Origin of the sequence: Streptomyces phaeofaciens (genome assembly GCF_014648915.1) — a bacterium.
GTDB classification, from domain to species: Bacteria; Actinomycetota; Actinomycetes; order Streptomycetales; family Streptomycetaceae; genus Streptomyces; species Streptomyces phaeofaciens.
Genome location: NZ_BMSA01000002.1, coordinates 682,543 through 738,043, shown reverse-complemented (window position 1 = coordinate 738,043; position 55,501 = coordinate 682,543). Strand labels below are relative to the sequence as shown.

57 protein-coding genes (1 of these 57 cut by a window edge) are annotated in these 55,501 nt (G+C 71.2%); 23 read left to right on the top strand and 34 right to left on the bottom strand.

Annotation, left to right across the window (positions count from 1 at the left end):
* Positions 1–70 precede the first annotated feature (70 nt).
* The gene (locus IE275_RS06850; protein ID WP_189708611.1) at positions 71–700 is read left to right on the top strand and encodes a TetR/AcrR family transcriptional regulator; all 630 of its coding nucleotides are present in this window, start codon (positions 71–73) and stop codon (positions 698–700) included.
* A 6-nt stretch (positions 701–706) separates the two neighbouring features.
* Here IE275_RS06850 and icmA read toward each other — a convergent pair whose 3' ends face one another.
* The 4 genes from icmA to IE275_RS06830 form a co-directional block, all read right to left on the bottom strand.
* Entirely contained in the window at positions 707–2,407 is a 1,701-nt protein-coding gene (icmA, locus tag IE275_RS06845; RefSeq protein ID WP_189708609.1) for a coenzyme B12-dependent isobutyryl-CoA mutase large subunit, read from the bottom strand.
* Positions 2,408–2,533: 126 nt separating this feature from the next.
* Entirely contained in the window at positions 2,534–2,872 is a 339-nt protein-coding gene (locus IE275_RS06840; RefSeq protein ID WP_189708607.1) for a DUF3817 domain-containing protein, read from the bottom strand.
* Between the two features lie 43 nt (positions 2,873–2,915).
* The gene (locus IE275_RS06835) at positions 2,916–3,425 is read right to left on the bottom strand and encodes a MarR family winged helix-turn-helix transcriptional regulator (protein ID WP_189708605.1); all 510 of its coding nucleotides are present in this window, start codon (positions 3,423–3,425) and stop codon (positions 2,916–2,918) included.
* Between the two features lie 11 nt (positions 3,426–3,436).
* Positions 3,437–4,693, bottom strand: coding sequence for an MFS transporter (locus IE275_RS06830; RefSeq protein WP_229870129.1), 1,257 nt, complete (start codon positions 4,691–4,693; stop codon positions 3,437–3,439).
* Between the two features lie 109 nt (positions 4,694–4,802).
* Here IE275_RS06830 and IE275_RS06825 point away from each other — a divergent pair, with 109 nt between their 5' ends.
* Entirely contained in the window at positions 4,803–5,792 is a 990-nt protein-coding gene (locus IE275_RS06825; protein WP_189708603.1) for an ArsR/SmtB family transcription factor, read from the top strand.
* A gap of 9 nt (positions 5,793–5,801) precedes the next feature.
* Here the strand turns inward: IE275_RS06825 and IE275_RS06820 are convergent, their stop codons facing one another.
* Positions 5,802–6,821, bottom strand: coding sequence for a matrixin family metalloprotease (locus tag IE275_RS06820; RefSeq protein WP_229870128.1), 1,020 nt, complete (start codon positions 6,819–6,821; stop codon positions 5,802–5,804).
* 182 nt (positions 6,822–7,003) lie between these two features.
* Between IE275_RS06820 and IE275_RS06815 the strand changes: the two genes are divergently transcribed.
* The 3 genes from IE275_RS06815 to IE275_RS06805 are packed head-to-tail and all read left to right on the top strand — an operon-like array spanning position 7,004 to position 9,065.
* Positions 7,004–7,756: a hypothetical protein gene (locus IE275_RS06815; RefSeq protein WP_189708599.1), complete on the top strand. Its 753-nt coding sequence runs from the start codon at positions 7,004–7,006 to the stop codon at positions 7,754–7,756.
* A complete protein-coding gene (locus tag IE275_RS06810) occupies positions 7,753–8,433 on the top strand; it encodes a DUF4166 domain-containing protein (protein ID WP_189708597.1) in 681 nt (226 codons plus the stop codon). The genes IE275_RS06815 and IE275_RS06810 overlap by 4 nt, the downstream gene beginning before the upstream one ends.
* A complete protein-coding gene (locus IE275_RS06805) occupies positions 8,430–9,065 on the top strand; it encodes a TetR/AcrR family transcriptional regulator (protein ID WP_189708595.1) in 636 nt (211 codons plus the stop codon). The genes IE275_RS06810 and IE275_RS06805 overlap by 4 nt, the downstream gene beginning before the upstream one ends.
* Before the next feature lie 59 nt (positions 9,066–9,124).
* Here IE275_RS06805 and IE275_RS06800 read toward each other — a convergent pair whose 3' ends face one another.
* Both IE275_RS06800 and IE275_RS06795 read right to left on the bottom strand, forming a co-directional pair.
* Complete coding sequence (locus IE275_RS06800) at positions 9,125–9,418, bottom strand: MTH1187 family thiamine-binding protein (RefSeq protein ID WP_189708593.1); 294 nt, start codon at positions 9,416–9,418, stop codon at positions 9,125–9,127.
* Complete coding sequence (locus tag IE275_RS06795) at positions 9,415–9,768, bottom strand: DUF3817 domain-containing protein (protein ID WP_189708591.1); 354 nt, start codon at positions 9,766–9,768, stop codon at positions 9,415–9,417. The genes IE275_RS06800 and IE275_RS06795 overlap by 4 nt, the downstream gene beginning before the upstream one ends.
* Positions 9,769–9,939: 171 nt before the next feature.
* Between IE275_RS06795 and IE275_RS06790 the strand changes: the two genes are divergently transcribed.
* The 4 genes from IE275_RS06790 (at position 9,940) to IE275_RS06775 (ending at position 12,597) form a co-directional block, all read left to right on the top strand.
* Positions 9,940–10,572 carry an AIM24 family protein gene (locus tag IE275_RS06790; RefSeq protein WP_189708766.1) on the top strand — a complete coding sequence of 211 codons (633 nt, stop codon included), beginning with the start codon at positions 9,940–9,942 and terminating at the stop codon, positions 10,570–10,572.
* A gap of 1 nt (position 10,573) precedes the next feature.
* Complete coding sequence (locus tag IE275_RS06785) at positions 10,574–11,224, top strand: AIM24 family protein (RefSeq protein WP_189708589.1); 651 nt, start codon at positions 10,574–10,576, stop codon at positions 11,222–11,224.
* Entirely contained in the window at positions 11,221–12,027 is an 807-nt protein-coding gene (locus IE275_RS06780) for an AIM24 family protein (protein ID WP_189708587.1), read from the top strand. The genes IE275_RS06785 and IE275_RS06780 overlap by 4 nt, the downstream gene beginning before the upstream one ends.
* A gap of 93 nt (positions 12,028–12,120) precedes the next feature.
* A complete protein-coding gene (locus IE275_RS06775) occupies positions 12,121–12,597 on the top strand; it encodes a MarR family winged helix-turn-helix transcriptional regulator (protein ID WP_189708585.1) in 477 nt (158 codons plus the stop codon).
* A 4-nt stretch (positions 12,598–12,601) separates the two neighbouring features.
* On the opposite strand, the gene IE275_RS06770 is transcribed toward IE275_RS06775, so the two are convergent.
* Together IE275_RS06770 and IE275_RS06765 are read right to left on the bottom strand one after the other, a co-directional pair.
* Positions 12,602–14,014 carry a sensor histidine kinase gene (locus tag IE275_RS06770; protein WP_189708583.1) on the bottom strand — a complete coding sequence of 471 codons (1,413 nt, stop codon included), beginning with the start codon at positions 14,012–14,014 and terminating at the stop codon, positions 12,602–12,604.
* Positions 14,011–14,751, bottom strand: a complete 741-nt coding sequence (locus IE275_RS06765; RefSeq protein ID WP_189708581.1) for a response regulator transcription factor — start codon at positions 14,749–14,751, stop codon at positions 14,011–14,013. Before IE275_RS06765 ends, IE275_RS06770 begins: the two co-directional genes overlap by 4 nt.
* Positions 14,752–14,874: 123 nt before the next feature.
* On the opposite strand from IE275_RS06765, the gene IE275_RS06760 reads away from it, so the two are divergent.
* A complete protein-coding gene (locus IE275_RS06760; protein WP_189708579.1) occupies positions 14,875–15,426 on the top strand; it encodes a PepSY domain-containing protein in 552 nt (183 codons plus the stop codon).
* A 24-nt stretch (positions 15,427–15,450) separates the two neighbouring features.
* Here IE275_RS06760 and meaB read toward each other — a convergent pair whose 3' ends face one another.
* Positions 15,451–16,407, bottom strand: coding sequence for a methylmalonyl Co-A mutase-associated GTPase MeaB (meaB, locus tag IE275_RS06755; protein ID WP_189708578.1), 957 nt, complete (start codon positions 16,405–16,407; stop codon positions 15,451–15,453).
* Between the two features lie 35 nt (positions 16,408–16,442).
* Positions 16,443–17,642 (bottom strand): acetyl-CoA C-acetyltransferase, encoded by a 1,200-nt coding sequence (locus IE275_RS06750; protein WP_189708576.1) that lies wholly within the window; start codon positions 17,640–17,642, stop codon positions 16,443–16,445.
* 148 nt (positions 17,643–17,790) lie between these two features.
* Between IE275_RS06750 and mce the strand changes: the two genes are divergently transcribed.
* The 7 genes from mce to IE275_RS06715 all read left to right on the top strand — a co-directional run bounded on the left by mce (position 17,791) and on the right by IE275_RS06715 (position 27,692).
* Positions 17,791–18,231, top strand: a complete 441-nt coding sequence (gene mce, locus IE275_RS06745; RefSeq protein WP_189708574.1) for a methylmalonyl-CoA epimerase — start codon at positions 17,791–17,793, stop codon at positions 18,229–18,231.
* Between the two features lie 233 nt (positions 18,232–18,464).
* On the top strand, positions 18,465–22,346 hold the full coding sequence (gene scy, locus IE275_RS06740) for a polarized growth protein Scy (RefSeq protein WP_189708572.1): 3,882 nt from the start codon (positions 18,465–18,467) through the stop codon (positions 22,344–22,346).
* Positions 22,347–22,529: 183 nt separating this feature from the next.
* Positions 22,530–23,468 carry a coiled-coil domain-containing protein gene (locus IE275_RS06735; protein ID WP_189708570.1) on the top strand — a complete coding sequence of 313 codons (939 nt, stop codon included), beginning with the start codon at positions 22,530–22,532 and terminating at the stop codon, positions 23,466–23,468.
* Positions 23,469–23,601: 133 nt separating this feature from the next.
* Positions 23,602–24,561, top strand: a complete 960-nt coding sequence (locus IE275_RS06730) for an ABC transporter ATP-binding protein (protein ID WP_189708568.1) — start codon at positions 23,602–23,604, stop codon at positions 24,559–24,561.
* A gap of 2 nt (positions 24,562–24,563) precedes the next feature.
* Positions 24,564–25,334 carry an ABC transporter permease gene (locus IE275_RS06725; RefSeq protein WP_189708566.1) on the top strand — a complete coding sequence of 257 codons (771 nt, stop codon included), beginning with the start codon at positions 24,564–24,566 and terminating at the stop codon, positions 25,332–25,334.
* A gap of 109 nt (positions 25,335–25,443) precedes the next feature.
* A complete protein-coding gene (locus tag IE275_RS06720) occupies positions 25,444–26,808 on the top strand; it encodes an ABC transporter ATP-binding protein (RefSeq protein WP_189708564.1) in 1,365 nt (454 codons plus the stop codon).
* Positions 26,805–27,692 carry an ABC-2 transporter permease family protein gene (locus IE275_RS06715; RefSeq protein WP_189708562.1) on the top strand — a complete coding sequence of 296 codons (888 nt, stop codon included), beginning with the start codon at positions 26,805–26,807 and terminating at the stop codon, positions 27,690–27,692. Before IE275_RS06720 ends, IE275_RS06715 begins: the two co-directional genes overlap by 4 nt.
* Before the next feature lie 14 nt (positions 27,693–27,706).
* Here IE275_RS06715 and IE275_RS06710 read toward each other — a convergent pair whose 3' ends face one another.
* Positions 27,707–28,048, bottom strand: a complete 342-nt coding sequence (locus IE275_RS06710) for an Rv1322 family protein (protein ID WP_189708560.1) — start codon at positions 28,046–28,048, stop codon at positions 27,707–27,709.
* Between the two features lie 222 nt (positions 28,049–28,270).
* On the opposite strand from IE275_RS06710, the gene IE275_RS06705 reads away from it, so the two are divergent.
* Positions 28,271–29,299: an LLM class flavin-dependent oxidoreductase gene (locus IE275_RS06705; protein ID WP_189708558.1), complete on the top strand. Its 1,029-nt coding sequence runs from the start codon at positions 28,271–28,273 to the stop codon at positions 29,297–29,299.
* Between the two features lie 89 nt (positions 29,300–29,388).
* Here IE275_RS06705 and IE275_RS06700 read toward each other — a convergent pair whose 3' ends face one another.
* Complete coding sequence (locus IE275_RS06700; protein ID WP_189708556.1) at positions 29,389–29,781, bottom strand: SCO5389 family protein; 393 nt, start codon at positions 29,779–29,781, stop codon at positions 29,389–29,391.
* A 313-nt stretch (positions 29,782–30,094) separates the two neighbouring features.
* Here IE275_RS06700 and nucS point away from each other — a divergent pair, with 313 nt between their 5' ends.
* Complete coding sequence (gene nucS / locus IE275_RS06695) at positions 30,095–30,766, top strand: endonuclease NucS (protein WP_189708554.1); 672 nt, start codon at positions 30,095–30,097, stop codon at positions 30,764–30,766.
* A gap of 82 nt (positions 30,767–30,848) precedes the next feature.
* Here the strand turns inward: nucS and IE275_RS06690 are convergent, their stop codons facing one another.
* The gene (locus IE275_RS06690) at positions 30,849–33,359 is read right to left on the bottom strand and encodes an ATP-binding protein (RefSeq protein ID WP_189708552.1); all 2,511 of its coding nucleotides are present in this window, start codon (positions 33,357–33,359) and stop codon (positions 30,849–30,851) included.
* A gap of 237 nt (positions 33,360–33,596) precedes the next feature.
* Positions 33,597–33,920: an STAS domain-containing protein gene (locus IE275_RS06685; protein WP_189708550.1), complete on the bottom strand. Its 324-nt coding sequence runs from the start codon at positions 33,918–33,920 to the stop codon at positions 33,597–33,599.
* Positions 33,921–34,345: 425 nt separating this feature from the next.
* Here IE275_RS06685 and IE275_RS06680 point away from each other — a divergent pair, with 425 nt between their 5' ends.
* On the top strand, positions 34,346–34,918 hold the full coding sequence (locus tag IE275_RS06680; RefSeq protein WP_189708547.1) for a cob(I)yrinic acid a,c-diamide adenosyltransferase: 573 nt from the start codon (positions 34,346–34,348) through the stop codon (positions 34,916–34,918).
* 6 nt (positions 34,919–34,924) lie between these two features.
* Here the strand turns inward: IE275_RS06680 and IE275_RS06675 are convergent, their stop codons facing one another.
* The gene (locus tag IE275_RS06675; protein WP_189708545.1) at positions 34,925–35,536 is read right to left on the bottom strand and encodes a hypothetical protein; all 612 of its coding nucleotides are present in this window, start codon (positions 35,534–35,536) and stop codon (positions 34,925–34,927) included.
* A 153-nt stretch (positions 35,537–35,689) separates the two neighbouring features.
* Here IE275_RS06675 and IE275_RS06670 point away from each other — a divergent pair, with 153 nt between their 5' ends.
* The 3 genes from IE275_RS06670 (at position 35,690) to IE275_RS06660 (ending at position 39,453) form a co-directional block, all read left to right on the top strand.
* Positions 35,690–36,862 (top strand): sensor histidine kinase, encoded by a 1,173-nt coding sequence (locus tag IE275_RS06670; RefSeq protein ID WP_189708543.1) that lies wholly within the window; start codon positions 35,690–35,692, stop codon positions 36,860–36,862.
* A complete protein-coding gene (locus IE275_RS06665) occupies positions 36,859–37,509 on the top strand; it encodes a response regulator (RefSeq protein ID WP_189708540.1) in 651 nt (216 codons plus the stop codon). The genes IE275_RS06670 and IE275_RS06665 overlap by 4 nt, the downstream gene beginning before the upstream one ends.
* Before the next feature lie 120 nt (positions 37,510–37,629).
* A complete protein-coding gene (locus tag IE275_RS06660) occupies positions 37,630–39,453 on the top strand; it encodes a glycoside hydrolase family 18 chitinase (protein ID WP_189708538.1) in 1,824 nt (607 codons plus the stop codon).
* 67 nt (positions 39,454–39,520) lie between these two features.
* Here IE275_RS06660 and IE275_RS06655 read toward each other — a convergent pair whose 3' ends face one another.
* The 18 genes from IE275_RS06655 to IE275_RS06570 form a co-directional block, all read right to left on the bottom strand.
* Complete coding sequence (locus IE275_RS06655) at positions 39,521–39,967, bottom strand: DUF2550 domain-containing protein (RefSeq protein ID WP_189708536.1); 447 nt, start codon at positions 39,965–39,967, stop codon at positions 39,521–39,523.
* 142 nt (positions 39,968–40,109) lie between these two features.
* A complete protein-coding gene (locus IE275_RS06650) occupies positions 40,110–40,484 on the bottom strand; it encodes a F0F1 ATP synthase subunit epsilon (protein WP_189708534.1) in 375 nt (124 codons plus the stop codon).
* 133 nt (positions 40,485–40,617) lie between these two features.
* Positions 40,618–42,054 (bottom strand): F0F1 ATP synthase subunit beta, encoded by a 1,437-nt coding sequence (atpD, locus tag IE275_RS06645; protein ID WP_189708532.1) that lies wholly within the window; start codon positions 42,052–42,054, stop codon positions 40,618–40,620.
* A complete protein-coding gene (locus IE275_RS06640; RefSeq protein ID WP_189708530.1) occupies positions 42,054–42,971 on the bottom strand; it encodes a F0F1 ATP synthase subunit gamma in 918 nt (305 codons plus the stop codon). Before IE275_RS06640 ends, atpD begins: the two co-directional genes overlap by 1 nt.
* 21 nt (positions 42,972–42,992) lie before the next feature.
* Positions 42,993–44,582, bottom strand: a complete 1,590-nt coding sequence (atpA, locus tag IE275_RS06635) for a F0F1 ATP synthase subunit alpha (protein WP_189708528.1) — start codon at positions 44,580–44,582, stop codon at positions 42,993–42,995.
* Positions 44,583–44,716: 134 nt separating this feature from the next.
* Positions 44,717–45,532, bottom strand: a complete 816-nt coding sequence (locus IE275_RS06630) for a F0F1 ATP synthase subunit delta (RefSeq protein WP_189708526.1) — start codon at positions 45,530–45,532, stop codon at positions 44,717–44,719.
* Positions 45,529–46,080 (bottom strand): F0F1 ATP synthase subunit B, encoded by a 552-nt coding sequence (locus IE275_RS06625; RefSeq protein ID WP_189708524.1) that lies wholly within the window; start codon positions 46,078–46,080, stop codon positions 45,529–45,531. Before IE275_RS06625 ends, IE275_RS06630 begins: the two co-directional genes overlap by 4 nt.
* A 39-nt stretch (positions 46,081–46,119) precedes the next feature.
* Positions 46,120–46,341: an ATP synthase F0 subunit C gene (gene atpE, locus IE275_RS06620; RefSeq protein ID WP_004925497.1), complete on the bottom strand. Its 222-nt coding sequence runs from the start codon at positions 46,339–46,341 to the stop codon at positions 46,120–46,122.
* 77 nt (positions 46,342–46,418) lie between these two features.
* Positions 46,419–47,243 (bottom strand): F0F1 ATP synthase subunit A, encoded by an 825-nt coding sequence (gene atpB, locus IE275_RS06615; protein WP_189708522.1) that lies wholly within the window; start codon positions 47,241–47,243, stop codon positions 46,419–46,421.
* 225 nt (positions 47,244–47,468) lie between these two features.
* On the bottom strand, positions 47,469–47,924 hold the full coding sequence (locus IE275_RS06610) for a Cg1360 family ATP-synthase-associated protein (protein ID WP_189708764.1): 456 nt from the start codon (positions 47,922–47,924) through the stop codon (positions 47,469–47,471).
* Positions 47,925–48,236: 312 nt separating this feature from the next.
* Positions 48,237–49,565 (bottom strand): MraY family glycosyltransferase, encoded by a 1,329-nt coding sequence (locus IE275_RS06605; protein WP_189708520.1) that lies wholly within the window; start codon positions 49,563–49,565, stop codon positions 48,237–48,239.
* 162 nt (positions 49,566–49,727) lie between these two features.
* Complete coding sequence (glyA, locus tag IE275_RS06600) at positions 49,728–50,966, bottom strand: serine hydroxymethyltransferase (RefSeq protein ID WP_189708518.1); 1,239 nt, start codon at positions 50,964–50,966, stop codon at positions 49,728–49,730.
* A 73-nt stretch (positions 50,967–51,039) separates the two neighbouring features.
* The gene (locus IE275_RS06595; protein WP_189708516.1) at positions 51,040–51,720 is read right to left on the bottom strand and encodes an arsenate reductase/protein-tyrosine-phosphatase family protein; all 681 of its coding nucleotides are present in this window, start codon (positions 51,718–51,720) and stop codon (positions 51,040–51,042) included.
* Complete coding sequence (locus IE275_RS06590; RefSeq protein ID WP_189708514.1) at positions 51,717–52,364, bottom strand: L-threonylcarbamoyladenylate synthase; 648 nt, start codon at positions 52,362–52,364, stop codon at positions 51,717–51,719. The genes IE275_RS06595 and IE275_RS06590 overlap by 4 nt, the downstream gene beginning before the upstream one ends.
* A gap of 52 nt (positions 52,365–52,416) precedes the next feature.
* Positions 52,417–53,262 (bottom strand): peptide chain release factor N(5)-glutamine methyltransferase, encoded by an 846-nt coding sequence (gene prmC, locus IE275_RS06585; RefSeq protein ID WP_189708512.1) that lies wholly within the window; start codon positions 53,260–53,262, stop codon positions 52,417–52,419.
* A gap of 36 nt (positions 53,263–53,298) precedes the next feature.
* Complete coding sequence (gene prfA / locus IE275_RS06580; RefSeq protein ID WP_189708510.1) at positions 53,299–54,375, bottom strand: peptide chain release factor 1; 1,077 nt, start codon at positions 54,373–54,375, stop codon at positions 53,299–53,301.
* Between the two features lie 114 nt (positions 54,376–54,489).
* On the bottom strand, positions 54,490–54,711 hold the full coding sequence (gene rpmE / locus IE275_RS06575) for a 50S ribosomal protein L31 (protein WP_189708508.1): 222 nt from the start codon (positions 54,709–54,711) through the stop codon (positions 54,490–54,492).
* Between the two features lie 137 nt (positions 54,712–54,848).
* On the bottom strand, positions 54,849–55,501 hold the 3' portion of the coding sequence (locus IE275_RS06570) for an LCP family protein (RefSeq protein WP_189708505.1). It continues 469 nt past the right edge of the window; the window shows 653 of its 1,122 coding nt (coding positions 470–1,122); its start codon lies beyond the right edge, outside the window; the stop codon is at positions 54,849–54,851.

Below are 55,501 nucleotides of genomic sequence, written 5' to 3'. Positions count from 1 at the left end.
ACTCCCTGGTGATCTCCCTCACGGGCGCAGGGGAAACGCCATGGCGCAAAACGGCGGTTATGGTCGGGGGATGCAGATCCGCACCCCCGTTTGCCGTACCGGCCGCCCGCGCAGCGCCGCCGCCGACACGGCGATCCTGGCCGCGACCCGGGCGGCCCTGGTCGAGCTGGGCTGGTCGAAGCTCACCCTGGGGGACGTGGCGACCCGCGCCGGGGTGGCGAAGACGACGCTCTACCGGCGCTGGCCGGGCAAGAACGAACTGGTCGTGGACGCGGTCGCGGAACTCTTCGGCGAACTGGAGCTGCCCGACCGCGGCAGCCTGGCCGCGGACATCGAGGGCGTGGTGCTCCAGTTCGCGGCGATCCTGGCCCGCCCCGAGGCAAAGAGCGGCCTGATGGCGGTGGTCGCGGAGTCCACGCGCGACGACGCGCTGCGCGAGCGCATCCGCGCCTCCATCGTCGACCCGCAGAAGGATCTCGTGCTGGAGGGGCGCGCCCGCGCCCAGACCCGCGGCGAACTCCCCACGGAGACCGACCCCGAGGAGGCCGCCCGTACGGTCGACCTCATCTTCGACGTCGTCGCGGGCGCGGTCGTCCACCGCACCCTGGTCAGCGCGGAGCCGGCCGACGAGGAGTGGGTGCGCGACTTCACCCGCGTCCTCCTCCTCGGCCTGACGGCGTCCGCGCCGGAGAGGTTCTAGGCCGGCCTAGAATCCCGCGGGTTCGGTGTACACCCCCCACTCGTCGCGCAGGACGTCGCAGATCTCGCCGAGGGTCGCCTCGGCGCGGACGGCGTCCAGCATGGGCTCGATCATGTTGCCGCCGTCCCGGGCGGCGGCGAGCATCGCGTCCAGCGCGGCCCGCACCCGGGCGTCGTCCCGTCCGGCCCTGCGCTGCGCGAGGTGGCGGACCTGCTCCCGCTCCACCTCGTGGCTGACGCGCAGGATCTCCAGGTCGCCGGTCACGGAGCCGGTGTGGACGTTGACGCCGACGACCCGCTTCTCGCCCTTCTCCAGGGACTGCTGGTAGCGGAAGGCGGACTCGGCGATCTCGCCGGTGAACCAGCCGTCCTCGATCCCGCGCAGGATCCCGGAGGTGATCGGACCGATCGGGTGCCGCCCGTCGGGGTGCGCCCGCAGCCCGCGTTCCCTGATCTGCTCGAAGATCCGCTCCGCGTCGGCCTCGATGCGGTCCGTCAGCTGCTCGACGTACCAGGAACCGCCCAGCGGGTCGGCCACGTTGCCGACGCCGGTCTCCTCCATCAGCACCTGCTGGGTGCGCAGCGCGATCTCGGCGGCCTGCTCGCTCGGCAGCGCGAGCGTCTCGTCGAGGGCGTTGGTGTGCAGCGAGTTGGTGCCGCCGAGGATCGCCGAGAGCGCCTCCACCGCCGTACGCACCACGTTGTTGTACGGCTGCTGGGCGGTCAGCGAGACACCGGCGGTCTGGGTGTGGAAGCGCAGCCACTGCGCCTTCTCGGACTTCGCGCCGTAGACGTCGCGCATCCAGCGGGCCCAGATCCTGCGCGCAGCGCGGAACTTGGCGATCTCCTCGAAGAAGTCGAGGTGCGCGTCGAAGAAGAAGGAGAGGCCGGGGGCGAAGACGTCCACGTCCAGACCGCGGGACAGGCCCAGTTCGACGTACCCGAAGCCGTCCGCCAGCGTGTACGCCAGCTCCTGTGCGGCCGTCGCGCCCGCCTCGCGGATGTGGTAGCCGGAGACCGACAGCGGCTTGTAGGCGGGGATGCCGGCCGCGCAGTGCTCCATCAGGTCGCCGATGAGGCGCAGGTGCGGCTCGGGCGGGAAGAGCCACTCCTTCTGCGCGATGTACTCCTTGAAGATGTCCGTCTGGAGCGTGCCGTTGAGGACGGCCGGGTCGACGCCCTGGCGTTCGGCGGCGACCAGGTACATGCAGAAGACGGGGACGGCCGGACCGCTGATGGTCATCGACGTCGTCACGTCGCCGAGGGGGATGTCCTTGAACAGGACCTCCATGTCGGCGGCGGAGTCGATGGCGACCCCGCAGTGCCCGACCTCGCCCAGGGAGCGGCGGTCGTCGGAGTCGCGGCCCATGAGCGTCGGCATGTCGAAGGCCACCGAGAGGCCCCCGCCGCCGTTGGCCAGGATCATCTTGTAGCGCTCGTTGGTCTGCTCGGCGTTGCCGAACCCGGCGAACTGGCGGATGGTCCAGGTCCGGCCCCGGTAGCCGGTCGGGTACAGACCGCGGGTGAAGGGGTACTCACCGGGCCAGCCGATCCGCTCGAAGCCCTCGTAGGTGTCGCCGGGCCGGGGCCCGTACACCGGCTCCACGGGGTCTCCGGAGAGCGTGGTGAAGTCCGCGTCGCGCTTGCGCGAAGCGTCGTACCGGGCCTGCCAGCGACGGCGGCCCTCCTCGATGGCGTCAGCGTCCATGGCTCAAATTTACTTGGACGTCCTAGTAAATGTCGACCGCTATTAGTAGGACGTCCTAGTAAATCTTGATGCGACACCGCCGCACGCGACGCGTACGGCGGTGGGGCCCAGTGCGGTGGCGCGGGGTTACGCCTTGGCGACGGCCGGCTCGGCGTCGGCGGGCGTCGCCTCCAGCTCGCGGCTGATCCGGCGCTCGACGAAGAAGGCGGCCGTCGGGATCGTCCCGGCGAGCAGCACCCACAGCTGCTTGGCGACCGGCCACTTCGCCTTGGAGCCCAGGTCGAAGGCGAAGACCAGGTAGACGACGTAGAGCCAGCCGTGCGCGATGGAGACGGCCCGGGTGGCGTCCGCCGCGCCGTCCAGGTCCAGTACGTACTTGCCGACCATGCACAGGCACAGGAGGACCAGCAGCACACCGGTGACGTAGGCCATGACGCGGTAGCGCGTCAGCACGCTCTTCTTCATGCCGTCGAGCGTAACGGCCCGTTCCGGTAGATCTTGGACCGGGTCACTCGTCCTCGAAGTCGTGTGCCGCGACCCGCAGCGGCCGCAGCATCGCGAAGATCTCCGCGCACTCCTCCGCGTCGTACGCCCCCAGCCCGAAGTCCATCGCCATCAGATCGCCGGTGGCGGCCTCGACGACCTCGCGGCCCTTGTCCGTGATGACGGCGAGGGTGCCACGGCCGTCGTTGGGGTTGGGCCGCTTGTCGACCAGGCCGGAGCGCACCAGACGGTCGACGGTGTTCGTCACCGACGTGGGGTGCACCTGGAGCCGCTCGCCGATCTTCGACATGGTCAGCTCGCCCTCCTTGGAGAAGGTCAGCAGCACCAGCGCCTCGTAACGGGCGAACGTCAGCCCGTACGGCTTGACCACCGCGTCCACCTCGGCGAGCAGGATCTGGTGGGCGCGCATGATCGAGGTGATCGCGGCCATGGAGGGCACGCTGCCCCAGCGCTGCTTCCAGAGCTCGTCGGCGCGGGCGATGGGGTCGAAAGGGAGGCTGAGCGGCTTCGGCACGGCACCAGACCCTACCCGCCGGTCATATCCTGGGCAGCCCCGTCTCGGCTTTCGGTCCGCCGGGCCTCCACGGCGAGCAGCACACAGCACACGGTCCCCAGCAGTCCGGCCCCAACGACCGCCGCCCGCACCCCCATCAGCTCCGCCGCGACCCCGGCCAGCGCCATCCCGACGCCCTGGAAGGTCATGAGCCCGGCGGTGAGCAACGTCATCGCCCGGCCGCGCAGTTCCTCCGGCACGGCCCGGACGAACCACTGGTCGAGTCCGAGGGTGTACGCCGCCCCGGCGCCCGAGACGACCAGGAGCAGGAGGGAGACGGCGAGGCCGGGGCGCAGGGCGTAGCCGAGGTAGGGCAGCAGGGTCACGCAGACCAGCGGCAGGGCGACGCGCTCGCGGATGGCGGGGCGCAGCCGGGACCCCGCGTACAGCTCGCCCGCGACCGTGCCGACCGGCAGCGCGCACATCAGCAGGCCGAGGGCGAGCGGTCCGGCGCCGAGGTCGTGGGCGTAGGGCGCCGCGAGGGCCTCCGGCGCGACCGCGAACACCGGCGGGATCCAGGTGAGCAGGAGCAGCACCCGCACCCGCCGGTCGGCGAGCACCAGCCGGGCGCCCTTGAGCGAGTCCCCGACCAGGGTGCCGCCGTCCCGGGCGCGGGCCGGGCGCCGGCGGGTGCCCAGCCGCAGGACGGCGGCGGAGGCGAGGAAGGTGGTGACGGTCACGAGCAGGGCCTGGCGCGGGGAGGCGGCCGTGAGCAGCAGGCCGCCGAGACCGTAGCCGGTCAGGAGCGCGCTCTGCGAGACGATCCGCAGCAGGGAGCGGCCGAGGACGAACAGGTCGCCGTCGCCGAGGATGTCGGTGAGCGTCGCCATCCGGGTGCCGGCGAACACCGGCGAGACGACGGCGAGGGCGCAGCGCAGGGCGAGCAGGACGGCCAGCGGCGCGCCCGGCAGGGTCATCGGTACGACGCACACCGCGCACACCAGGTCGCAGGTCACGAGCACCCGCCGGGCCGGCCGGCGGTCGGCGACGCCCGCGAGCAGGGTGCCGCCGACGACGTAGGGCAGGAAGCCCAGGGCGAAGGTGAGCGCGCTCATGAGGGGCGAGCCCGTGAGGTCGTAGACGAGGACGGACAGGGCGATCTCGGCGACGATCACGCCGAGCAGGGAGAGCGTGTGGGCGGCGAGCACGGCCCGGAACTCGGGGACGGCGAGCACGCGGGCGTACCCGGAAGGGGGCGCCTGCGGGGTGGTGGTCATGACCTCTGGCATGACGGGCAGCGTGCTCGGCGCGGGCCGCGGAACCTATAGTTTCGGGCACAGCCGAATGTTCCGGGCGCGCCCGCCGTCCGGGAGCCCCCTCCTCCCCCCGGTAGGTCCCATGCCCTCGCGTCTGCACTTCGGCGAGGACGACTTCCTGCGCTGCCGGTTCGCCGTGTCCCCTCTGTGGGAGACGCAGGAGGTGGTGCGGATGCTCAAGCGGCCCGACCGGCACGGCTATCACGCGCCCTGGCTGCGCCGCATGGGCGCGGTGGCGGCGGGGCTGGACCTGACGGGGCTGTGGCTGCTGATGCCGCGCCGGGGCCACACGCCCGACTGGCTCTGCCCGCCGCCGATCGGTCCGGCCGCCTCCTTCGAGGAGGAGATCGCCGCCGTGCGGGCGAGCGATCCGCGGGCGGCGCGCGCGGACACCGCCCAGTCGCTCGCCGACACACCGGGCGCCCTCGGCTCGGCGCGGGGGCGGAGATGGCTGCGGGATCCGGCCGGGATGGTCCGGGAGCTGTCGGACACCCTGGAGGAGATCTGGCGCACCCTCGTGGCGCCGGACTGGCCCCGGCTGCGCACCCTGCTGGAGGCGGACGTGGCGTTCCACTCGCGCCGGCTGGCCGAGGTGGGGCTCGGCGGGCTGCTGCCGGAGATCAGCCGGCGGTGCGGCTGGCAGGCCGGGACGCTGACCGTCGAGTTCCGGGGCGAGCACGAGCGGCGGCTGGACGGGCAGGGCCTGGTGCTGGTGCCGAGCGTGTTCATCTGGCCGGACGTCCTGAGCACCTTCGACCCGCCGTGGCAGCCGACGCTCGTCTATCCGGCGCGCGGCATCGGCGGGCTGTGGGCCGAGCCCGACGGCCGGGCGACGCCCGAGGTGCTCGTACGGCTGCTGGGGCGCGGGCGGGCCGCGGTGCTGGCCGCGCTCGACGAACCGGCCGGCACCGTCGCCGTCGCGCACCGCCTGGGCCTCGCGCCGTCGTCCGTCTCCGCGCATCTGACGCTGCTGCGGGACGCCGGGCTGCTCGTCGCGCGGCGCTACGGCCACCAGGTGCTGTACGAGCGGACGCCGCTGGGGATGGCGCTCGTGGCGGGCGGCACCGCCTGAGCCGGCCGGTCAGTACAGGTCGCGCAGTCCGAGGACGTCGCCCTTGCCGAGGGTGCGGGCGCTGGTGGAGCAGGCGTAGGAGTTCGCGTACATGGTGAGGTTGCCGTGGCCGGGGCCCGCGTGGCCCAGGCCGAAGACATGGCCGGCCTCGTGCGTGGCGACGCTGCGGATGTCGTAGGCGTTGTCGCAGGAGTCGCTGGTGGGCTGGTTGGTGAAGCGGTAGTCGCGGATGTTGAAGCGGACGTCGGCCTCGATCAGCTGGTCGGGGCGGGGGCCGGGCACGGGGTGGCTCCAGGAGCAGGTGGTGGCGACGACGCTGCTGCTGAGGTCGCCCGCGTCCCAGACGTTCAGTCCGTCGCGGGTGGTGCAGCGGGCCTCGCTGTCGACGTCGGCCTCGTGGTGGGTCGTGGCCACGTACCGCGCCTTGGCCATGACGCTGTCGCCGAAGCCGCAGTCGTTGCGGCTGCCGGTGATGGTGGCGATGGCGTCCTCGAAGGCCCGACGGGCCTCGGCGGGGGTGACGCCGCCGGGCTGCGGGCCGTCGCCGAGGAACCAGTCGTAGGTGTTGTACTCCTTGCGGTCCGCGGTGGTGAAGGCCGTGTCGGTGCAGGGGCCGGGCGAGTCGGCGCGGCTGCCGCCCGCGCCCGCCGGGGCGCCGGCCCGGCCGATGCGGCCGGTGCGCTCTTCGTGACCGGCGTGGTCGCCGTCGTAGGAGACCGTGCCGTCGGCGGCGACCCGCACGGTGAGGCCGTGGGCGGAGCCGTCCACGGTCAGCGCCTCGACGCTCACCGTGGTGCCGGGTTCGGGGACGGCGACGCCGACGCCCTCACGGGTGACGAGACGGCCGACGGCGGCGCAGCGGGTCACCGAGGATCCCGTGGGCAGGTCGTCGACGGTGAGGTCGCCCCGGGCGAGCCCGCACCCGGGCGCCCCGCCGATGCCTCCCGTGCCGGGGACGGACAGCAGTGCCGTCAGTACGAACGCCCCGGCCGCCCTGCCGGGGAGTCCCGGCCCACGCCACCCTGTCACGCATCCTCCCGCTGAACACCCGGCCATTCGCCTGTGATCGATCCGGGGAGACATTCACCGCCCCGAGCGGCCCGAAACCCCTCACTCTGTCGCCTCATTGAGCGACCGCTCAAACAGGTGTACCGTCCCCCACGGACCAGTTGAGCGATCGCTCAAACACCGGCCCGACATGGGGGATTGGCATGGGGCTCTACATCGAGGCGCGGATCCGCGCCGACCTGGACGAGGTGTGGACACGCACTCAGGACCCGGCCCTGCACGGCCGTTGGGACCTGAGATTCACCGAGATCGCCTATCTCCCGCGCGCGGAAGGCGCACCGCAGCGCTTCCGCTACGCCACGCGCGTGCTGCCGTTCCTGACCCTCGCCGGGACAGGCGTGGCGGCCGGCGAGCGGGAACGCCCGGACGGCACCCGCACCTCCGCCCTGCGCTTCGCCTGCCCGCACCCCCTGTCCCTGCTCGCGGAGGGCAGCGGCTACTGGCGCTACGTCCCGGACGGCGACGGGGTCCGTTTCCTCACCGGCTACGACTACCGCCCCCGCTGGGGCGCCTTCGGCGCGCTCGTCGACCGGCTGTTCCTGCGCCCGCTGATGGGCTGGGCGACCGCCTGGTCCTTCGACCGGCTGCGGCTGTGGCTGGAGCGGGACATCACCCCCGAGCGCGCCCTGGCCAACTGGCTGGTGGAACTGGCGGTACGTGCGTGTGCGGTCGTGGTCGCCGTCGCCTGGCTGGGCATCGGCCCCGTCCTGCCGCTGTTCGGGGCGCTCGCGGCGTCGCTGGCGTACCTGTGCCCGCTGCTGCTGAGCGTGGTGGTCTGCGTGGCCCTCTGCGCGCCGCCCCTCGCCCACACCCCCGCGGCCCGCCGCTGTCTGCGCGGGCCGGTGACCCCCGCACGGGCGCCGCGCGTGCTGCGCGCCCTGGAGAACCCGCGGTGACCTCGATCTTCCGTACGGCGATGGGGGACGGGTTCGACCGGCTGCACCCCCGGCTGCGGCGCCGGTTCTCGGTGGGCCTGGCGAGCGGCGAGGCGTGCACGGGGCGCGGCGTGATGGAGACGATCTGGCACGGCGGGGCCTGGGTCCGGCCGTTCCTGGCGCTCGGGGCGACCCGCAACATCCTGCTCCCGCGCGCGGGACGGAACGTTCCCTTCGTGATCGAGAACGTTCCGTACACCGACGGCTTCGGCCGTGAGACGGTGAGCTTCGTGCGTACCTTCGACCTGCCCGACGGCCCGCGCCGGTTCGACGCCCAGATGGTGCTGGGCCCCCGGGGCGACCGGGTCCTCGACTATCTGGGCACCCATCAGCACCTCGCCACGGACCTGCGGTTCACCGCCGAGCCGGACGGCTCCCTGCTGATCCGCTCCGGCGAGCACCGCTTCCGGGAGGGGCCGGTGGACGTGCGCGTGCCCGAGCTGATCGGGGCTCGGGCGGAGGTACGGGAGTCGTACGACGACCGGGCGGACCGGTTCCGCATCCGGGTGCGGGTGGTGAACCGCCGCTTCGGCCCGCTCTTCGGCTACGAGGGTTCCTTCACCGCGACCTACACGGACGTCCGCGACCAGGGGGTGCGGCCGGGACTGCGCCCGGTGCGCGAGGAGGCACGCGCGTGAGCACGGACACCAAGACCCGGCTCCTGGAGGGGGCCCTGCGGACGCTCGCCGAGCAGGGCATCGCCAAGACCTCGGCCCGGACCGTCGCCGCGGCCGCCGGGGTGAACCAGGCGCTGGTCTTCTACCACTTCGGCTCGGTCGACGAACTCCTCGCGGCGGCCTGCCGCTACGGGGCCGAGCGCACGGTCTCCCCGTACCGTGCCCGCTTCGACGAGGTGGCCTCCCTGGCCGAACTCCTCGCCCTGGGGCGTGAGATCCACACGCAGGAGCGGGCCGGCGGTCACGTCATGCTGCTGGGCCAGCTGCTGGCCGGCGCGCAGACGCACGAGGCGCTCGGCCCGGCCACGGCCGCCGGTCTCGACCTGTGGATCGTGGAGATCGAGAAGGTCCTGGACCGGGTGCTCGAAGGCACCCCGTTCGGCGAGTTCACCGATCCGTCGGGCCTGGCCCGGGCGGTGGCGGCGTCCTTCGTCGGCATCGAGCTGTACGAAGGCGTCGACGCCGCCGGGGCCACGGCCGCGCTGGACGCCCTGGAGCAGCTGGGCCTGCTGGTCGCCGCGCTGGAGGAGCTGGGCCCGGTGGCCCAGCGGGCGGTGCGGCAGTACCTGCGGCGGGCGTCCGCGCGCCGGTGAGACGCGCGGCCGGGGCTGCGCCCGGTGCGCGGACTCCGGTGGGACACGCGGCGTGCGGCCTACTCCCCCAGGTACCGCTCCACCGTCTCCACCTTGGACGTCAGCCCGTCCGTGACGCCGGGGCGGATGTCCGCCTTGAGGACCAGGGAGACCCGGGGCGCGCGTTGCTCCACGGCGGCGACGGCGCGCCGGACGACGTCCATGACCTCGTCCCACTCGCCCTCGACCGAGGTGAACATGGCGTCGGTGCGGTTCGGCAGGCCGGACTCGCGGACGACCCGGACGGCGTCGGCGACGTACTCGCCGACGTCCTCGCCGACGCCCAGCGGGGTGACCGAGAAGGCGACGATCATGCGCTGACGGCCCCTTCCTTGCGGGCGCGGGAGGCGATGGCGGCGTCGACGGCGTTCTCGGCCTCACGGCGCAGCCTGCGCTCGGCGAAGAAGCCGCCGGTCGGCAGGACGGAGAGCACGAAGTAGAGGGCCGCGGTCTTCGGCGACCACTTCGCGCGGTTCCAGGCGTCCGCCCAGAAGAGCACGTAGAGGACGAACAGCACGCCGTGGAGCATGCCCATCACGGGCACTGCGTTGAAGTCCGTGGTCCGCTTCAGCACCGAGCAGACGAGCAGCAGCAGGAAGGACACGGCCTCGGGGGCGGAGACCAGGCGCAGGCGGCGGAGGGCGGAGGCTGTCTTCAGGTCCACGGGGGTCACCTTCGGGAAGTTCGGCGTCGTTGGCGGGGCGACTTGTGAACGCGCGCACAAGCGTGCGCCCATTGTGGCAAACGGTCCCCCTAGGGGTGCCGTCAGGGTCGGAATCCACCCATGGGCCCTGTTCCCTCCACCCCGGCGACCGCTACCTTTCGCAGCGTGGCGATGTTCCGACTGCAAGGCAGCAAGGTGCTCGCCGTCGACATGACCGGGGACGCCGTGAAGGCGAAGAACGGCTCGATGGTCGCGTACGACGGTCAGATGACCTTCAAGAAGCTCAGTGGCGGCGGTGAGGGCATCCGGGGGATGGTGACCCGGCGGCTCACCGGCGAGCAGATGACCGTGATGGAGGTGACAGGACAGGGCACGTGCTGGTTCGCCGACCGCGCCTCGGAGATCAATCTCGTCCGTCTCCAGGGGGACAAGCTGTACGTGGAGTCGAGCAATCTGCTCGCGACCGAGGCGGGCCTGCGGACGGGGACGAGTTTCACCGGGCTGCGCGGGGCGACCCAGGGCAACGGTCTGTTCACGACGACCGTCGAGGGGCACGGCCAGGCGGCCCTCACCTCCGACGGGCCGGCCGTCGTGCTGCGGGTCAGCCCGCAGTACCCGCTGACCGTCGACCCCGGCGCGTACATCGCGCACCAGGGCAACGTCCGGCAGTCCTTCCAGTCCGGGGTGACGTTCCGCACACTCCTGGGCGAGGGCGGCGGCGAGGCCTTCCAGATCCGGTTCGAGGGGGACGGCCTGGTGTACGTCCAGCCGAGCGAGCGCAACACGATCGCGGGGGACGTGTGACATGACCTTCCGCGAGATCAACTCCAAGATGGTCGAGGCCACGGTGGTGCCCGGCCAGCGGCTGTTCAGTCAGCGCGGCGCCATGCTGGCGTACCGCGGCGAGGTGTCCTTCACCCCGAACATGCAGGGCGGCCAGGGCGGCGTGATGTCCATGATCGGGCGGCGGCTCGCCAACGAGGACACGCCCCTGATGAGCGTCGAGGGCAGCGGCACGGTCCTCTTCGGGCACGGCGGTCACCACGTGCACGTCATCCAGCTCACCGGGGACACCCTCTGCGTCGAGGCGGACCGCCTGCTGGCCTTCGAGGGCACCCTCCAGCAGGGCACCATGTTCCTGGGCTCGCAGGGCGGGGTCATGGGCATGGTCCGGGGCCAGGTCAGCGGTCAGGGCCTGTTCACCACGACGCTGAAGGGCCACGGCGCGGTCGCCGTGATGGCCCACGGCGGTGTCTTCGAGATCCCCATCACCCCGCAGCGCCCGATCCATGTCGACCCGCAGGCGTACGTCGCCCACCACGGCGACGTCCGCAACAAACTGTCGACGGCGCTGGGCTGGCGGGACATGGTGGGCCGCGGTTCCGGAGAGGCGTTCCAGCTGGAGCTGAGCGGCAGCGGTGCGGTGTTCGTCCAGGCGTCGGAGGAGAAACTGTGAGCGGCTACCCGGGCGCGGGACCGACCGTGCACGACCCCATGACCCTCCCGGTCGACGACAACGTGAACGCGTACACCTTCTGCGTGGAGCTGAAGGGGAGCCAGTGGTTCCTCCAGAAGGGGAAGATGATCGCCTACTACGGCTCGATCGACTTCAACGGCGTCGGACACGGCCGTCTGGACCGTCTGGTACGTACGTCGTTCCATTCGCCTCTGCACGCGAGCGACTGGGTCGTGGCCGAGGGCTCGGGCAAGATGCTCCTCGCCGACCGGGCCTTCGATGTGAATTCCTACGACCTGGACAACGGCAACCTGACCATTCGCTCGGGCAATCTGCTCGCTTTTCAGCCAAGTCTGTCGCTGAAGCAATCGATCGTGCCGGGTTTCCTCACGCTGATCGGAACCGGAAAGTTCGTCGCCGCATCTAACGGTCCGGTGGTGTTCATGGAACCTCCGATCCGGGTGGACCCGCAGGCGCTCGTCGGCTGGGCCGACTGCCCCTCGCCCTGCCATCACTACGACCACGGGTACATGACCGGCGTCATGGGCGGTCTACGTGCGCTGACAGGGCTGGGCGGGGCTTCCGGGGAGGAGCACCAGTTCGAGTTCGTGGGCGCCGGGACGGTGCTCCTCCAGTCGACCGAGACCCTGATGGCCGAGCAGGCCACGGGGGCCGTTCCGCACCAGCCGGGAGTGCCCGGCGGCGGTGGGACGCCCGGCATGCCGGGCGGGCACGGCGGACAGTCGGGGGGACCGCGCCTTCCCGGACAGCTGGGGGACCTCCAGCGTCGCTTCGGGCTGTGAGCGGTAGTCTGCGGAGTGTGACATCGAACGCGTGCCCGCTGTCACACGAACCCTCACTAGTACGCATTTCAACATTTTAGGTAGACTTCATTCATGGAGACCGAAACGGCCACTCGCTGGCTGACCGATGCGGAGCAGTGCGCCTGGCGCACCCACCTGGAGGTCAACAGACTGTTGACGTACCAGCTCGAGAAGGATCTCCAGCCGTTCGGCCTGACGATGAACGACTACGAGATCCTGGTGAATCTCTCCGAGTCGGAGGACGTCCGGATGCGGATGAGCGACCTCGCGTCCGCCACCCTCCAGTCCAAGAGCCGTCTCTCGCACCAGATCACCCGCATGGAGAACGCGAACCTGGTGCGCCGTGAGAACTGCGAGTCCGACCGCCGCGGCCTGTACGCGGTGCTGACCGAGCACGGCATGGAGACGATGAAGAAGGTCTCGCCCCACCACGTGGCGTCCGTGCGGCGCCACTTCATCGACCTGCTCACGCCCGAGGCGCTCACCGACCTCGACAAGTCCCTCAAGCCCATCGCGGAACACCTCCGCGGGCAGCGCGGACGCCCGTAGGCGCCTAGGGAGACCCTCCCTGGGGCAGGTCCTGGCAGACCGGCAGGCGGAGCTCGAACAGGGCTCCGCCCGCCGGCGTCCGACGGACCGTGAGCGTGCCGCCGTGCCGGACGGCCACATCCCGGGCGATGGCCAGGCCCAGGCCCGCCCCGCCGTCGTCCCGGCCCCGCGCGTCGTCCAGCCGGACGAACCGCTCGAAGATCCTCTCCCGGTCCGCCTCGGGCACCCCGTCCCCGTCGTCGGCGACCCCGACGAACACCAGGGCACCCTCCCGGCGCACGGTCACGACGACCGCCGAACGGGCGTGCCGCCGCGCGTTGTCGAGCAGGTTGGCCAGCACCCGCCCCAGCTGCCCCCGCGACCCGGCCACCTCCACCGGCTCGACGTCCACCCGCACCCCGGCCCGCCCCGCCGCCTCCTCGCGCACCAGCGCCGCCAGGTCGACCCGCGCGCCCTGCACCGGCCCCTCCCCCGCGTCCAGCCGGGCGAGCAGCAGCAGATCGGCCGCCAGCCGTTGCAGCCGTACGGTGTCCTCGACCGCGCCCGCCACATCCAGCAGCCCGGGGTGGGCGGCGCCCACCTCCAGCTGGGTGCGCAGCGAGGCGATGGGGCTGCGCAGCTCGTGGGAGGCGTCGGCGACGAAGCGGCGCTGGCGCTCCACGGAGGTCTCCAGCGCGGCCAGCGTCTCGTTCGTCGTCCGGGCCAGCCGGGCGACCTCGTCGTGGGTGTCCGGCTCGGGCACCCGGCGCCCGAGGTCCGCGGAGGCGGTGATCGCGGCCATCTCCCGCCGGATCCCCTCGACCGGGCGCAGCGCCCGCCGGGTGACCAGCCAGGTCACGCCCGCCACGACCGCGAGCAGCAGCGGGAAGCCGATCAGCAGGGCGGTGAGGGCGGTGCGCACGGCGCTCCGCTCGGCCTCCAGGGGCGCGCCCGCGTGGACGGTGAGCAGGCCCTTCGCCGGGTCCCGCACGCCGACGGAGGCGAACCGGTAGTCGGCGCTCTCGCCGTCGACGGTCGCGGAGCCGTCGGTGAAGAGGGTCTCGTCGTCGATCTCGCCGGGTTCGAGGCCGTCGGCGGAGTCGTCGGAGTCATCGTCAAAGACGGCGGTGGCGGCCACGCCCGCCGTGTCGATCCGCTCCAGGTCCTCGCTGGAGGCGACCGGCCGGCCGGTGGCGTCCACGATCCGGACCGGCCGCTCGTCGTCGTCCATCGAGGAGAGGCCGTCGTACGGCGTCCCGACGGCCAGCTGGGCGGCGACGGCCCGGGCGGTGCGCTCCGCCCGGCCGCCGGCCTGGTCGGTGAGGCTGGAGCGCAGCGACAGCAGCACGGCGGCGCCGGCCACGAGCAGGGCGACGGCGACGACGAGGGTGGCGCCGAGCGTCGCCCGCGCCCGGACCGAGCCGAACCGGCGCCTCATCGCACCGTCTCCGGCCGCTCCGGCCGCTCCAGCCGGTACCCGGCGCCGCGCACGGTCCGGATGAGCCCGGCGCCCAGCTTGCGGCGCAGCGCGCTGACGTACACCTCGACGATGTTGGGGTCGCCGTCGTAGGCGAAGTCCCAGACGGCGTCGAGGATCTCGGCCTTGGACACCACCTCGCCGGCCCGTGTCACCAGCTGCTCCAGGACGGCGAACTCCTTCGCGGTGAGCGCCACCTCGTCCCCGGCGAGCAGGACCCGCCGGGCGGCGGTGTCGACCCGCAGCTCCCCGAGGACATGGACGCGCGAGGCCCCGGCGCCCCGCGCGCGGCGCCGCAGCAGGGCCTTGATCCGGGCGACGAGGACGACGTACGAGAACGGCTTGGTCAGATAGTCGTCCGCACCCGTGTCCAGGCCCTCCGCCTCGTCGTACTCGCCGTCCTTGGCGGTGAGCATCAGGATCGGCACGTCGTCGCCGGCGGCACGCAGGGCGGAGCAGACCCGGTAGCCGTTCATCCCGGGCAGCATGATGTCGAGGACGAGCAGGTCGTACGGCGATTCGCCCGCCCGGTGCAGACCCTCCAGGCCGTCGTGGACGACGTCGACGGCGTATCCCTCGGCGGCCAGGCCCTTGGCCAGGGACAGGGCGAGCCGGCGTTCGTCCTCGACGATCAGCAGCCGGAAGGGCCGGCGTGCGTCGCCTTCGGCGGGGTGGTGGCGGGTGACGGGCGGGCGCATGGGGTTCAGGGTGCCAAACCGAACCTGAAGCGGTCTTCAGGCTCCTTCAGGGTGCCTTCAGCCGGGCTCGGGCAGCGTGGTTCCCGTCGAGACCGACAGCAACCCGACCCGGGAGGAACCCCCATGAAGCGCAAGCTCGTCATCGCCGCCGTCGCCACGTCCCTCGTGCTCGGCTCGGGCGCCGCGATCGCCTTCGCGGACGGTGCGCCCGGGACGGCCGACGCCTTGCCGCGGACCGAGGCGAAGCCGGCCTCCGGCACCGCGAAGACCGAGGTCACGGAGGCGATCGCGGCCGCGCTGGCGCACACTCCGGGCACCGCCGTCGCCGCCGAGCGCGAGGACGACGGCGCCGATGCCGGCACCTGGCAGGTGGACGTCGTCCGGGCCGACGCCACCGCGTACACGGTCACCGTCTCCCCGGACACCGGCAAGGTCCTCGGCGCCCACCGCGACACCGGCGACGACGGCCGCGAGGATCTCACCGCCCTGCGGAACACGACCGTCGACGCCCGCGAGGCCGCCCGGGCCGTCGCCCCCGAGGGCAGCGTCACGGAGGTCGACCTCAACGACGACGAGGGCGAGGGCGCCACCACGTGGAGCGTCGACACCGCCACGTCCGGCGCGTGGACGGTCGACGCCCGCACGGGCAAGGCCACCCAGGACCAGGACGACTGACGGACGACCGACGACGGTCGGCGCCTAGCCCTGGGTGAGCCCCGTCACCAGTTCGTCCGCGGCTCGGTACGGGTCCAGTTCACCGGCGACGATGCGGTCCGCCAGGGTGCTGAGGCGGCGGTCGCCGTGGAGGTCGCCGATGCGTTCGCGCAGGGCGGTGACGGCGATCGTCTCGACCTCGCGGGAGGCGCGGGAGCGGCGGCGGTCCGCCAGGACACCGCGCTCCTCCATCCAGGCCCGGTGCTTCTCCAGGGCCTCGACGACCTCGTCGATGCCCTCGGCGCGGGCGGCGACCGTCTTGACGATCGGCGGGCGCCAGTCGCCGGGGCCACGGGACGGGCCGAGGCTCAGCATGTGGTTCAGCTCACGTGCGGTGGCGTCGGCGCCGTCACGGTCGGCCTTGTTGACCACGTACACGTCGCCGATCTCCAGGATGCCCGCCTTGGCGGCCTGGATGCCGTCGCCCATGCCGGGGGCCAGCAGGACCACGCTCGTGTCGGCCTGGGAGGCGATCTCGACCTCCGACTGGCCGACGCCGACCGTCTCGACCAGGATCACGTCGCAGCCCGCCGCGTCCAGGACGCGGATCGCCTGCGGGGCGGCCCAGGCGAGGCCGCCCAGATGGCCCCGGGTGGCCATGGAGCGGATGTAGACGCCGGGGTCGGAGGAGTGGTCCGACATCCGGACGCGGTCGCCGAGCAGGGCGCCGCCGGAGAAGGGCGAGGACGGGTCGACGGCCAGGACGCCGACCCGCCTGCCCTGCTTGCGGTACGCCGTCACCAGCGCCGAGGTGGACGTGGACTTGCCCACGCCCGGCGAGCCGGTCAGGCCCACCACGTAGGCGTTGCCCGTCAGCGGGGCGAGCGCCGCCATCACCTCCCGGAGCTGCGGGGACGCCCCCTCCACCAGGGAGATCAGCCGGGCCACGGCCCGTGGCCGGCCTTCCCTGGCCTGGGCGACCAGCGAGGAGACGTCCTGCATCACAGCTCCGTTCAGAAAGGGTCGGACAGCGGGTCTCAGGCCTTGGGGACCCGCACGATCAGCGCGTCGCCCTGACCGCCGCCGCCGCACAGCGCGGCCGCGCCGACCCCGCCGCCACGGCGCTTGAGCTCCAGGGCCAGGTGCAGCACGACCCGGGCACCGGACATGCCGATCGGGTGGCCCAGGGCGATGGCACCACCGTTGACGTTCACCTTTTCCGTGGACACGCCGAGGTCCTTCATTGACTGGACGGCGACGGCGGCGAAGGCCTCGTTGATCTCGATGAGGTCGAGGTCGGAGACCTCCAGGCCCTCCTTGCCCAGGGCGTGCTTGATGGCGTTGGACGGCTGGGACTGGAGCGAGTTGTCCGGCCCGGCGACATTGCCGTGGGCGCCGATCTCGGCGATCCAGGCCAGGCCCAGCTCCTCCGCCTTGGCCTTGCTCATCACGACCACGGCCGCGGCGCCGTCCGAGATCTGCGAGGAGGTGCCGGCGGTGATCGTGCCGTCCCGGGTGAACGCCGGGCGGAGCTTGCCGAGGGAGTCCACCGTGGTGTCGCCGCGGATGCCCTCGTCCTTGCTGAAGACGACCGGCTCGCCCTTGCGCTGCGGGATCTCGACGGGGGTGATCTCCGCCTCGAAGACGCCGTTCTTCTGCGCGGCGGCGGCGCGCTGGTGGGACAGGGCGGCGATCTCGTCCTGTTCGGGGCGCTTGATGCCCAGGCGCGTGTTGTGCTTCTCGGTCGACTCGCCCATGGCGATGTTCTCGAAGGCGTCGGTGAGGCCGTCGTACGCCATCGCGTCGAGCATCTCGATCGCGCCGTACTTGAAGCCCTCACGGGACTTGGGCAGCAGGTGGGGGGCGTTGGTCATGGACTCCTGGCCGCCGGCCACCACGATGTCGAACTCGCCCGCGCGGATCAGCTGGTCGGCCAGCGCGATCGCGTCGAGGCCCGACAGACACACCTTGTTGATCGTGAGCGCCGGGACGTTCATCGGGATGCCCGCCTTGACCGCGGCCTGGCGGGCCGGGATCTGGCCCGCGCCGGCCTGGAGCACCTGGCCCATGATCACGTACTGCACCTGGTCGCCGCCGATCCCCGCACGGTCGAGAGCGGCCTTGATCGCGAAGCCGCCGAGGTCGGCTCCCGAGAAGGACTTCAGCGAGCCCAGCAACCGACCCATGGGCGTCCGGGCGCCCGCGACGATCACCGAGGTGTTCGTTCCAGAAGACATGAGCTGTGATCCCCTTACCGGCCTGCACAGCCGAGGAGTGAACGAGGGTTTACTTCGAATGTACTGAGCGGTACTCCACCCGTCATCCGCCCTTCGGTGTGATCGCGCGCACGTTGCGTAACCACCGCCGGGGCGCTCCACTAACAGCATGCTGACGCGAATCGACCACATCGGGATCGCCTGCCACGACCTCGACGCGACCGTCGAGTTCTACCGTTCGACCTACGGGTTCGAGGTGTTCCACTCCGAGGTCAACGAGGAACAGGGCGTGCGCGAGGCCATGCTCAAGATCAACGATACGTCCGACGGAGGCGCCTCGTACCTCCAGCTCCTGGAACCCACCCGGCCGGACTCGACCGTCGCCAAGTGGCTCGACAAGAACGGCGAGGGCGTCCACCACATCGCTTTCGGTACGGCAGATGTGGACGGAGACGCCGCGGACATCCGCTCCAAGGGCGTACGCGTTCTGTACGAAGAGCCGCGACGCGGCTCCATGGGGTCACGAATCACTTTCCTGCACCCGAAGGATTGCCACGGAGTACTGACAGAACTGGTCACATCGGCCCCTGTTGAGTCACCTGAGCACTGACCCTCGTACATATGGGCCGGTAGGGTTGGCAGCGGTCGCCGCGCAGCCAGGGCGATCGGTCCTGCCGCGTTGTACGGCAGGACCTGGCCGGGGTCCGGGTTTCGGGGGACGAGCGTCGGGGCAGCAGCCCATGCTCCGCCGTTGATCTGACACCATTCCCCGGGGGCCCCGTTCGGCGGATGGACGGGGACTCGTTCGGGAAGCATGCGACCAGGGACGGATGGGACCGCGCAGTGCGGGGCTACGAGAGCCAGGAGCGGGAGCCGGCGGCTGACGTCGATCACCTGACTCGGTTCGAAGCCGAGATGAAACGGCTGAAGACCGAGCGGGAAAAGGCGATTCAGCATGCCGAGGACCTCGGCTACCAGGTCGAGGTGCTGCGCGCCAAGTTGCACGAGGCGCGTCGCACCATCATGTCCCGGCCCGCCTTCGACGGCGGCGACCTCGGGTACCAGGCCGAGCAGATGCTGCGCAACGCGCAGATGCAGGCCGACCAGCTGCGGCAGGACGCCGAGCGGGAACTGAGCCAGACACGGGCGCAGACCCAGCGCATCCTCCAGGAGCACGCCGAACAGGCGGCCCGGCTCCAGGCGGAGCTGCACCAGGAGGCGGTCACCCGTCGCCAGCAGCTCGACCAGGAGCTGGCGGAGCGCCGGCAGACCGTCGAGTCGCACGTCAACGAGAACGTGGCGTGGGCCGAGCAGCTGCGCGCCCGCTCCGAGGCGCAGGCCCGCCGGCTGATGGAGGAGTCGCGGGCCGAGGCCGAGCAGTCCCTGGCCGCCGCCCGCGCCGAGGCCGAACGCGTGGCCACGGAGGCCCGCCAGCGGCTCCAGGCCGACGCCGAGGCGGCCCGCGCGGAGACCGAGCAGCTCCTGCTGCGCGCCCGCACGGACGCCGAGCGGATGCTCAACGCCGCCTCCACCCAGGCCCAGGAGGCCACCGACCACGCCGAGGCGCTGCGCAGCTCCACGGTGAACGAGTCCGACGCGGCCCGCCGCCAGGCCGGTGAGCTGAGCCGCGCCGCCGAGACCCGGATGGGCGAGGCGGAGGAGGCGCTGCGCAAGGCGCAGTCCGAGGCCGAGAAGCTGGTCGCCGAGGCCAAGGCGGCCGCCGAGAAGGCGCTCACGAGCGCCGAGTCGACCAACGAACAGCGCACCCGTACGGCCAAGGAGCAGGTCGCCCGGCTGGTCAGCGAGGCCACCAAGGAGGCCGAGACCACCAAGGCGGACGCCGAGCAGGTCGTCGCCGACGCGCGCGCCGAGGCCGAGAAGATCGTCGCGGAGGCCTCCGAGAAGGCCCGCACGCTCACCGCCGAGGAGAGCGCCACCCAGCTGTCGAAGGCGGCCAAGACCGCCGAGGACGTCCTCAACAAGGCGCAGGAGGACGCGCGAGGCACCACGAAGGCCGCCGCCGAGGAGGCCGAGCGGATCCGTCGTGAGGCCGAGACCGAGGCCGACCGGCTGCGCGCCGAGGCGCACGACATCGCCGAGCAGCTCAAGGGCTCGGCGAAGGACGACACCAAGGAGTACCGCGCCAAGACGGTCGAGCTCCAGGAGGAGGCCCGTCGGCTGCGCGGCGAGGCCGAGCAGCTGCGCGCCGACGCGGTCGGCGAGGGCGAGAAGATCCGCGCGGAGGCCCGCAAGGAGGCCGTCCAGCAGATCGAGGAGGCGGCCAGGACCGCCGAGGAGCTGCTGTCCAAGGCGCGGGTCGACGCGGACGAGCTGCGCCAGAAGGCCACCGCGGACAGCGAGAAGGTCCGGACCGAGGCCATCGAGCGGGCCACCACCCTGCGCCGGCAGGCCGAGGAGACCCTGGACCGCACCCGCAAGGAGGCCGAGCGCCACCGCGACGAGGTCGTGGAGCAGGCCGAGGGCATCAAGGCCGACGCCGAGCGGGCCGCGACCGAACTGCACGAGGAGACCGAGCGGGCCGTCGAGGCCCGCCGCGCCGAGGCCGCCGACGAGCTGACCCGGCTGCACACGGAGGCGGAGGCCCGGCTCACCTCCGCCGAGCAGGCGCTGACCGAGGCCCGGGAGGAGGCCGCGCGGATCCGCCGCGAGGCCGCCGAGGAGACCGAGCGGCTGCGCGCGGAGGCCGCCGAGCGGATCCGTTCGCTCCAGCAGCAGGCCGCCGACGAGGCCGACCGGCTGCGCACCGAGGCCGCCGCCGACGCGTCCGCCTCGCGTGCCGAGGGCGAGGCCGTCGCCGTACGGCTGCGGTCGGACGCCGCCGCGGAGGCGGAGCGGCTGAAGTCGGAGGCGCAGGACACCGCGGACCGGGTCCGCGCGGAGGCGCAGGCCGCCGCCGAGCGGCTGGCCACCGAGGCGTCCGAGACGCTGGCCGCCGCCCAGGACGAGGCGGTCCGCCGGCGCCGCGAGGCCGAGGAACTCCTCGGTTCCGCCCGCCAGGAGGCCGACCAGGAGCGTGAGCGGGCCCGCGAGCAGAGCGAGGAACTGCTGGCCTCGGCGCGCAACCGCGTCGAGGAGGCACAGGCCGAGGCGGTCCGGCTGGTCGAGGAGGCCGACCGGCGCGCGAACGAGATGGTGTCGGCCGCCGAGCAGCACGCCCAGCAGGTACGGGACTCCGTGTCCGGGCTGCACGAGCAGGCCCAGGAGGAGATCACCGGGCTGCGCAGTGCCGCCGAGCACGCGGCGGACCGCACCCGTCGGGAGGCCGAGGAGGAGGCGGACCGGGTCCGCGCCGACGCCTACGCCGAGCGGGAGCGGGCCTCCGAGGACGCGGGCCGGCTCCGCCGCGAGGCGAGCGACGAGACCGAGGCCGCCCACGCGCTCGCCGAGCGCACCGTCGGCGAGGCCATCGCGGAGGCGGAGCGGCTGCGGTCGGAGGCGTCCGCGCACGCCCAGCGGGTGCGTACGGAGGCGTCGGACAGCATCGCCCAGGCCGAGCAGGACGCCTCGCGCACCCGGGCCGACGCGCGCGACGACGCCAACCGCATCCGTTCGGACGCGGCGACGCAGGCCGACACGCTGATCACCGAGGCGCGCAACGAGGCCGAACGGCTCCAGACGGAGACCATCGCCGAGGCCGAACGGCTGCAGTCCGAGACGATCGCGGAGGCCGACCGGGTACGCACCGATTCGGTCGCCAAGGCGGAGAAGCTGATCCAGGACGCCACCGGGGACGCGGAGCGGCTGCGTGCCGAGGCCGCCGACACGGTGGGGTCCGCGCAGCAGCACGCCGAGCGGATCCGGATCGAGGCGGAGCGGGTCAAGCGTGAGGCGGCGGCGGATGCCGACCGCATGCTGAGCGTCGCCCGCGACGAGGCCGACTCGACGCTGGACGAGGCCCGCAAGGAGGCCAACAAGCGGCGCTCCGAGGCGGCCGAGCAGGTCGACACGCTCATCACGGAGACCACCTCCGAGGTGGACAAGCTGCTCACCGAGGCGCAGGAGCAGGCGCTGCAGACCACCGCGGACGCCGAATCGCAGGCGGACACGATGGTCGGCGCGGCCCGCAAGGAGGCCGAACGGCTGGTCTCCGAGGCGACGGTCGAGGGCAACACCCGGGTGGAGAAGTCCCGCACCGACGCGGACGAGCTGCTCATCGGCGCCCGCCGGGACGCCACCGCCATAAGGGAGCGGGCGGAGGAGCTGCGCGACCGCATCACCACCGAGATCGAGCAGCTGCACGAGCGGGCGCGCCGTGAGGCCGCCGAGACGATGAAGTCGACGGGCGACCGCTGCGACGCGCTGATCAAGGCGTCCGAGGAACAGCTCGTCAAGGCGCAGGCCAAGGCGAAGGAGCTGGTGTCGGAGGCCAACTCCGAGGCGGGCAAGGTCCGTATCGCCGCGGTGAAGAAGGCGGAGGGACTGCTCAAGGAGGCCGAGCAGAAGAAGGCCACGCTGGTCCGGGAGGCCGAGGAGCTGAAGGCCGAGGCGATCCGCGAGGCCCGCGCCACGGTCGAGGAGGGCAAGCGCGAGCTGGAGGTCCTGGTGCGTCGGCGGGAGGACATCAACGCCGAGATCTCGCGGGTCCAGGACGTCCTGGAGGCGCTGGAGTCGTTCGAGGTGCCGTCCGGCAACAAGGACGGCGGCGTGAAGGCGGGAGCCAGCATCGGTGCCCCCCGAACGGGTGGCAAGTCCTCGGACAGCTAGCGGAATGTGTGGATTGCGTTAAAGTCTGGGGACTTTGACTGAGAATTTGGCAAGCGGCGCGCCGTGCAGCCACTCAAAAGGGGTGTCATTCTCCAGATCAAACACGTATCCGCTCGATGACACACCGCTTCGGCCCCTAGGATTCCACCTATCACCTCACCGGTCTCATTCGACAGGAACCCCATGAGCGACACTTCCCCCTACGGCTTCGAGCTAGTGCGGCGTGGGTACGACCGCGCTCAGGTGGACGAACGGATCTCCAAGCTCGTCTCCGACCGTGACAGCGCTCTCACCCGCATCACCGCTCTGGAAAAGCGCATCGAGGAGCTCCACCTCGAGACGCAGAACGCCCAGGCTCAGGTAAGCGACGCCGAGCCGTCGTACGCCGGTCTCGGCGCGCGTGTCGAGAAGATCCTCCGCCTCGCCGAGGAGGAGGCCAAGGATCTGCGCGAGGAGGCCCGTCGCGCATCCGAGCAGCACCGCGAGCTCGCCGAGTCGGCGGCCCAGCAGGTGCGCAACGACGCAGAATCGTTCGCTGCGGACCGCAAGGCCAAGGCCGAGGACGAGGGCGTCCGGATCGTCGAGAAGGCCAAGAGCGAGGCGTCGCAGCTGCGCCAGGAGGCGCAGAAGGACGCCCAGTCGAAGCGTGAGGAGGCCGACGCCCTCTTCGAGGAGACCCGTGCCAAGGCCGCACAGGCCGCCGCCGACTTCGAGACGAACCTGGCCAAGCGCCGCGAGCAGTCCGAGCGCGACCTGGCCTCCCGTCAGCAGAAGGCGGAGAAGCGGCTCGCGGAGATCGAGCACCGTGCGGAGCAGCTGCGCCTGGAGGCGGAGAAGCTGCGCACGGACGCCGAGCGCCGTGCCCGCCAGACCGTCGAGACGGCGCAGCGCCAGGCCGAGGACATCGTGGCCGACGCCAACGCCAAGGCGGACCGGATCCGTTCCGAGTCCGAGCGCGAGCTGGCGGCTCTCACCAACCGCCGCGACAGCATCAACGCCCAGCTGACGAACGTCCGCGAGATGCTCGCCACGCTGACGGGTGCCGCGGTGGCCGCGGCCGGCGCGCCGTCCACGGACGACGAGCCGATCTCCCGCGGGGTGCCGGCGCAGCAGTCCCGGTAGTCATCGGTGCGTGTGAGGGGCGGTGGGCTCGGGCCCACCGCCTCTTTCGTGTGCGCCGGTGCCGTCGCGGGTGCGAGCCGCTGTTCGCCCCGCCCCGGTGGCAGGGCCCCAAGGGCGGTCATAGCGTGACGGCATGATCGAGGTCGAGGGACTGACGAAGCGGTACGGCGACAAGGTGGCGGTGAACAACCTCAGCTTCACCGTCAGACCCGGCATCGTCACGGGCTTCCTCGGTCCCAACGGCGCCGGCAAGTCCACCACCATGCGGATGATGCTCGGCCTCGACCGGCCCACCGCCGGTGACGTCCGGATCGACGGCACTCACTACGACCGGCTCAAGGACCCCCTCACCTATATCGGCGCCCTGCTGGACGCCAAGGCCGTGCACGGCGGCCGCAGCGCGTTCAACCACCTGCTGTGCCTGGCGCAGAGCAACGGCATCCCGCGCGGCCGGGTCCACGAGGTGCTGGACACCGTCGGCCTGACGGCCGTGGCGAGGAAGAAGGCCAAGGGGTTCTCGCTGGGCATGGGCCAGCGCCTGGGCATCGCGGGCGCGCTCCTCGGCGACCCCCGGATCCTGATGTTCGACGAGCCGGTCAACGGTCTCGACCCCGAGGGCATCCACTGGATCCGCAACCTGATGAAGTCGCTCGCCGCGCAGGGCCGCACGGTGTTCGTGTCGTCCCATCTGATGAGCGAGATGGCCCTGACCGCCGAGCATCTGGTCGTGATCGGCCAGGGCCGGCTGCTCGCCGACACCACCATGGCCGACTTCATCGCCCGCAACTCGCGGTCCTTCGTCCGTATCCGCACCCCGCAGCGCGAGCGGCTGCTCGACGTGCTGCACGGCGCCGGGGTCACGGTGGTGGAGAGCGGCAGCGGGGTGCTGGAGGTGGACGGCGGCAAGCCCGAGACGATCGGCGAGCTGGCCGCCCGGCACCAGATCGTGCTGCACGAGCTGAGCCCGCAGCAGGCCTCCCTGGAGGAGGCGTTCATGCAGCTCACCGCCGAGTCGGTGGAGTACCACGCGCACTCGGAGACACCTCGGGACCTGCGGCGGTCGTGGGGCGAGGACTGGACAGGGAGGGGCTGAGCATGGCGGGGATCCAGGTCGTCCGGTCCGAATGGACCAAGATCCGGTCGGTGGCGTCCACGGTGTGGACACTGTCGCTGGCCGTGGTGGTCACCATCGCCCTCGGCATGCTGATCGCGGCACTGTCGAAGAACGAGTTCGACAACATGAGCGCACGCGAGCAGCTCTCCTTCGACCCCACCTTCATCAGCTTCGCCGGGATGAGTCTCGGGCAGCTCGCGATGATCGTGTTCGGGGTGCTGGTGGTGTCCAACGAGTACAGCACCGGCATGATCCGCACCTCGCTGGCCGCCGTGCCGCAGCGCGGCACCTTCCTGGCCGGCAAGATCGCGGTGGCGACGGGGCTGGCCCTGGCCGTCGGCCTCGCCACCAGCTTCGCGACGTTCTTCCTGGGCCAGTCGATGCTCGGCCCGCACCGGGCCGAGATCGGCGACCCGGGCGTCCTGCGCGCGGTCATCGGCGGCGGCTTCTACATGACCCTCATCGCCATGTTCTCCATGGGTGTGGCCGCGATGCTGCGCTCGCCGATGCTGTCGCTGGGCATCCTGATGCCGTTCTTCTTCCTGATCTCCAACATCCTGGGCAACGTCGGCGCGACGAAGAAGATCGGCCGGTATCTGCCCGACCAGGCGGGCAGCCGGATCATGCAGGTGGTCACCCCGCTCGACGACGACACCCCGTACGGGCCCTGGGGCGGGCTCGCGATCATGGTGGCGTGGGTGGCGGCCGCACTGCTCGGCGGCTACCTCCTGCTGCAGAAACGCGACGCATGAGCTTTCGGCTTTGCTTTCATTTGAGCGGAACCGTCAGCGCCTCGATAAGCTCCTAACCCTTACGGGGGCGTGTGCCCTGCTGTCCTGATCCTTTCGATGGGTGCGGAGCATGATCGAGGCTGTCGGCCTGACCAAGCGCTACGGCGACAAAACCGCTGTGTACAACCTTTCCTTCCAGGTACGGCCGGGTGCCGTCACCGGCTTCCTCGGGCCCAACGGCTCGGGCAAGTCGACGACCATGCGGATGATCCTCGGCCTGGACAACCCGACCGCCGGCACGGTCACGATCGGCGGTTATCCCTACCGCAAGCTGCCGAACGCGCCCCGGCAGGTCGGCGCCCTGCTCGACGCGAAGGCCGTGCACGGTGGCCGGCACGCCCGCAACCACCTGCTCTCCCTGGCCCAGCTCTCCGGCATCCCGGCCCGCCGGGTGGACGAGGTGCTCGGCGTGGTCGGCCTCCAGGAGGTGGCGAAGAAACGATCCAAGGGCTTCTCCCTGGGCATGGGCCAGCGGCTCGGCATCGCCGCCGCGCTGCTCGGCGACCCGCAGGTGCTGCTGTTCGACGAGCCGGTCAACGGCCTCGACCCCGAGGGCATCCTCTGGGTGCGCAACCTGATGAAGTCGCTCGCCGCCGAGGGCCGGACCGTCTTCGTCTCGTCCCACCTCATGAGCGAGATGGCGCTCACCGCCGATCATCTGATCGTCATCGGGCGCGGGCAGCTGCTCGCCGACATGAGCGTGACGGACTTCATCTCCGCCAACTCGGCCGACTTCGCGCGCGTGCGCACCCCGCACACCGAGCCGCAGCTGCGCGAGAAGCTGGCCTCCGCGCTCACCGAGGCGGGCGGCCACGTCCTGCCCGAGCAGGACGGCGCGCTGCGGGTGACGGGACTGCCCCTCCCCCGGATCAGCGACATCGCGCACGACAGCGACGTACGCCTGTGGGAGCTGTCGCCGCACCAGGCCTCGCTGGAAGAGGCGTACATGCGCATGACGCAGGGCGCCGTGGACTACCGGTCCACCATCGACCAGAAGGCCGGCCTCCAGCAGCCCCTGCCGCCCGGCGCCCAGCCGCCGATGCCGGTGCCGGGCCAGGGCCAGCCCGGCTGGTACGCCCCGCCGCCCCCGCACGCGGGCTACGCGCCCCCGCAGCCGGGCCAGGGGCCCGCGGCGGGCGCCTACGGCGCGTACGGCGCCCCGGCCGCACCGCAGGGGGCGTACGCCGCCCCGGCGCCCGCGCCCGCCGGCGCCAACCCGTACGCCCACGCGGCCCCGCCCGCCCCGCAGGCCCCTGCGCAGCCCGCGACACCTCCCGCGGCCCCGGCTCAGCCCGCGGCGGCGGCCCCCGCCCCGCAGGCACCCCAGCCGCCCGCCGCCGCGCCCGCCTCGCTCGACAAGGCGCCGCCCGCCCCGGCCGGCCCCTCCGCCCCGGCCCCCTCCGCCCCGACGACCCAGCCCGAGGACGCCCGATGAGCACCCCGCAGCAGCCCTCGCCGCAGGCCGCGCCCGCCTGGCAGGCGGGGCCCGGTCCCGCGTACGCCGCCCCCGGCGGCGCGCCCGGCTACACCTCGCCGATCCCGGTCGTCCGCACGCACCTCGGGAACGCCATCGCCTCCGAGTGGACGAAGATCCGCTCGGTGCGCTCCACCATGTGGACGCTGGGCGTGTTCGTCCTGCTGGTCATCGGCATCGGCCTGATGGTCGCCCTGCTCGTCGACGCCAACGCCTCCGAGGGCGATCTGGCGGGCGAGAGCCCGCTGTCGTTCGGGTTCTTCGGCGTGCTCCTGGGCAGCATGCCGATCCTGACCCTCGGTGTGCTCACCACCGCCTCGGAGTACGGCACCGGCATGATCCGCACCACGATGGTCGCGTGCCCGTCCCGCGGCCGGGTCCTCACGGCGAAGGCCATCGTGTTCTTCGCGATCGCGTTCGTGGTGACGCTGGTGTCGACGGGGTTCGTCGCCATGGTGGACGCCGCCCTGTTCACCGACGCCCGTGAGCCGTCCCAGAGCGAGTGGCTGAAGGCCACCGTGGGCGTGTCCTTCTACGTCGCGCTGCTGGGCCTGCTGGCGCTGGCCGTCGGGTCGATCATCCGGCACTCGGCGGGCGCGATCACCATCATGATCGGCCTGCTGCTGGCCCCGCTGGTGATCGCGATCTTCATGTTCTCGGAGTCCCTGGAGGGGCTGCGCGACGCCCTGTTCGAGTACTCGATCCCCAGCCAGCTGGGCGTCTGGTACTCGGCCGAGCTCACCGAGAGCGGGCCGTCCGGCTGGGACCCGCTGTGGATCGCGCTCGGTGTGACGGCCGCCGCCTTCGCCGCCGCCTTCGCCCTGCTGGAGAAGCGCGACGTGTAGAGCGCCGGCACCCGTCAGAAACGAGGAGCGTTACGAGACCGCTGCACCCCCGGGTTGCGGCGGTCTCGCGCGTTCCAGCACGCCTTGTGCCAGTGCCGGCGGTCGTCGACGCCCGCGTGCTCGGACCAGGCGACGACATGCGGGACGCCGCCGGGGATCATCTGGTCGCAGCCCGGACACCGGTACGTCTTGCCCTGCGCGCTCGCACCGGCCACGTGCCGTACGCTCCACTCCTCGCCCTGCCAGTGCACCGAGGACTGCCAGCCGCCGTAGCGGCTCGCGCGGTCGTCCTCGGCACCGGGGGCGGACGAGTCCGTTGAACCGGCACCCTTGGGTCGGTTGCGACGCGGGGACACAGGACACCTCACGGGGCTATACAGGAAGCGGGGTTCGCGTCCAGCCTACGCGGCGCGAACGGGGGCACCCGTAGGTCACCGGACCCCACAAGTCGCCCTCCCTGGCACCCCATTCTCCAGACAATCGGCAAATCTCTCCGCCAGGCCGTGTCCTCGGCACGTGTCAGACGGTTATGCCGGGTGGGGGAGCTCCGCGTCGGAGCCAAGGAAGCAGGAAAGTCCATGCGCGTTGGTAGTTTCGTGTTGGGTGCCCAGTTCCCCGGGCAGGGCCAGGGGGAGGCGCTGCACCGCGCGGTCCGTTCCGCGGAGGTCGCCGAGGAGGCCGGTCTCGACTCGGTCTGGCTGGCCGAGCACCATTTCGTACCGTACGGCACCTGCCCGTCGGCGATCACGCTCGCCGCTCTGCTGCTGGGCCGCACCCGCCGTATCCGGGTCGGCACGGCGGTCAGCGTGCTGCCCACCGTCCACCCGGTCGCCCTCGGCGAACAGGCCGCGCTGCTGCATCTGACGAGCGGCGGCCGCTTCTCGCTGGGGGTGGGGCGCGGCGGGCCCTGGGTCGATCTGGAGGTGTTCGGCGCGGGCCTGGCGGCGTACGAGCAGGGGTTCCCGGAATCACTCGATCTGCTGGTGCGCTGGCTGCGCGAGCCCTCGGTGGGGGCCGACGGGGCGCGGTTCCGGTTTCGCGAGGTGCCCGTCGTGCCGCGCCCCTCGGAGGCGCTCACGGACGCCACGGGGCCGGAGGTCGTCGTGGCGTGCACCTCGCCGACGAGCGTACGGCTGGCCGCCGAGCGCGGGCTGCCGATGCTGCTCGGCATGCACGTCGGGGACGAGGAGAAGGCCGAGATGGTCGCCCTGTGGCGGCAGTACGCGCGCGCGGCCGGGCGGTCCGGGGACGAGATCCGCGCCGCCGGGCACGTCTCGGCGGGCGTCTGCCAGATCGCCGACCGGCGCACGGACGCCGTCGAGACGCTGGTGAAGGCGATGCCGGGCTGGCTGAAACAGGGGCTCGACGCCCATGTGACGGTCGACGGCCGGGCCCGCTCGATGCGGGACCCGGTGGCGTACACCGAACTCCTCTGCGGGCTGCACCCGGTGGGCACGGCGCGGCTGTGCGTCGACCGCCTCGCGGCGACCAGCGAGCGTACCGGCATCTCGCGCTTCTCCCTGCTGGTCGAGGGCTCGGGCGATCTGTCGGCCACGGAGGAGAACGTACGGCGGCTGGGCGCGGAGGTGCTCCCCCACCTCCGCTGAACAGCCCGGCACACCGGGGAGCTTGCCGCTCCAGTACTGATGGCACCTCCCGCGTAAGGAGCGGCAAGCGACAGGTTCACACTGCTGCCTCAGCAGTCCCGGAACTCCGGTGACTGGTTGAGGACTTGGCTGCGGACCGAGGTGAAGCGGGCCAGCTTCTCGTCGACGGACGAGTCCACCGGGAACACCGCCACCCGGTGGCAGTTCTGGAAGGCCAGGCGCACGCCGAAGTGGCGCTGGAGCGCGCCGCGAATGGCGTCACTCGCCAGCGCTCGCAGCAGCTGCCCGCGTGCCTGCTCGTCCGGCGGGGGCGTCTGGTTGTCGGCGAAGGCTCCGCCGTCCACCTTCAGCTGGGCCACCAGGGAGCTGACCATCTCCCATGCGTAGGGCAGGGAGGTCCGGACGCAGTCGACGAATTCAGCTTCGTCGACCTCGCCTCGCTCGGCCTGTTCGAGTAGGGCCGGTGAGACGTCGAGCGACATGGGTTCTCCTCTCGCACCCCCGGAGAAACAGGGGTTGCCGGACAGGGAAAGGGAGTTCGGCCATGCCGAATTACCGCACACGCTGAGTGCACGCATCGCGACCTCCCGTTTACTACGGTAGGCAACCGACGGTGACGGCACCAGGAGAATGGGCACATAGGGAACGGGCGGTAGGCGCACAATCGGCCACCCGTCGAATGATCGTTTTCCTGTTCAAAAGGGGCGGGTCACGAGGGCCCGGGGGTGCGCGTGGTGACAGCGGACCGGCGGGCGAATCGCGTGCACCATGAGGCGTCGGATAGCGTTGCCGACCATGCGTCTCGTCATCGCCCGGTGCTCCGTCGACTACGCCGGCCGGCTCACCGCCCACCTGCCCTCCGCCCCCCGTCTCATCCTGGTGAAGGCGGACGGCAGCGTCTCGATCCACGCGGACGACCGGGCCTACAAGCCCCTGAACTGGATGTCGCCGCCCTGCGCTCTCAAGGAGGGCACGGGCGACGAGGAGGGTGTCTGGACCGTCGTCAACAAGGCGGGCGAGAAGCTCATCATCACGATGGAGGAGATCCTCCACGACTCCTCGCACGAACTCGGAGTCGATCCCGGCCTGATCAAGGACGGCGTGGAAGCGCACCTCCAGGAGCTGCTCGCCGACCGTATCGAGATCCTCGGCGAGGGCTACACCCTGATCCGGCGCGAGTACATGACGGCGATCGGCCCGGTCGACATCCTGTGCCGGGACGCCGACGGCGGGACGGTCGCGGTCGAGATCAAGCGGCGCGGTGAGATCGACGGCGTCGAGCAGCTCACCCGCTACCTGGAGCTGCTGAACCGCGACCCGCACCTCGCCCCGGTCCGCGGTGTCTTCGCCGCGCAGGAGATCAAGCCCCAGGCGCGCGTCCTCGCCACCGACCGCGGCATCGGCTGCCAGGTCCTGGACTACGACGCGATGCGCGGCATCGAGGACGACAAGCTGCGCCTGTTCTGACGTCCCGTACGGCGTTCGTACGACGGCGAGGGCCGGATTCCCGGGGAAGGAACCCGGCCCTGCCTGCTGTCCCGGGGCGTCCTCAGATCACCGGGTCGGACGAGGAGGCGGGCGAGGACACGGAGTCCGCGGAGGACACGGAGTCCGCCGTGCTCGGCGAGACCGGGGCGCTGGCCGTCGTCGAGGTGGTGTCGGACGGGGACGGGCCGGTCGTGTCGGTCGGCTGCGTCGTCGGGGTCGTGGGGTCGTCCGTGGGGGTCACGGGCGTCGACGGGGTGTGCGACGGCGGCCTGGAGGTGGTGGAGGACGACGACGGCCTCGGCGTGTTCGTGGACGTTCCGCCGCTTCCCGAGGTGTGCGAGCTGCTCGCCCCCGGTGTGGGCACCGACGATCCCGTCGGGGTCGGATCGTCCGACGTCCCCGTCGTCCCGTCCGGGCCCGGGTCCGTCGGCCGGCTGGTCGCCGTGCCCGTGTCGCCGGTGCCGGTGTCGTCGCCCGGGGTGTCGGAGTCGAGGTCGCCGTCGCCGAGGTCGCTGCTGGCGGACGGGTTGACGCCGACCCGGTCGGAGGGGTCGTCGGGGTCGCCGTTGGAGGTCGCGCCGAGTGTCACCACCGTGCCGAGAACGGCGACCAGCAGCGCGCCCGCGCCGGCCGCGACGAGGTTGCGCTTGGCCAGGCCCTTGAGACCGCCGCGGCTGTGGTGGGCCTGGGGCGGCGACGAGGGGACCGGGCGGTGGACGAGGGTCTCGGCCTCCGGGGCGTACACGGGCGGCAGCGCCTGGATGCCGCGCGGCGGGGACACGGACTCCTCGTGGCGGGCATCGGGCACCTCCTCGCCCGCGGTGGCCGCGGCGAGGCCCGTGACGTCGCCCGAGGCGTCGGCGACCAGGGCGAGGGCGCGCCGGCCGGCGACGGTGCCGCGCTTGTCGGTGAGTGTGCCGCGCAGGGCGAGGGAGGCCTCCAGCTCCGAGCGGGCCCGGTCGAGGTCTCCGGCGCAGAGCGCGAGGACTCCCATCTCGTGGTGGAAGTAGGCCCGGTCGGCGGACTCCCCGGCGAGCCGGGCGGCCTCGGCACCCTCGTGCAGGGCGCTGTCCCAGGCGCTCCAGCGCAGTCCGGCGGCGAACGCGGGCGCGGCGGCGCGGGCGAGCTGGACGGCGGTGGCCTCCTCGCCCTCGGCGGGCGGGGAGGTCGTGGGCCCGACCACGGTGAGGGCGGCGAGGAGGGCCTCGGCCTCGGCGCAGACCCGCTCGGGGGTGACGGAGGGGTGGGCGGCCCACCAGGCGTAGTGCTGGGCGGCGGTCTGCGCGCGGGCGGCGACCTCCTCGCCGTATCCGGCGGCCTCCAGCTGGGTCTGGACTCCGGCGGCGAGCCGGTAGCCGGTGCCGACCGGGGAGACGAGTCCGCAGGCGGTCAGTTCGCCGAGGGCCGCGTCGGCGTGGGTGTCGCCGACCAGGGCGGGCAGATGGGCCTGGTGCGGGACCTCGCCGTCGAGGGCGACGGCGAAGCGCAGGGTGGCGCGGGCGGAGGCGCTGAGCCGGGCGGCGAGCAGCGGGGCGGGCGCGGCGGCCTCGCCGAGGGAGGGCAGCGGTATCTCCTCGGCCTCGCCGGCGCCGGCGACCACGTCGACGGATCCGGTGAGGGGGCGGGCGTCCTCGAAGACCCCGAAGGCGTCGACCGCGTCGACACCGGCCCGCAGCTGGTCGCGCTGGCGCAGCAGGGCGCCGGCCTGGACGAAGCGCAGCGGCAGGCCCTCGGACTCGAACCACAGGTCGCCGGCCCAGTTGGACTCCTCCTCGGTGAGGACCCGGCCGACGGCCCGCTCGATCACCTCGACGCCGCCCGCGCGGTCCAGGCCGCTGAGGGCGACCTCGTCGACGGCGGAGTCGGCGGAGGGTGCCGGGGTGTCCGGGGTGGCGCCGAGCAGGAAGGCGCACTCGGGGGTGGCGTCCAGCAGCTCATCGAGGTCGGTGCCGCCGAAGCCGAGGTCGTCGACGACCACGACCGCGCCGATCTCCCGTACCAGGGCGAGGAGTTCCTCGCGCTCGGGGCGCAGCCGGTCGGCGTCGTGGACGGCGTGGAAGAGGTCGTACAGCAGCTCGGCCGAGGTGCGGCGGAAGCCGGCGAGCCGGACCACGCCGTCGGGGGCGAGGTCCTCGCAGTCCTCGGCGACGAGGTCGAGGAGGCTGGTGCGGCCGGAGCCGGCCGGGCCGGTGAGGCGGACGGAGCGGCCGCGGGCCAGCAGCCGGACCAGGTGCTCGCGTTCGTCCTGGCGGCCCAGGAGGGGCAGCGCGGACCCGCCGGCCCCGGCCGGGGCGGGCGGCCGGGCGGTGCGCTCGGCCTCGGCCCGCTGCTCGGCGGTGCGCTTGACCGGACGCTCGGGGACCTCGGTCGGCGGGCAGAGTTCTATCTCGCTGCCGTCGACGGGGTTGACCGTGAGCAGGTGCTCGCCGGCGACGATCCGTACCGTGCGGGCCGGGCCGGGCGTGTGCTGGGTGTAGTCGGCGGTGAGGGGGTCCCTGGGCGGGCGTGGGCGTGGCGAGTGGCCTTCGCCGTCCTGGCCGTACTCCTCGGGTCCCCGGTTCGTCGGGTCCATAGGTCAAGCCCCCCAAAAGCGTCGTGTGGCGGTAGCCCCTCCCGGCCTTGCTGCACACGTGCGCTGTCGCTTCTGGTCCGGTGCCCGCTCGAGGGTTGCGGGCGGCGGGCAGTCGAACCGTAAACCTTCGCACAGTATCTACGACAGTCCGGGGTGCCGCGCCGCCCGAGACGTCACAGTCCGGTGAGGATTGCGCCCGCCGCTGGTTTTCCGCCGCAGGCCACACGCCGTGCCGGGTCAGACGCGGGGCAGGGACTCCACGCCGATGCCGCCCTCGATCGCCAGGATCCGGTGCAGCCGGGTGGCGACCAGCAGGCGTTGCATCTGCGGAGGTACGCCGCGCAGCACCAGACGGCGGCCGCAGCGGCCGGCGCGTCGGTGGACGCCCATGATGACGCCGAGTCCGGTGGCGTCCCAGGAGTCCAGCCCGGACAGGTCGAGCACCAGGTCGCCGACGCCGTCGTCCACGGCCGTGTGCAGGACCGTTCGGGCATCAGCCGCGCAGCGCACGTCGAGGCGGCCCCCGACGACCAGCTCGGCGTGGTCGCCCCTGATGTGCATAGCGCTCCCCTAAGCGTGCGTCTTGTGCTCCGCGGTGTGATGTCCGGTGTTGCATGCTCTGACTGCGCGGAGCGGTCGGAGGTTGCCGTCTGTGAGCGAACCGATACCGAATTCACCCGCAGGGGTGAGGCCGCTGAGGCCTGTGCGGTTTCAGTGCCTCTGGAAGCCCTGCCCGCTCTCGCGTCCGATGTCACCGGCGTCAACCATCCGGCGCATCCGCTCCGTCTGGCTCTCGGCCGGAGATTAGCGGGCGTGAGGCGCTGTGTGACCGGTTAGTAACGCGTCTCACGTCTCATGAGGTGAGACGCCGGTCACGTCGTCAAATCCTGTCCGATTCAAGGGGATTCACCCTGATTCGAGCCCGGTCCGACCGGCCGTGACGAAGGGAACGGAACGGATCCGCGGGGACCGTCTAGATTGGCCGCATGGTCAATCTGACGCGCATCTACACCAGGACCGGCGACCAGGGCAGCACCGCCCTCGGGGACATGAGCCGGGTCGCCAAGACCGACCTGCGGATCTCCGCGTACGCCGACGCCAACGAGGCGAACGCGGTCATCGGCACGGCGATCGCGCTGGGCGGTCTGGACGAGGAGATCGTCACGGTCCTCACCAGGGTCCAGAACGACCTGTTCGACGTGGGCGCGGACCTGTCGACGCCGGTCGTGCAGGACCCGCAGTTCCCGCCGCTGCGGGTCGAGCAGTTCTACGTCGACCGGCTGGAGGCGGACTGCGACCGCTTCAACGAGCGGCTGGAGAAGCTTCGCTCCTTCATCCTGCCGGGCGGCACCCCGGGCGCGGCCCTGCTCCACCAGGCCTGCACGGTCGTCCGCCGGGCCGAGCGCTCCACGTGGGCGGCCCTGGAGGTGCACGGCGAGGTGATGAACCCCCTCACGGCGACCTATCTCAACCGCCTCTCGGACCTGCTGTTCATCCTCGCCCGCACGGCCAACAAGGAGACGGGCGACGTGCTGTGGGTGCCGGGCGGGGAGCGCTGACGCCGGTCAGCGGCGGGCCCCCGGCCTCTCCTCGGCGACCTGGTCGAGCTGACCGACCTGGTCGGCCCGATCGGCCGGGTCCCGGCGCCCGGTCCGCGGTTCCTTCTTCGGCCAGATCGCATAGGTCAGCGCCACCAGCCCGTGGATGCCGGCGGCCCTGAGGGCCACCCACTGGAAGGACCGCAGCGACGAGGTGTCGCCGACGTACCGGACCGCGGCCTGGAGGAGGGCGCAGGCGACGGCGGCCGCCAGCACCGTGCGCAGCCACAGCCGGCCCTCGTGACGGGCCCGGGCCGTGCCGTACCGCGGCGGCCGGGGCGGCCGGGGGCCGCCGGCCAGGCGGTGCGCGGCATGGCCGTCGAGCCAGCGGATCGTGTAGTGGCCGTAGGCGACGGTGTAGCCGATGTACAGCGCGGCCACACCGTGCTCCCAGCCCGGCTCGGCCCCGTTCCTGAGGTCGACCGCCGTCACGGCGAACAGGACCAGCTCCAGCACCGGCTCGCACAGCAGCAGCACCAGGCCGGTGCGGCGCCACCTCAGCAGATACCGGGCGGCCAGGCCCAGCGCCAGCAGCACCCAGAACCCGGCCTCACACGCGATGATCAACGCGACGACCACGACTCGCTCCTCTCGGTCACCCTTCAAGGCTCCGGCGGGCGGCGGCCGCTTTCGTCGTCGGCGGTGACGACGTCGCGGTACATCGAAAGATGCAGTGCGGGACCGTCCCGCGGATGCAGGCGTGGGCGCGGCGGGCCGTGTTGGATGGTGGACATGGCCGCAGCGCTCCCCCGCCCCCACCGGTTCGACGTGTACCTGGCGTCCGGTGGGCTGCTCGGGGGGCTCCTGCTGCTGGCCGTCGACCTGACCACCCGTCCGGCCGACGAGCCGATCGTGCTGCTTCCCGGCTTCTGGCCGATCCTGCTGCCGCTGGTGGTGATGTCCGGCTGCGAGCTGCTGCGCCGGACGGCGCCGCGGGTCGCGCTGCTGACCGGCACGGCGGCGATGGCCCTGGACACCGTCACCCAGGGCAGCGTGGCCACGGTGCTGATGTTCACCGATCTCGTCTACGCGGGCGTCCTGTACGGCCCGCCCGCCTCGGCGCGCCGTATCCCCTGGATCACCGGGCTGCTCACGGTGGCCGGGACGGTGGTGCCGTTCGCGGTGTGGCGGGTGCCGGAGGCGCTGCTGATCGGTGTGGTCACCGGCGCCGTGGCGTTCGGGCCGGCCGCCACCGGCTGGATCGTCCGCAACCACCGTGACGCGGCGATCGCCGCCCGGCTGCGCGCCGAACAGACCACGCTGCTCGCCGAGATGGACCGCAGCCAGGCGGTGATCGCGGAACGGGCCCGGATGGCACGGGAGTTGCACGACATGGTGGCCAACCATCTGTCGGCGATCGCCATCCACTCCACGGCCGCGCTGTCGATCGACGATCCGCGGACCTCCCGCGAGGCCCTCGGGGTGATCCGGGAGAACAGTGTGGCCGGGCTCGCGGAGATGCGCCGGCTGATCGGCATCCTGCGGGACGGCAGCGGGGACCAGGAGCCGGCCGCGGCGCCCACCCTCGACGGCCTGGACGCCTTGGTCGAGGGCGCCCGCGCCAACGGTCTCGACGTCACCCTCGACGCCGGCCACGGCCGGGTACCGGCCCCCGTCGAGCTGGCCGCGTACCGGATCGTCCAGGAGTCGCTGACCAACGCCCTCAAGCACGCCCGCCCCGGCCGGGTGACCGTCGCCCTGCTGCGCCGCGAAGACCTGCTCGAGGTGCGGGTGAGCAGCCCGTACGGTCGCCGGGACGGGCCGCGGGCCCCCGGTTCGGGGGCGGGTCTGGTCGGGATGCGGGAGCGGGCCGCGCTGCTGGGCGGCACGTTCGAGGCCGGGCCGGAGGGCACCCGGTGGACCGTACGTGCCTCGTTCCCCGTCACCGAAGGAGATCCCGCATGAGCCGGTCCATCCGTGTCCTGGTCGCCGAGGACCAGTCCGCCGTGCGCGCCGGGCTGGTGCTGATCCTGCGCAGCGCGCCCGACATCGAGGTGGTCGGGGAGGCGGCCGACGGGGAGCAGGCGGTGGCGCTGGCCCGGGAACTGCGTCCGGATCTGGTGCTGATGGATGTGCAGATGCCCCGTCTGGACGGGGTGGCGGCGACCCGGATGGTGGTCGAGGAGCGGCTGGCGGACGTCCTGGTGCTGACCACCTTCGACCTCGACGAGTATGTGTTCGGGGCGCTCAGGGCCGGGGCGGCCGGATTCCTGCTGAAGAACACCGAGGCCCGCGACCTGATTTCGGCGGTGCAGACCGTGGCGGGCGGGGAGGGGCTGATCGCCCCGGCCGTCACCCGCCGGCTGATCGCCGAGTTCGCGGCCGGTCCGGCGCGCGGCCCGGCGGCCGACCCGACGGTCCTCGACACCCTCACCCGGCGCGAGCGGGAAGTGCTGTCCTGCCTGGGGGAAGGGCTGTCCAACGCGGGGATCGCGGAGCGCCTGAACATGGCCGAGGCGACGGTGAAGACGCACGTCAGCCGTCTGCTGGGGAAGCTGGAGCTGCGCAGCCGGGTCCAAGCGGCCGTGCTCGCGCAGGAGTTGGGCGTCTAGCGGAATTGTATACGAGAGTGGTCCAGACCTCTTGACCCGTGGTCCAGACCTTTCTATTCTCGCCGCACCGTGGGCGTGAAGGCTCAGTCACGCCCCCCAACTCCCCATAGGAGGCGCAGAATGCGCTTCAGACACAGAGCCGCGGCAGGGTTCGCGACCCTGTTGCTCCCGCTGGCCGGACTCGTCGGCCTCGCGAGCCCGGCCCAGGCGGCGACGGCCGCCACCGCCACCTACACCAAGGCCTCGGACTGGGGCACCGGCTTCGAGGGCCGGTGGACGGTGAAGAACACCGGCACCACCTCCCTCAGCTCCTGGACCGTCGAGTGGGACTTCCCCTCCGGCACGTCCGTCACCTCCGCCTGGGACGCCGACGTCACCTCCTCCGGCACCCACTGGACGGCCAAGAACAAGTCCTGGAACGGCACGCTGGCCCCCGGCGCCTCCGTCTCCTTCGGCTTCAACGGCGCGGGCAGCGGCTCCCCCGCCAACTGCAAGCTCAACGGCGGCAGTTGCGACGGGACCACGGTCCCCGGCGACGCCGCCCCCTCCGCTCCGGGCACCCCCACCGCCTCGGACGTCACCAACACCTCGGCCAAGCTGACCTGGTCCGCCGCCACCGACGACAAGGGCGTCAAGAACTACGACGTCCTGCGCGACGGCAGCAAGGTCGCCACGGTCACCACGACCTCGTACACCGACAGCGGCCTCACCGCCGGCACCTCCTACTCCTACACGGTCCAGGCGCGGGACACCGCCGACCAGACCGGCCCGGCCAGCGGCGCCGTCGCCGTACGCACCACCGGCGGCACCACCGACCCGCCGCCCACCGGCGACAAGGTCAAGCTCGGCTACTTCACCGAGTGGGGCGTCTACGGCCGCAACTACCACGTCAAGAACCTGGTGTCCTCCGGCTCCGCCGCGAAGATCACCCACATCAACTACGCCTTCGGCAACGTCAAGAACGGCCAGTGCGTCGTCGACGACACCTACGCCGCCTACGACAAGGCCTACACCGCCGACCAGTCCGTCAGCGGCACCGCCGACACCTGGGACCAGCCGCTGCGCGGCAACTTCAACCAGCTGCGCCAGCTGAAGGCCAAGTACCCGCACATCAAGGTGCTCTACTCCTTCGGCGGCTGGACCTACTCCGGCGGCTTCGCCCAGGCGGCGGCCAACCCGACCGCCTTCGCCAAGTCCTGCAAGGCCGTCGTGGAGGACCCGCGCTGGGCCGATGTCTTCGACGGCATCGACATCGACTGGGAGTACCCGAACGCCTGCGGTCTGACCTGCGACACCAGCGGGGCCGCGGCCTTCAAGAACCTGATGTCGGCGCTGCGCACCGAGTTCGGCTCCAGCTACCTGGTCACCGCGGCCATCACGGCCGACGGCTCCTCCGGCGGCAAGATCGACGCGGCCGACTACGGCGGCGCCTCGGCCTACGCCGACTGGTACAACGTGATGACGTACGACTACTTCGGCGCCTTCAACGCGCAGGGCCCGACCGCCCCGCACTCGCCGCTGACCTCGTACTCCGGCATCCCGCAGGCGGGCTTCAACTCCGCCGACGCGATCGCCAAGCTGAAGGCGAAGGGCGTCCCGTCCGCCAAGCTGCTGCTCGGCATCGGCTTCTACGGCCGCGGCTGGACCGGCGTCACCCAGGCCGCCCCCGGCGGCACGGCGACCGGTGCCGCACCCGGCACCTACGAGGCGGGCATCGAGGACTACAAGATCCTCAAGACGTCCTGCCCGGCCACCGGCACGATCGCCGGCACGGCCTACGCCTACTGCGGCAACAACTGGTGGTCCTACGACACCCCGGCCACCATCGCCGGCAAGATGACCTGGGCCAAGAACCAGGGCCTGGGCGGCGCGTTCTTCTGGGAGTTCAGCGGTGACACCAGCAACGGAGAGCTGGTGAGCGCCATCAACAGCGGTCTGTCGTAAGGAAGTTCCCCGAGCAGATCGCTCGGGCGACATCGATGCTCCCCCACCCGGCGGCGGGTGGATGTGGCTACGCCACGTTCACCCGCTGTCCGGGTGGAGCCGCTTCCAGCCACGCGAGGAAACCGGTCAGCGCGTCCTCGCTCATCGCCAGCTCGAGGCGGGTGCCCTGGTGGGCACAGGCGAGGACCACCGCGTCGGACAGCAGCGCCAGCTCCTCCTCGCCCTCCGGCAGCCGCCGGCCGGCCACCTCGATCGAGGCCCGCTCCAGGACCCGGCGGGGGCGGTAGGCGTAGGAGAAGACGCGGTACCACTCGATGCGGTCGCCGTTGTAGCGGGCGACGCCGTAGCTCCAGCCCTTGCCGCTGGCGTCCGGTTTCTCGGGGACGTCCCACCGCAGCGAACAGTCGAACGTACCGCCGGAACGCTGGATGAGTCTGCGGCGCAGACCGAAGACGAACAGCCCCACCACCACCAGGGCCACGACGATTCCGCACACAGTCAGAGCGAGGACCATCGACACCGACCTCCTCGTCTCCTAGGTACCGAAAATAGGTAACGGAACGGAAAAAACATCCAGATCTGCCTCAGCCGCGGTCGGCTCCGGAGACCTCCGGTGCCGACCGCGGCTGAGTGACGTCAAGCAGCTCCGCGCTCGTTCAGCGCGACGCCGCCGCACGCAGTCGTACGTCCGCGCGACGCTCGGCGAGGGCGTCGCCCTCCGCCTTCGCACGCTCCAGCTCGCGCTCCGCGCGCTGGACGTCGATCTCGTCCGACAGCTCGGCGATCTCGGCCAGCAGCGACAGCTTGTTGTCCGCGAACGAGATGAAACCGCCGTGCACTGCGGCGACGACCGTCCCACCATCACTCGTACGGATGGTCACCGGCCCCGACTCCAGCACACCGAGCAGCGGCTGGTGACCGGGCATGACGCCGATGTCGCCGGACGTGGTGCGCGCGACGACCAGGGTGGCCTCGCCGGACCAGACCTCTCGGTCGGCCGCGACCATCGCGACGTGCAGCTCAGCAGCCAAGGTGGCTCCTCGGGTCACCACCCGGCGGATCTGCCGGGTGTTGGTTACTAAGTCTAGTGGGCGTGGCAGAGGGGGCGGGACGCGCCCGCCCCCTCAGACGTGAGCCGCTCGGCTCACTGCGAACTCAGCGAGTTCAGGAGACGCCCAGCTCCTTGGCGTTGGCCTTCAGGTCCTCGATGCCACCGCACAGGAAGAACGCCTGCTCCGGGAAGTGGTCGTACTCGCCGTCGATGATCGCGTTGAACGCCACGATCGACTCGTCCAGCGGAACGTCCGAACCGTCGACGCCGGTGAACTGCTTGGCGACGTGGGTGTTCTGGGACAGGAAGCGCTCCACGCGACGGGCGCGGTGGACGGTGAGCTTGTCCTCCTCGCCCAGCTCGTCGATACCGAGGATCGCGATGATGTCCTGGAGGTCCTTGTACTTCTGCAGCACCGTCTTGACGCGCATGGCGGTGTTGTAGTGGTCCGCCGCGATGTAGCGCGGGTCCAGGATGCGGGACGTGGAGTCCAGCGGGTCCACGGCCGGGTAGATGCCCTTCTCGGAGATCGGACGGGAGAGAACCGTCGTCGCGTCGAGGTGGGCGAACGTGGTGGCCGGGGCCGGGTCGGTCAGGTCGTCCGCGGGGACGTAGATCGCCTGCATCGAGGTGATCGAGTGACCACGGGTCGAGGTGATGCGCTCCTGGAGGAGACCCATCTCGTCGGCCAGGTTCGGCTGGTAGCCCACCGCGGAGGGCATACGGCCGAGCAGGGTCGAGACCTCGGAACCGGCCTGCGTGAAGCGGAAGATGTTGTCGATGAAGAACAGCACGTCCTGCTTCTGCACATCGCGGAAGTACTCCGCCATGGTCAGACCGGCCAGGGCCACGCGCAGACGGGTGCCCGGGGGCTCGTCCATCTGACCGAAGACCAGGGCGGTCTTGTCGATGACGCCCGAGTCGGCCATCTCCTCGATGAGGTCGTTGCCCTCACGGGTGCGCTCACCGACACCGGCGAACACGGAGACACCGTCGTGGTTGTTGGCGACGCGGTAGATCATCTCCTGGATGAGCACCGTCTTGCCGACGCCGGCACCACCGAACAGACCGATCTTGCCGCCCTTGACGTACGGGGTCAGCAGGTCGATGACCTTGACGCCGGTCTCGAACATCTCGGTCTTCGACTCGAGCTCGTCGAAGTTCGGGGCCTTGCGGTGGATGGACCAGCGCTCGCCCTCGTACTGCTCGTCGACGTTCAGCACCTCACCGAGGGTGTTGAACACCTTGCCCTTGGTGAAGTCGCCGACCGGGACGGTGATGCCCGTGCCGGTGTCGGTGACGGGCGCCTGGCGGACCAGACCGTCGGTGGGCTGCATCGAGATGGTGCGGACCAGGCCGTCACCCAGGTGCTGGGCGACCTCCAGGGTCAGCGTCTTCTTCGCGCCGTCCTGGGCCGGGTCGGCCACCTCGACGTGAAGGGCGTTGTAGATCTCCGGCATGGCGTCGACGGGGAATTCCACGTCGACGACCGGGCCGATGACCCGGGCGACGCGGCCCGTGGCAACGGCCGTCTCAACTGTCGTCGTCATTACCTGTCACTCCCCGCGGTCGCGTCGGCCAGGGCTGCGGAGCCACCGACGATCTCGCTGATTTCCTGGGTGATTTCGGCCTGGCGGGCCGCGTTGGCAAGGCGGGAGAGCGTCTCGATGAGCTCTCCTGCGTTGTCGGTCGCCGACTTCATCGCGCGCCGCGTGGCGGCGTGCTTCGAGGCTGCCGACTGGAGGAGCGCGTTGTAGACGCGGCTCTCCACATAGCGCGGCAGAAGGGCGTCGAGGACGTCCTCCGCCGAGGGCTCGAAGTCGTACAGCGGAAGGATCTCGCCCTTGGGGGCTGCTTCCTTGGCCACCTCGTCGAGGCTGAGCGGCAGCAGACGGTCGTCGAGCGCCGTCTGCGTCATCATCGAGACGAACTCGGTGAAGACGATGTGGATCTCGTCCACGCCGCCCTCCGCCGTGTCCTTCTCGACCGCCTCGATCAGGGGGGCCGCGACCTTCTTGGCGTCCGCGTACGTCGGCTCGTCCGTGAAGCCCGACCACGACTCCACGACCTTGCGCTCGCGGAAGTTGTAGTGCGCGAGACCACGCCGGCCGACGATGTACGTGTCGACCTGCTTGCCCTCGGCCTCGAGGCGCGCCGTCAGCTGCTCCGCGGCCTTGATGGCGTTGGAGTTGAAGGCGCCGGCGAGACCACGGTCGCTCGTCAGGAGCAGCACCGCGGACCGCACGACCGTCTCGGCCTGCGTGGTCAGCGCGTGCTTCGTGTTCGAGCCGGTACCGACCGCCGTGACCGCGCGGGTGAGCTCGGCCGCGTACGGCGTGGAGGCCGCCACCTTGCGCTGCGCCTTGACGACACGCGAGGCGGCGATCATCTCCATCGCCTTGGTGATCTTCTTGGTCGCGGTGACGGATCGGATGCGACGCTTGTAGACCCGGAGCTGGGCTCCCATGAGTCAGGTCCCTTCCTTACGTCACTTGGCCGCGGCCGGGGCGTCCTCGCCGAGAAGCTTGCCGTCCGAGGTCTCGAACTGCTTCTTGAACTCGGCGATCGCGTCGGCAATGGCGATGAGGGTGTCGTCCGACATCTTGCCGCCCTCCTTGATGGAGGTCATGAGGCCCTGCTCCTTGCGGTGCAGGTACTCCAGGAGCTCCTTCTCGAAGCGGCGGATGTCGGCGACCGGGACGTCGTCCATCTTGCCGGTGGTACCGGCCCACACGGAGACGACCTGGTCCTCGGTCGGCATCGGCTGGTACTGAGCCTGCTTGAGCAGCTCGACCAGTCGCTGACCGCGCTCCAGCTGCGACTTCGACGCGGCGTCCAGGTCGGAACCGAAGGCGGCGAACGCCTCCAGCTCACGGTACTGGGCGAGGTCGAGGCGCAGACGCCCGGAGACCTGCTTCATCGCCTTGTGCTGCGCGGAACCACCGACTCGGGAGACGGAGATACCGACGTTCAGCGCGGGGCGCTGACCGGCGTTGAACAGGTCCGACTCCAGGAAGCACTGGCCGTCGGTGATGGAGATGACGTTGGTCGGGATGAACGCCGACACGTCGTTGGCCTTCGTCTCGACGATCGGCAGACCCGTCATCGAGCCGGCGCCCAGGTCGTCGGAGAGCTTCGCGCAGCGCTCCAGCAGACGGGAGTGCAGGTAGAAGACGTCGCCCGGGTAGGCCTCGCGGCCCGGCGGGCGGCGCAGCAGCAGCGACACGGCGCGGTAGGCGTCGGCCTGCTTCGAGAGGTCGTCGAAGATGATGAGGACGTGCTTGCCCTCGTACATCCACTGCTGACCGATGGCCGAACCGGTGTACGGCGCCAGGTACTTGAAGCCGGCCGGGTCGGACGCCGGGGCGGCGACGATGGTCGTGTACTCCAGCGCGCCGGCCTCTTCGAGGGCGCCACGCACGGAGGCGATGGTCGAGCCCTTCTGGCCGATGGCGACGTAGACGCAGCGGACCTGCTTGTTCACGTCACCGGAGCGCCAGTTGTCGCGCTGGTTGATGATGGTGTCGACGGCCAGGGCGGTCTTGCCGGTCTGGCGGTCACCGATGATCAGCTGACGCTGACCACGGCCGACCGGGGTCATGGCATCGACGGCCTTGTAGCCGGTCTCCATCGGCTCGTGCACCGACTTACGGGCCATGACACCCGGAGCCTGCAGCTCCAGGGCACGGCGGCCGGACGTCTCGATCTCGCCGAGGCCGTCGATCGGGTTGCCGAGCGGGTCGACGACGCGGCCGAGGTAGCCCTCGCCGACAGCCACGGAGAGCACCTCGCCGGTACGGGTGACCGGCTGCCCCTCCTCGACACCGCTGAACTCGCCGAGGACGACGGCGCCGATCTCGCGCTCTTCGAGGTTGAGCGCGAGGCCGAGGGTGCCGTCCTCGAACTTCAGCAGTTCGTTGGCCATGGCCGAGGGGAGGCCCTCGACCTTCGCGATGCCGTCGCCGGCAAGGGTGACCGTACCGACCTCTTCGCGCGAGGCCGCGTCCGGCTTGTACGACTGGACAAAGTTCTCCAGCGCGTCCCGGATCTCCTCCGGCCGGATCGTGAGCTCCGCCATCTGGGTTCCCTGCTCTCCTTGTTGGGCCCGAAGTTTCACTTTGGGGGGATGGGGACTCCCCCCTGAAAGAGGTGAATCCTCTGCACGGCCCAACCAGGGCCGCCATCAGTTCGTACTGCGGTCTTGAGTTGCTGCTAGCTCGCCATACGGCGAGTGGCGTCCTCGATACGGTCCGCGAGGGAGCCGTTGATCTCTTCGTCGCCCACCCGCACCCGGATCCCGCCGAGGACCGCGGGGTCCACGTCGAGGTTGAGGTGCATACGGCGGCCGTAGAGCTTCGCGAGGGCGGCGCCGAGGCGCTGCTTCTGCGAGTCGCTCAGCGGCACGGCCGACGTGACCACGGCCACGACGCGGTCGCGGCGCTCGGCGGCCAGCTTGGACAGGGACTCGAGTCCCGCTTCCAGGCTACGTCCACGCGGCGCGGTCACAAGGCGCGTCACCAGACGCTCGGTGGCCGCGTCGGCGCGGCCGGTGAGCAGGCTGCGCAGCAGCTCGCTCTTGGCCGAGGCGGTGGCCTTCCGGTCGGTCAGTGCGGCGCGCAGCTCGGTGCTGGAGGAGACGATCCGCCCGAAGCGGAACAGCTCGTCCTCGACGTTGTCGAGCGTGCCGGCCCGCTGCGCGGCGGTGAGGTCGGCGATGGTCGCCAGCTCCTCCAGCGCGTCCACCAGGTCGCGCGACTGCGACCAGCGGGAACGCACCAGACCGGACACCAGGTCGCTGGTCGTGCCGCTGACCTGGTTGCCGAGCAGGCGCTGGGCCAGCTCGGCCTTGCCCTCGCCGGCCTGCGCCGGGTCGGTCAGGACCCGACGCAGCGACACCTCGCGGTCGAGCAGCGCGGTGACGGCCGCCAGCTCGCCGGCGAGCTGCGCGGCGTCCACGGACGTGGAGTCCGTCAGCGCGTCGAGACGCTCACGTGCGGCTGCCAGGGCCTCGCGGCTCGCTCCGTTCATCGCGACGCCTCGGCCTTCTCCTCGAGCTCGTCGAGGAAGCGGTCGATGACGCGGCTCTGGCGGGCGTGGTCCTCGAGGGACTCGCCGACGAGCTTGCCGGCCAGTTCGGTGGCGAGCTTGCCGACGTCCTGGCGCAGCGCCGAAGCGGCGGCCTTGCGGTCGGCCTCGATCTGGGTGTGACCGGCGGAAACGATCTCTTCGCGCTGTCGCTGGCCCTCGGCGCGCATCTCAGCGATGAGCGTCGCGCCCTGCTCCTGCGCCTCCTGGCGCAGACGCGCGGCCTCGTGCCGGGCCTCGGCGAGCTGAGCCTTGTACTGCTCAAGAACGCTCTGGGCCTCGGTCTGTGCGGCCTCGGCCTTCTCGATACCGCCCTCGATGGCCTCGCGACGCTCTTCCAGGACCTTGTTGATGGTCGGAAGGAGCTTCTTGGCGAGGAAGCCGAAGACGATGACGAAAGCGATGAGGCCGATGACAACTTCCGGCCACGGCGGGATGAGGGGGTTCTCCTTCTCGCCCTCAGCCGCCAGGAAAACCAGGGCGGATGTCACATCAGTGCCTTTCGTCGAAAGGGTCGGTCAGGGCTCGTCTTAGTAGACGAACGGCATGACGAGACCGATGAGGGCCAGCGCCTCACAGAACGCGAAGCCGAGGATCTGGTTGGCGCGGATCAGACCGGCCGCCTCGGGCTGGCGGGCGAGGGCCTGGGTGCCGTTGCCGAAGATGATGCCAACGCCGACGCCGGGGCCGATGGCCGCAAGACCGTAACCGACGGAACCGAGGTCACCGGTGACAGCAGCAAGGTTGGACATGCCAGTTCTTCCTTCTCTTTACGGACCGGTGGGGGTTGGCCACCGGACGAGTGCGGGGGTTTCGAAAGAGGCGGTGCTCAGTGGTGCTCGGCGAGCGCGCCCTGAATGAAGGTGCAGGTCAGGAGGACGAAGACGTACGCCTGAACGGCCTGGATGAAGAGCTCGAAGGCCGTCATCACGATGACCATCGTGAAGGAGACGGCGGAGTAGGCGATCCCGATGCCGTTGAGCATGTACCAGGTGGCGATGGTGAACAGCAGCAGCAGGGTGTGACCGGCGAACATGTTCGCGAAGAGTCGCACCGCGTGCGTGAACGGGCGGACCAGCAGGTTCGAGAAGAACTCGATGGTCATGGCCAGCGGGAGCACCGGGCCCAGCGACTTGTCGTAGCCGGTGAAGTTCTTGAACGCACCGACGAAGCCGTGACGCTTGAAGGTGAGCGAGACCCAGGTGATGTAGACCAGCAGGGCCAGGATCGCCGGGTAGGCGATGATCGCCGTCACCGGGAAGGCGGCGACGGGGATGATCGACCAGAGGTTCATCATCCAGATGAAGAAGAACAGGGAGACGGCCAGGGGGACGTACTTCTCGCCCTCCTTCTTGCCGATCGTCTCGTAGACGATGCCGCGGCGGACGAAGTCGTAGCCGGCTTCGGCGACCATCTGGAGCTTGCCGGGGACGAGCTTCGGCCGGGCGAACGCGGCCCAGAAGAAGCCGACCACGATGATGGAGCCCAGCAGGGCCAGCAGCATCGGCTTGTTGAAGTAGAGGCCGTTGCCGTCGGCGTCGCCCCAGAGCGGCTCGAACATGAACGAGTGCAGGCCCGGAGCCGGGAAGCCACAACCGTCGAACAGGTGGCAGTCGGTCTCGAAAGCGAGCACCTGCGTCGGGTCAGCACTCACCGCGGGCTCCTTCGTCGTGGCGCATGTGTACGGCAACCTCGTTGTGTCGGCGCGGCGTGCGGCCGCGTTTCGGCACGGGACTGGTGTTTCTGATGTGGGGGCGGCTTGGGGGCATCTCGCCTCGCGATTGAGCAGGCGTCAGCTCGGATGCCCGCGCCCGCGATGCCGCAGTTGGCACCGGACGATAGCAGGATCTCTCAGACGTCTTTATCCCGGCCCTACCCCTCACGACGAGTGCCCCGAGTTTTCGGGCTTCTCGCCCTTCGAGGAGGTCGCGGAGGAGCTCGAATCGGGTTCGACGTAAAGGATCTTGGCCTTCATGTGGGCGCGCGTCTGCGCGGCGATCCACACGAGGGTGCCGGCGACGAGCGTGATGGCGAAGGCCCGGGGGTTGAAGAGCGTGGTGTTCTTGAACGCGGCCAGGAAGATGAACAGCAGCAGAATCTGCGCCGCGTAGAGCATGAGGCCCATCGCCTGGAAAAGATGCGGAAGCGATTTGGCGGTGCGGTTCAGGACGTACAGCCCGAGCCCCATGAAGGCGATCACCAGGACCGTGGCGACGGCGGCTCCGATGGCTCCCTTGCCCCCCGCGACCACACCGCTGATGACGACGGCGATCGCGCCGACGGCGGCTGTGGGCACGGCGGCCTGGGCCAGGATCCGGACGTCGTTGGACGGCATGGCGGCAACTCCGCTTTCAAAGGGGGCAGGGGTGTCGTCATGGACGAGCGTAGTCCCGGTTCGAGGGGCGATTGACCTCACGCCGTCCTCGCTCCAGAGGACCGTCGCACTACGGTCCTTCGGTTCCATCCGGGGTTCTCGTGAACCGTATCACAAACTATTTGATGAGGTCTTTACCTGGATGGTGTGCTTGCTGTCACACATGAGAGTGACAGCGCGCGCCTGTGCAGGAACAGCGGCGGGATGTCTGGTATTGGGCAGATTTGCCCACCCGCGACTTCCCCACGAGTTGGCAATGCTCTCGTCAGATTCTTACCTTGCCGACCGCGAGCGAGGCCCGATCGCGGTCGCTCCGTTGACCCCGGAGACCCCCGCGGCGACCGGCGTACGCGCCGCCTCGGACTCCCCCGGCCCCGGCTCCCCCGCCTCCCCGGCGGCGGCCTGCACGGCCCCCTGGAGGGCCGCCACGGCCCCGCGGCGGCGGTAGCGCGGCGGCACGAAGGCCTCGGCCCAGCGCGGGGCCCGCGGCGTGAAGCGCGGCAGCAGGAGCAGCACCAGGCCCAGCGCGCTGAGGAACACGACACCGAGGACGATCCACATGGCTCCCGCGTTGACGGAGTAGGCGAGCGTGCCGAACGCGATCAGCGCCGACCAGAAGTACATGATCATCACCGCACGGCTGTGCGAGTGGCCGATCTCCAGCAGCCGGTGGTGCAGATGCCCGCGGTCCGCGGCGAACGGCGACTGGCCGCGCCAGGTCCGGCGCACGATCGCCAGGATCAGGTCGGCGGCCGGGATCGCGATGATCGTCAGCGGCATCACCAGCGGGATGTAGACCGGCACCATCTGGTGCACCGCGCTGCGCTCGGAGTTCGTGTACAGGTTCATCAGATCCGGGTCGACCTGTCCGGTGACGGAGATCGCGCCGGCGGCCAGCACCAGCCCGATCAGCATCGACCCCGAGTCGCCCATGAAGATCCGCGCCGGGTGCATGTTGTGCGGCAGGAAGCCCAGGCACATGCCCATCAGGATCGCCGCGAACAGCGTCGCCGGGGCGGCGGCCTCGATGCCGTACGAGTACCAGATGCGGTAGGCGTACATGAAGAACGCGGCCGAGGCGATGCACACCATGCCGGCGGCCAGGCCGTCGAGACCGTCCACGAAGTTGACCGCGTTGATGGTGATCACGACCAGCGCCACCGTCAGCAGGGTGCCCTGCCACTGGGTGAGCGCGACCGTGCCGACGCCCGGGATGGGCAGCCACAGGATCGTCAGACCCTGCATGACCATCACGCCCGCGGCGATCATCTGGCCGCCCAGCTTGATCAGGGCGTCGATCTCGAACTTGTCGTCCAGGACGCCGATCAGCCAGATCAGCGCGGCCCCGGAGAGCAGCGCGCGCGGCTCGTTCGACTTCTCGAAGACCTCGTTGAGGTTCGTGAGGTGGTCGGCGACCAGCAGGCCCGCGCACAGCCCGAAGAACATGGCGATCCCGCCGAGCCGCGGAGTGGGTTCCCGGTGCACGTCACGGGCCCTGATCTCCGGCATCGCTCCCGCCACGATCGCGAACTTCCGTACCGGCCCTGTCAGCAGATACGTCACCGCGGCCGTGACGCAGAGCGTCAGCAGGTATTCACGCACGGGCTTCCCCACAGGTCTCGCTGGCCATCTCAGCCCCACACCCTAGCGATCGACTCACACGCGGCGCATATGTGTGGGGACTTCCGGGTAGCGACGATGGTTGCATGTGCGGCTGTGAGTTCGGGCGCACGGGGGCACGTCCAGCCATGCGCGTACCCCGTTTCAGCCGGGATACGGCGCGAACGCGCCCGTGAGCTCGCGCACCTCCGCCCTGGCCCGCTGTGCCGCGGTCTCCTGGCGCAGCACCCTCGCCATCAGCGCCGAGACACGGGCCATCTCCCCCTCCCGCATCCCCTGGGTGGTCACCGCGGCTGTGCCCAGCCGCAGCCCGCGGTCGTGGGCGTGCGGCAGCGCGCAGCAGTCCAGCACGATCCCGGCGGCGGCCAGCAGACCGCGCGCGGCCCGCCCGTCGACGCCCAGCGGCGCCGGGTCCGCGGTGATCAGATGGGTGTCGGTCCCGCCGGTCGTGACATGGAGCCCCTCGGCCGCCAGTCCGGCCGCCAGAACCCTGGCGTTGGCGACCACCTGATGGGTGTACGCGGCGAACGCCGGTGTCGCCGCCTCCCCGAACGCCACCGCCTTCGCGGCGATGGTGTGCATCTGCGCGCCGCCCTGGGTGAACGGGAACACCGCCCGGTCCACCCGCTCCGCCAGCTCGCTCCCGCACAGGATCATCCCGCCGCGCGGCCCCCGCAGCACCTTGTGCGTGGTGGCACACACCACATCGGCGTAGGGCACCGGACTGGGCGCCGCTCCGCCGGCCACCAGTCCGATCGGGTGGGCCGCGTCGGCGATCAGATGGGCGCCCGCCTCGTCGGCGACCTCGCGGAAGAAGGCGTAGTCGATGTGGCGCGGGTAGGCGATGGACCCGCACACGATCGCCTTGGGGCGGTGCGTCCGGGCCAGAGTGCGGACCTGCTCGTAGTCGATGAGCCCGGTCTCGGCGTCCACCCCGTAGGGGACGAAGTCGAACCAGCGGCCGGAGAAGTTCGCCGGCGACCCGTGGGTGAGGTGCCCGCCGTAGGGCAGCCCGAGGGCGAGGACGGTGTCCCCGGGCCGCAGCAGCGCCGCGTACGCGGCCAGCACGGCCGACGATCCCGAGTGCGCCTGTACGTTGGCGTGGTCGGCCCCGAACAGGGCCTTCGCGCGGTCCACGGCGATCCGCTCGGCGACGTCGACGATCTCGCAGCCGCCGTGGTGCCGGGCGCCGGGGTAGCCCTCCGCGTACTTGTTGGCCAGCGACGAGCCCAGCGCGGCCAGCACGGCGGGCGAGGTGAAGTTCTCCGCGGCGACCAGCTGGAGCGTGGTCGCCTGCCGCTCCCGTTCCCCGTACAGGATCTCCGCCAGTTCGGGATCCTGCCGGCGCAGGACATCGGTCTCGGGGACATGGACGACCGACATGGTGGACTCCGGGGGCGTCGACGATGACGTACGTCCAATGTAGGCCCGGGGGGCGAGGGACGCCCGCTACCGCCTACATCCGGGCCGGGACACCCGTCAGCGCCGTCACCACCGGGTCCAGCGCCTGGTGTATCTCGTCGCCGATCGACCGGAAGAACGGCAGGGGCGCCCCGTACGGGTCGTACACCTCGTCCGCCTCCGCCGTCGGGGCGAGCAGCCACCCCCGCAGCGCCGCCGCCGCACGCACCAGCGCACGGGCCCGCAGGACCACGCCCTCCTCCAGGGGCGGCAGGGTGGCCGGGTCTATCGCGTTCACCAGCCGGGTGAACTCCTTCAGGGTGAAGGTGCGCAGCCCCGCCGAGTGGCCCATGGAGATGACCTGGGCGCGGTGGTCGCGGGTCGCGGTGAGCACCAGGTCGGCCATGATGACGTGCTCGTCGAGCAGCTCACGGCCGGTGAAGCCGGTGGCGTCCGCGCCGAAGTCGGCCAGCACGGTCTCCGCGTTGGTCTCCATGGGCGCGCCCTCGTGGCCCCAGGTGCCCGCGCTCTCCACGATCAGGCCGCCGCCCAGCACGCCGAGCCGCTGCGCCACGAAATGCCGGGTCAGCCGCTCGGTGATGGGCGAGCGGCAGACGTTGCCTGTGCTGACGTGGAGGATGCGGAAGCTGTCGCGCGGAAGCCCGACAAAGGTCGTCGTGATCTCCGCGGCACGTTCCCCGTTGCCTATGCCACGCCCCGCGTCAGGGGCTGTCAATTCGCCACCTCGAGGTCGGGTACCACCTTCCGCAGCTCGTCCGCGGAGATCGCCCCCTCACGCAGCAGCAGGGGCACCTCGCGGCTGACGTCGACGATCGAGGACGGCACGTTGCCGGGGGTGGGGCCGCCGTCGAGGTAGACGGAGACGGAGTCGCCGAGCATCTCCTGGGCGTAGTCGCAGTTCTCCGGCGCCGGGTGGCCCGTCAGATTCGCCGAGGAGACGGCCATCGGGCCGACCTCGGTGAGCAGCTCGATGGCGACCGGGTGCAGCGGCATGCGCACGGCGACCGTGCCCCGGGTGTCGCCCAGGTCCCACTGCAGGGACGGCTGGTGCTTGGCGACGAGCGTGAGCGCGCCGGGCCAGAAGGCGTCGACCAGCTCCCAGGCCAGCTCGGAGAAGTCCGTGACGAGGCCGTGCAGCGTGTTCGGGGAGCCGATGAGGACGGGCGTGGGCATGTTGCGGCCCCGGCCCTTGGCCTCCAGCAGGTCGCCGACGGCCTCCTTGGTGAACGCGTCGGCGCCGATGCCGTACACCGTGTCGGTCGGGAGGACCACGAGCTCGCCACGGCGGACGGCGGACGCGGCCTCGCGCAGACCGGTCACACGGTCGGTCGCGTCGTTGGTGTCGTATCGCCGAGCCATGTCTAGCGGGCCTCCTCGTGCACGTACTGCTGGTCGGAAGTCTGGGGGGTGCTCACGGCATCGCCCTGCGGGCGGTCGCGAAGCGGGGGCGGTTGTTGAGGTCCGGGTGGTCGGCCGCGTCGGCCCAGCCCCGCTCCTCGGTGAAGATCCACGGGACCTGCCCGCCCTGGGTGTCGGCGTGCTCGATGACGACGACACCACCGGGGCGCAGCAGCCGGTGCGCGGTCCGTTCCAGGCCGCGGATGAGGTCGAGGCCGTCCTCGCCGGAGAACAGGGCCAGGTCGGGGTCGTAGTCCCGCGCCTCGGGAGCGACGTACTCCCACTCGGTCAGCGGGATGTACGGCGGATTGGACACGACGAGGTCGACGTGGCCGTCGAGGTCCCGGAAGGCGTCCAGGGCGTTGCCCTGGCGCAGGTCGACCCTGGAGCCCTCCATGTTCTTGCGGGTCCACACCAGGGCGTCCTCGGACAGCTCCACGGCGTGCACGCGCGAGCGCGGGACCTCCTGGGCGAGGGCGAGCGCGATGGCGCCGGAGCCCGTGCACAGGTCGACGATGCGGGGTTCCACGACGTCCATGGCGCGGACGGCGTCTATGGCCCACCCGACGACCGACTCGGTCTCGGGACGGGGCACGAAGACGCCGGGGCCGACCTGGAGCTCCAGGTACCGGAAGTAGGCCCGTCCGGTGATGTGCTGAAGCGGCTCACGCTGTTCGCGCCGGGCGATGACCTCCCAGTACCGGGCGTCGAAGTCGGAGTCCTTCACGGAGTGGAGTTCACCGCGCTTCACGCCGTGCACGAACGCGGCGAGCTCCTCCGCGTCGTTGCGCGGCGAGGGCACGCCGGCGTCGGCCAGCCGCTGGGTGGCCTGGGCCACCTCTGCGAGCAGCAGGTTCACGCAAGTCCTCCGTGTCGTACTCGTGCGTGCGTAGCCTTACGCGGCCGCGAGCTTCGCGGCCGAGTCCGCGTCGACGCAGGCCTGGATCACCGCGTCGAGCTCGCCGTCCAGGACCTGGTCCAGGTTGTACGACTTGAAGCCCACGCGGTGGTCCGAGATGCGGTTCTCCGGGAAGTTGTAGGTGCGGATCTTCTCGGAGCGGTCGACGGTGCGGACCTGGCTGCGGCGGGCGTCGGCGGCCTCCCGCTCCGCCTCCTCCTGCGCCGCCGCGAGCAGCCTGGAGCGCAGGATACGCATCGCCTGCTCCTTGTTCTGCAGCTGGCTCTTCTCGTTCTGGCAGGAAGCGACGACTCCGGTGGGAATGTGCGTGATGCGCACCGCGGAGTCGGTGGTGTTGACGGACTGCCCGCCGGGCCCGGAGGAACGGTAGACGTCGATGCGGAGGTCGTTCGGGTTGATCTCGACCTCGACCTCCTCCGCCTCGGGCGTGACGAGCACACCGGCGGCGGAGGTGTGGATCCGGCCCTGCGACTCGGTCGCCGGCACCCGCTGCACGCGGTGCACACCGCCCTCGTACTTCAGCCGGGCCCAGACGCCCTGCCCGGGCTCGGTGGCCCCCTGGCCGCCCTTGGTCTTCACCGCGACCTGGACGTCCTTGTAGCCGCCCAGCTCGGACTCGGTGGCGTCGATGATCTCGGTCTTCCAGCCGACGCGCTCGGCGTAGCGCAGGTACATGCGCAGCAGGTCGCCGGCGAACAGCGCGGACTCGTCGCCGCCCGCACCCGCCTTGATCTCCAGAATGACGTCCTTGTCGTCACTCGGGTCGCGCGGGACGAGGAGCAGCCGCAGCTTCTCCGTCAGGTCCTCGCGCTGCCGCTCCAGCACCTTGACCTCGGCGGCGAAGTCGGGATCGGCGGCGGCGAACTCGCGCGCGGTCTCGACGTCGTCGCCGGTCTGCTTCCAGGAGCGGTACGTGGCGACGATCGGAGTGAGCTCGGCGTAACGCTTGTTGAGCTTGCGCGCGTTGGCCTGGTCGGCGAAGACCGACGGGTCGGCGAGCTTCTTCTCCAGGTCGGCGTGTTCACCGAGGAGGTCCTCGACTGCCTCGAACATCTTGGGCTCCTGTACTGCTGTGCTGCGCGGGAAGGGGAAGGCGGGCGACCAAAAACGCCGGTCCCGGCGTGCCCCGGGCGGGGGCACGGCCGTGGACCGGCGAAATGGGGCTCGCTACTTCTTGGAGCCGGCAGCCTTGCCGAAGCGGGCCTCGAAGCGGGCCACACGGCCACCGGTGTCGAGGATCTTCTGCTTGCCCGTGTAGAACGGGTGGCACTCGGAGCAGACGTCGGCGCGGATGGTGCCGCTGTCGATCGTGCTACGGGTGGTGAACGAGGCGCCACAGGTGCAGCTGACCTGCGTCTCGACGTACTCGGGGTGGATGTCGCGCTTCAAGGTGTCTCCTAGTTTCGGGAGGGCGCCGGGTCGCCACCGCGGGATACGGGGACGTGAACCGGAGCCGACGTACCAGTCTGCCAGGACTGGCGCCATCCCCCAAAACCGGGGGGTGCGCGGATCTATTCCCAGGACGGCTACGACGCCGTCACGACGCCCGCCGCCTCGCCCGTGGCGTTGCCCTCGGTGGCGGAGGCGGGGATCGGCCGGTCGTTCTTCAGGGCCGTCCAGACCTGCTCGGCCTTGGACTCCAGGACGACGACACGGTTGGGGTCGGCCGGGTCGTACCCGACCGGCATCGTGACCATGTGCATGTTCGACGACTTGATGCCCTTGAGGCCGTTGGCCCAGGACATGAGGGAGTTGACCGTGCCGAGGTCGGAGTCGGTGGTGACCGCCTTCGTCGCGGTGTCGGCGAGGTCGTACAGCTTCTTCGGGTTGGTGAAGAGGCCGACGTGGCGCACCTGCTCGACCAGCGCCTTGATGAAGGCCTGCTGGAGCTGGATGCGGCCGAGGTCGGAGCCGTCCCCGACGCCGTGCCGGGTACGGACCAGGCCGAGGGCCTGCTCGCCGTCGAGGGTGTGCGTGCCGGCCTCGAGCTTCAGGTGGCTGTCGGGGTCGTCGATGGCCTTGGTGGTGGTGACCTCCACGCCGCCCAGCTCGTCGATGAGCTTCTCGAAGCCGGAGAAGTCGACCTCGAGGTAGTGGTCCATCCTGATGCCGGTGATCGACTCGACTGTCTTCACCGCGCAGGCCGCGCCTCCGGTCGAGTACGCGGAGTTGAACATCA

Excerpts from the sequence above, each read along its gene's own strand:
- IE275_RS06850 (WP_189708611.1), top strand. The coding sequence starts at position 71 with ATGCAGATCCGCACCCCCGTTTGCCGTACCGGCCGCCCGCGCAGCGCC.
- icmA (WP_189708609.1), bottom strand. The coding sequence starts at position 2,407 with ATGGACGCTGACGCCATCGAGGAGGGCCGCCGTCGCTGGCAGGCCCGG.
- IE275_RS06840 (WP_189708607.1), bottom strand. The coding sequence starts at position 2,872 with ATGAAGAAGAGCGTGCTGACGCGCTACCGCGTCATGGCCTACGTCACC.
- IE275_RS06830 (WP_229870129.1), bottom strand. The coding sequence starts at position 4,693 with ATGCCAGAGGTCATGACCACCACCCCGCAGGCGCCCCCTTCCGGGTAC.
- IE275_RS06825 (WP_189708603.1), top strand. The coding sequence starts at position 4,803 with ATGCCCTCGCGTCTGCACTTCGGCGAGGACGACTTCCTGCGCTGCCGG.
- IE275_RS06815 (WP_189708599.1), top strand. The coding sequence starts at position 7,004 with ATGGGGCTCTACATCGAGGCGCGGATCCGCGCCGACCTGGACGAGGTG.
- IE275_RS06800 (WP_189708593.1), bottom strand. The coding sequence starts at position 9,418 with ATGATCGTCGCCTTCTCGGTCACCCCGCTGGGCGTCGGCGAGGACGTC.
- IE275_RS06790 (WP_189708766.1), top strand. The coding sequence starts at position 9,940 with ATGTTCCGACTGCAAGGCAGCAAGGTGCTCGCCGTCGACATGACCGGG.
- IE275_RS06785 (WP_189708589.1), top strand. The coding sequence starts at position 10,574 with ATGACCTTCCGCGAGATCAACTCCAAGATGGTCGAGGCCACGGTGGTG.
- IE275_RS06775 (WP_189708585.1), top strand. The coding sequence starts at position 12,121 with ATGGAGACCGAAACGGCCACTCGCTGGCTGACCGATGCGGAGCAGTGC.
- IE275_RS06770 (WP_189708583.1), bottom strand. The coding sequence starts at position 14,014 with ATGAGGCGCCGGTTCGGCTCGGTCCGGGCGCGGGCGACGCTCGGCGCC.
- IE275_RS06765 (WP_189708581.1), bottom strand. The coding sequence starts at position 14,751 with ATGCGCCCGCCCGTCACCCGCCACCACCCCGCCGAAGGCGACGCACGC.
- IE275_RS06760 (WP_189708579.1), top strand. The coding sequence starts at position 14,875 with ATGAAGCGCAAGCTCGTCATCGCCGCCGTCGCCACGTCCCTCGTGCTC.
- meaB (WP_189708578.1), bottom strand. The coding sequence starts at position 16,407 with ATGCAGGACGTCTCCTCGCTGGTCGCCCAGGCCAGGGAAGGCCGGCCA.
- IE275_RS06750 (WP_189708576.1), bottom strand. The coding sequence starts at position 17,642 with ATGTCTTCTGGAACGAACACCTCGGTGATCGTCGCGGGCGCCCGGACG.
- mce (WP_189708574.1), top strand. The coding sequence starts at position 17,791 with ATGCTGACGCGAATCGACCACATCGGGATCGCCTGCCACGACCTCGAC.
- IE275_RS06735 (WP_189708570.1), top strand. The coding sequence starts at position 22,530 with ATGAGCGACACTTCCCCCTACGGCTTCGAGCTAGTGCGGCGTGGGTAC.
- IE275_RS06730 (WP_189708568.1), top strand. The coding sequence starts at position 23,602 with ATGATCGAGGTCGAGGGACTGACGAAGCGGTACGGCGACAAGGTGGCG.
- IE275_RS06725 (WP_189708566.1), top strand. The coding sequence starts at position 24,564 with ATGGCGGGGATCCAGGTCGTCCGGTCCGAATGGACCAAGATCCGGTCG.
- IE275_RS06720 (WP_189708564.1), top strand. The coding sequence starts at position 25,444 with ATGATCGAGGCTGTCGGCCTGACCAAGCGCTACGGCGACAAAACCGCT.
- IE275_RS06715 (WP_189708562.1), top strand. The coding sequence starts at position 26,805 with ATGAGCACCCCGCAGCAGCCCTCGCCGCAGGCCGCGCCCGCCTGGCAG.
- IE275_RS06705 (WP_189708558.1), top strand. The coding sequence starts at position 28,271 with ATGCGCGTTGGTAGTTTCGTGTTGGGTGCCCAGTTCCCCGGGCAGGGC.
- IE275_RS06700 (WP_189708556.1), bottom strand. The coding sequence starts at position 29,781 with ATGTCGCTCGACGTCTCACCGGCCCTACTCGAACAGGCCGAGCGAGGC.
- nucS (WP_189708554.1), top strand. The coding sequence starts at position 30,095 with ATGCGTCTCGTCATCGCCCGGTGCTCCGTCGACTACGCCGGCCGGCTC.
- IE275_RS06690 (WP_189708552.1), bottom strand. The coding sequence starts at position 33,359 with ATGGACCCGACGAACCGGGGACCCGAGGAGTACGGCCAGGACGGCGAA.
- IE275_RS06685 (WP_189708550.1), bottom strand. The coding sequence starts at position 33,920 with ATGCACATCAGGGGCGACCACGCCGAGCTGGTCGTCGGGGGCCGCCTC.
- IE275_RS06680 (WP_189708547.1), top strand. The coding sequence starts at position 34,346 with ATGGTCAATCTGACGCGCATCTACACCAGGACCGGCGACCAGGGCAGC.
- IE275_RS06670 (WP_189708543.1), top strand. The coding sequence starts at position 35,690 with ATGGCCGCAGCGCTCCCCCGCCCCCACCGGTTCGACGTGTACCTGGCG.
- IE275_RS06665 (WP_189708540.1), top strand. The coding sequence starts at position 36,859 with ATGAGCCGGTCCATCCGTGTCCTGGTCGCCGAGGACCAGTCCGCCGTG.
- IE275_RS06660 (WP_189708538.1), top strand. The coding sequence starts at position 37,630 with ATGCGCTTCAGACACAGAGCCGCGGCAGGGTTCGCGACCCTGTTGCTC.
- IE275_RS06655 (WP_189708536.1), bottom strand. The coding sequence starts at position 39,967 with ATGGTCCTCGCTCTGACTGTGTGCGGAATCGTCGTGGCCCTGGTGGTG.
- atpD (WP_189708532.1), bottom strand. The coding sequence starts at position 42,054 with ATGACGACGACAGTTGAGACGGCCGTTGCCACGGGCCGCGTCGCCCGG.
- IE275_RS06640 (WP_189708530.1), bottom strand. The coding sequence starts at position 42,971 with ATGGGAGCCCAGCTCCGGGTCTACAAGCGTCGCATCCGATCCGTCACC.
- atpA (WP_189708528.1), bottom strand. The coding sequence starts at position 44,582 with ATGGCGGAGCTCACGATCCGGCCGGAGGAGATCCGGGACGCGCTGGAG.
- IE275_RS06630 (WP_189708526.1), bottom strand. The coding sequence starts at position 45,532 with ATGAACGGAGCGAGCCGCGAGGCCCTGGCAGCCGCACGTGAGCGTCTC.
- atpE (WP_004925497.1), bottom strand. The coding sequence starts at position 46,341 with ATGTCCAACCTTGCTGCTGTCACCGGTGACCTCGGTTCCGTCGGTTAC.
- IE275_RS06610 (WP_189708764.1), bottom strand. The coding sequence starts at position 47,924 with ATGCCGTCCAACGACGTCCGGATCCTGGCCCAGGCCGCCGTGCCCACA.
- glyA (WP_189708518.1), bottom strand. The coding sequence starts at position 50,966 with ATGTCGGTCGTCCATGTCCCCGAGACCGATGTCCTGCGCCGGCAGGAT.
- IE275_RS06590 (WP_189708514.1), bottom strand. The coding sequence starts at position 52,364 with ATGGCTCGGCGATACGACACCAACGACGCGACCGACCGTGTGACCGGT.
- prfA (WP_189708510.1), bottom strand. The coding sequence starts at position 54,375 with ATGTTCGAGGCAGTCGAGGACCTCCTCGGTGAACACGCCGACCTGGAG.